Annotated in this window: 56 protein-coding genes, 4 pseudogenes, 1 riboswitch and 1 other annotated feature (2 of these 62 only partly in view); of the genes and pseudogenes, 20 read left to right on the top strand and 40 right to left on the bottom strand. The window is 34.9% G+C overall.

Features of this window, described 5'->3' with window-relative positions; genetic code table 11:
* Window positions 1–226 carry the end of a sigma-70 family RNA polymerase sigma factor gene (locus NST63_RS01565; protein WP_341041107.1) on the top strand. It extends 713 nt beyond the left edge of the window, so the window shows 226 of its 939 coding nt (coding positions 714–939); the start codon falls outside the window, past its left edge; it ends in the stop codon at window positions 224–226.
* A 75-nt stretch (window positions 227–301) separates the two neighbouring features.
* Here NST63_RS01565 and NST63_RS01560 read toward each other — a convergent pair whose 3' ends face one another.
* The 3 genes from NST63_RS01560 to NST63_RS01550 all read right to left on the bottom strand — a co-directional run bounded on the left by NST63_RS01560 (window position 302) and on the right by NST63_RS01550 (window position 2,082).
* Window positions 302–832, bottom strand: coding sequence for a GNAT family N-acetyltransferase (locus NST63_RS01560; protein WP_071977385.1), 531 nt, complete (start codon window positions 830–832; stop codon window positions 302–304).
* Between the two features lie 156 nt (window positions 833–988).
* Window positions 989–1,537, bottom strand: a complete 549-nt coding sequence (locus NST63_RS01555) for a GNAT family N-acetyltransferase (protein ID WP_058004266.1) — start codon at window positions 1,535–1,537, stop codon at window positions 989–991.
* A gap of 350 nt (window positions 1,538–1,887) precedes the next feature.
* On the bottom strand, window positions 1,888–2,082 hold the full coding sequence (locus tag NST63_RS01550) for a hemolysin XhlA family protein (protein ID WP_341041106.1): 195 nt from the start codon (window positions 2,080–2,082) through the stop codon (window positions 1,888–1,890).
* Between the two features lie 628 nt (window positions 2,083–2,710).
* Between NST63_RS01550 and NST63_RS01545 the strand changes: the two genes are divergently transcribed.
* Window positions 2,711–2,905 carry a hypothetical protein gene (locus NST63_RS01545; protein ID WP_058004267.1) on the top strand — a complete coding sequence of 65 codons (195 nt, stop codon included), beginning with the start codon at window positions 2,711–2,713 and terminating at the stop codon, window positions 2,903–2,905.
* Window positions 2,906–3,071: 166 nt separating this feature from the next.
* Here the strand turns inward: NST63_RS01545 and NST63_RS01540 are convergent, their stop codons facing one another.
* The gene (locus NST63_RS01540; RefSeq protein WP_058004268.1) at window positions 3,072–3,944 is read right to left on the bottom strand and encodes a YitT family protein; all 873 of its coding nucleotides are present in this window, start codon (window positions 3,942–3,944) and stop codon (window positions 3,072–3,074) included.
* 235 nt (window positions 3,945–4,179) lie between these two features.
* Window positions 4,180–5,313 carry a DUF3626 domain-containing protein gene (locus NST63_RS01535; RefSeq protein ID WP_436580695.1) on the bottom strand — a complete coding sequence of 378 codons (1,134 nt, stop codon included), beginning with the start codon at window positions 5,311–5,313 and terminating at the stop codon, window positions 4,180–4,182.
* Between the two features lie 280 nt (window positions 5,314–5,593).
* On the opposite strand from NST63_RS01535, the gene NST63_RS01530 reads away from it, so the two are divergent.
* Entirely contained in the window at window positions 5,594–6,652 is a 1,059-nt protein-coding gene (locus NST63_RS01530) for a DUF3231 family protein (protein ID WP_341041104.1), read from the top strand.
* A 127-nt stretch (window positions 6,653–6,779) separates the two neighbouring features.
* Here NST63_RS01530 and NST63_RS01525 read toward each other — a convergent pair whose 3' ends face one another.
* Window positions 6,780–7,448, bottom strand: coding sequence for an O-methyltransferase (locus NST63_RS01525; RefSeq protein WP_341041103.1), 669 nt, complete (start codon window positions 7,446–7,448; stop codon window positions 6,780–6,782).
* 119 nt (window positions 7,449–7,567) lie between these two features.
* Here NST63_RS01525 and NST63_RS01520 point away from each other — a divergent pair, with 119 nt between their 5' ends.
* On the top strand, window positions 7,568–8,470 hold the full coding sequence (locus tag NST63_RS01520; RefSeq protein WP_341041102.1) for a LysR family transcriptional regulator: 903 nt from the start codon (window positions 7,568–7,570) through the stop codon (window positions 8,468–8,470).
* Window positions 8,471–8,576: 106 nt separating this feature from the next.
* Here the strand turns inward: NST63_RS01520 and NST63_RS01515 are convergent, their stop codons facing one another.
* Window positions 8,577–9,023: a hypothetical protein gene (locus NST63_RS01515; protein ID WP_341041101.1), complete on the bottom strand. Its 447-nt coding sequence runs from the start codon at window positions 9,021–9,023 to the stop codon at window positions 8,577–8,579.
* Between the two features lie 224 nt (window positions 9,024–9,247).
* Between NST63_RS01515 and NST63_RS01510 the strand changes: the two genes are divergently transcribed.
* Window positions 9,248–9,910 carry a GntR family transcriptional regulator gene (locus tag NST63_RS01510; protein ID WP_212946446.1) on the top strand — a complete coding sequence of 221 codons (663 nt, stop codon included), beginning with the start codon at window positions 9,248–9,250 and terminating at the stop codon, window positions 9,908–9,910.
* Between the two features lie 66 nt (window positions 9,911–9,976).
* On the opposite strand, the gene NST63_RS01505 is transcribed toward NST63_RS01510, so the two are convergent.
* Both NST63_RS01505 and brnQ read right to left on the bottom strand, forming a co-directional pair.
* The gene (locus NST63_RS01505) at window positions 9,977–10,504 is read right to left on the bottom strand and encodes a GNAT family N-acetyltransferase (RefSeq protein WP_341041100.1); all 528 of its coding nucleotides are present in this window, start codon (window positions 10,502–10,504) and stop codon (window positions 9,977–9,979) included.
* A 313-nt stretch (window positions 10,505–10,817) separates the two neighbouring features.
* Window positions 10,818–12,173: a branched-chain amino acid transport system II carrier protein gene (gene brnQ, locus NST63_RS01500; RefSeq protein WP_212946448.1), complete on the bottom strand. Its 1,356-nt coding sequence runs from the start codon at window positions 12,171–12,173 to the stop codon at window positions 10,818–10,820.
* A 286-nt stretch (window positions 12,174–12,459) separates the two neighbouring features.
* Between brnQ and NST63_RS01495 the strand changes: the two genes are divergently transcribed.
* From NST63_RS01495 to NST63_RS01485, 3 genes are all read left to right on the top strand, one after another.
* On the top strand, window positions 12,460–12,927 hold the full coding sequence (locus NST63_RS01495; RefSeq protein WP_212946449.1) for a hypothetical protein: 468 nt from the start codon (window positions 12,460–12,462) through the stop codon (window positions 12,925–12,927).
* Window positions 12,928–12,975: 48 nt separating this feature from the next.
* On the top strand, window positions 12,976–13,830 hold the full coding sequence (gene ant(6), locus NST63_RS01490) for an aminoglycoside 6-adenylyltransferase (RefSeq protein WP_212946496.1): 855 nt from the start codon (window positions 12,976–12,978) through the stop codon (window positions 13,828–13,830).
* Between the two features lie 72 nt (window positions 13,831–13,902).
* Entirely contained in the window at window positions 13,903–14,592 is a 690-nt protein-coding gene (locus tag NST63_RS01485) for an ArsR/SmtB family transcription factor (protein WP_212946450.1), read from the top strand.
* A 70-nt stretch (window positions 14,593–14,662) separates the two neighbouring features.
* On the opposite strand, the gene NST63_RS01480 is transcribed toward NST63_RS01485, so the two are convergent.
* The gene (locus NST63_RS01480; RefSeq protein WP_341041099.1) at window positions 14,663–15,559 is read right to left on the bottom strand and encodes a DMT family transporter; all 897 of its coding nucleotides are present in this window, start codon (window positions 15,557–15,559) and stop codon (window positions 14,663–14,665) included.
* A gap of 313 nt (window positions 15,560–15,872) precedes the next feature.
* Here NST63_RS01480 and NST63_RS01475 point away from each other — a divergent pair, with 313 nt between their 5' ends.
* Complete coding sequence (locus NST63_RS01475) at window positions 15,873–16,772, top strand: 3-hydroxyacyl-CoA dehydrogenase (protein ID WP_341041098.1); 900 nt, start codon at window positions 15,873–15,875, stop codon at window positions 16,770–16,772.
* Window positions 16,773–16,855: 83 nt separating this feature from the next.
* Here NST63_RS01475 and def read toward each other — a convergent pair whose 3' ends face one another.
* The 5 genes from def to NST63_RS01450 all read right to left on the bottom strand — a co-directional run bounded on the left by def (window position 16,856) and on the right by NST63_RS01450 (window position 19,432).
* Window positions 16,856–17,431: a peptide deformylase gene (gene def / locus NST63_RS01470; protein ID WP_212946452.1), complete on the bottom strand. Its 576-nt coding sequence runs from the start codon at window positions 17,429–17,431 to the stop codon at window positions 16,856–16,858.
* Window positions 17,424–17,615, bottom strand: coding sequence for a helix-turn-helix transcriptional regulator (locus tag NST63_RS01465; protein WP_341041097.1), 192 nt, complete (start codon window positions 17,613–17,615; stop codon window positions 17,424–17,426). The genes def and NST63_RS01465 overlap by 8 nt, the downstream gene beginning before the upstream one ends.
* 89 nt (window positions 17,616–17,704) lie before the next feature.
* Window positions 17,705–18,229, bottom strand: a complete 525-nt coding sequence (locus NST63_RS01460) for a DinB family protein (RefSeq protein WP_212946454.1) — start codon at window positions 18,227–18,229, stop codon at window positions 17,705–17,707.
* 147 nt (window positions 18,230–18,376) lie between these two features.
* On the bottom strand, window positions 18,377–18,919 hold the full coding sequence (locus NST63_RS01455) for a DinB family protein (RefSeq protein WP_341041096.1): 543 nt from the start codon (window positions 18,917–18,919) through the stop codon (window positions 18,377–18,379).
* Between the two features lie 141 nt (window positions 18,920–19,060).
* Window positions 19,061–19,432 carry a cupin domain-containing protein gene (locus tag NST63_RS01450; RefSeq protein WP_212946457.1) on the bottom strand — a complete coding sequence of 124 codons (372 nt, stop codon included), beginning with the start codon at window positions 19,430–19,432 and terminating at the stop codon, window positions 19,061–19,063.
* 186 nt (window positions 19,433–19,618) lie between these two features.
* Between NST63_RS01450 and NST63_RS01445 the strand changes: the two genes are divergently transcribed.
* Window positions 19,619–20,401: a polysaccharide deacetylase family protein gene (locus NST63_RS01445; protein ID WP_341041095.1), complete on the top strand. Its 783-nt coding sequence runs from the start codon at window positions 19,619–19,621 to the stop codon at window positions 20,399–20,401.
* A gap of 89 nt (window positions 20,402–20,490) precedes the next feature.
* Here the strand turns inward: NST63_RS01445 and NST63_RS01440 are convergent, their stop codons facing one another.
* Together NST63_RS01440 and aspS are read right to left on the bottom strand one after the other, a co-directional pair.
* Window positions 20,491–20,880, bottom strand: a complete 390-nt coding sequence (locus NST63_RS01440) for a hypothetical protein (RefSeq protein WP_242598365.1) — start codon at window positions 20,878–20,880, stop codon at window positions 20,491–20,493.
* Between the two features lie 252 nt (window positions 20,881–21,132).
* Entirely contained in the window at window positions 21,133–22,419 is a 1,287-nt protein-coding gene (aspS, locus tag NST63_RS01435; RefSeq protein WP_341041094.1) for an aspartate--tRNA(Asn) ligase, read from the bottom strand.
* 59 nt (window positions 22,420–22,478) lie between these two features.
* Window positions 22,479–22,693: a binding site (T-box leader), on the bottom strand.
* A 109-nt stretch (window positions 22,694–22,802) separates the two neighbouring features.
* Window positions 22,803–22,995: riboswitch (cobalamin riboswitch) on the top strand.
* 230 nt (window positions 22,996–23,225) lie between these two features.
* Here aspS and NST63_RS01430 point away from each other — a divergent pair.
* Both NST63_RS01430 and NST63_RS01425 read left to right on the top strand, forming a co-directional pair.
* On the top strand, window positions 23,226–23,771 hold the full coding sequence (locus tag NST63_RS01430; RefSeq protein ID WP_341041093.1) for a hypothetical protein: 546 nt from the start codon (window positions 23,226–23,228) through the stop codon (window positions 23,769–23,771).
* Window position 23,772: 1 nt separating this feature from the next.
* Window positions 23,773–24,717: an ABC transporter substrate-binding protein gene (locus tag NST63_RS01425; RefSeq protein WP_341041092.1), complete on the top strand. Its 945-nt coding sequence runs from the start codon at window positions 23,773–23,775 to the stop codon at window positions 24,715–24,717.
* A 400-nt stretch (window positions 24,718–25,117) separates the two neighbouring features.
* Here NST63_RS01425 and NST63_RS01420 read toward each other — a convergent pair whose 3' ends face one another.
* The 4 genes and pseudogenes from NST63_RS01420 to NST63_RS01405 all read right to left on the bottom strand — a co-directional run bounded on the left by NST63_RS01420 (window position 25,118) and on the right by NST63_RS01405 (window position 29,516).
* Window positions 25,118–25,630 (bottom strand): GNAT family N-acetyltransferase, encoded by a 513-nt coding sequence (locus NST63_RS01420; protein WP_341044133.1) that lies wholly within the window; start codon window positions 25,628–25,630, stop codon window positions 25,118–25,120.
* Window positions 25,631–26,055: 425 nt separating this feature from the next.
* A pseudogene (locus NST63_RS01415) lies at window positions 26,056–27,841 on the bottom strand (PTS fructose transporter subunit IIABC).
* On the bottom strand, window positions 27,838–28,770 hold the full coding sequence (pfkB, locus tag NST63_RS01410) for a 1-phosphofructokinase (RefSeq protein WP_341041091.1): 933 nt from the start codon (window positions 28,768–28,770) through the stop codon (window positions 27,838–27,840). The pseudogene NST63_RS01415 and the gene pfkB overlap by 4 nt, the downstream one beginning before the upstream one ends.
* Complete coding sequence (locus NST63_RS01405) at window positions 28,767–29,516, bottom strand: DeoR/GlpR family DNA-binding transcription regulator (protein ID WP_341041090.1); 750 nt, start codon at window positions 29,514–29,516, stop codon at window positions 28,767–28,769. The genes pfkB and NST63_RS01405 overlap by 4 nt, the downstream gene beginning before the upstream one ends.
* A gap of 481 nt (window positions 29,517–29,997) precedes the next feature.
* Between NST63_RS01405 and NST63_RS01400 the strand changes: the two genes are divergently transcribed.
* Entirely contained in the window at window positions 29,998–30,822 is an 825-nt protein-coding gene (locus tag NST63_RS01400) for a MerR family transcriptional regulator (RefSeq protein WP_341041089.1), read from the top strand.
* A 35-nt stretch (window positions 30,823–30,857) separates the two neighbouring features.
* On the top strand, window positions 30,858–31,922 hold the full coding sequence (locus NST63_RS01395) for a serine hydrolase domain-containing protein (protein ID WP_341041088.1): 1,065 nt from the start codon (window positions 30,858–30,860) through the stop codon (window positions 31,920–31,922).
* Window positions 31,923–32,008: 86 nt separating this feature from the next.
* Here NST63_RS01395 and abc-f read toward each other — a convergent pair whose 3' ends face one another.
* Together abc-f and NST63_RS01385 are read right to left on the bottom strand one after the other, a co-directional pair.
* Window positions 32,009–33,898: a ribosomal protection-like ABC-F family protein gene (gene abc-f / locus NST63_RS01390; protein WP_341041087.1), complete on the bottom strand. Its 1,890-nt coding sequence runs from the start codon at window positions 33,896–33,898 to the stop codon at window positions 32,009–32,011.
* Between the two features lie 231 nt (window positions 33,899–34,129).
* On the bottom strand, window positions 34,130–34,267 hold the full coding sequence (locus tag NST63_RS01385) for an RAxF-45 family protein (protein WP_212946470.1): 138 nt from the start codon (window positions 34,265–34,267) through the stop codon (window positions 34,130–34,132).
* A 608-nt stretch (window positions 34,268–34,875) separates the two neighbouring features.
* Here NST63_RS01385 and NST63_RS01380 point away from each other — a divergent pair.
* Entirely contained in the window at window positions 34,876–35,685 is an 810-nt protein-coding gene (locus NST63_RS01380; RefSeq protein WP_341041086.1) for an SAM-dependent methyltransferase, read from the top strand.
* Window positions 35,686–35,814: 129 nt separating this feature from the next.
* On the opposite strand, the pseudogene NST63_RS01375 reads toward NST63_RS01380, so the two are convergent.
* A pseudogene (locus tag NST63_RS01375) lies at window positions 35,815–35,976 on the bottom strand (multidrug effflux MFS transporter); the annotation flags it as partial.
* A 182-nt stretch (window positions 35,977–36,158) separates the two neighbouring features.
* Here NST63_RS01375 and NST63_RS01370 point away from each other — a divergent pair.
* Window positions 36,159–37,232 carry a hypothetical protein gene (locus NST63_RS01370; RefSeq protein WP_341041085.1) on the top strand — a complete coding sequence of 358 codons (1,074 nt, stop codon included), beginning with the start codon at window positions 36,159–36,161 and terminating at the stop codon, window positions 37,230–37,232.
* 81 nt (window positions 37,233–37,313) lie between these two features.
* On the opposite strand, the pseudogene NST63_RS01365 reads toward NST63_RS01370, so the two are convergent.
* Window positions 37,314–37,890: pseudogene (locus tag NST63_RS01365) on the bottom strand (YdhK family protein).
* A gap of 335 nt (window positions 37,891–38,225) precedes the next feature.
* Here NST63_RS01365 and NST63_RS01360 point away from each other — a divergent pair.
* A complete protein-coding gene (locus NST63_RS01360) occupies window positions 38,226–38,573 on the top strand; it encodes an ArsR/SmtB family transcription factor (protein WP_212946476.1) in 348 nt (115 codons plus the stop codon).
* A gap of 24 nt (window positions 38,574–38,597) precedes the next feature.
* Complete coding sequence (gene arsB / locus NST63_RS01355; protein ID WP_212946478.1) at window positions 38,598–39,653, top strand: ACR3 family arsenite efflux transporter; 1,056 nt, start codon at window positions 38,598–38,600, stop codon at window positions 39,651–39,653.
* A gap of 306 nt (window positions 39,654–39,959) precedes the next feature.
* Here arsB and NST63_RS01350 read toward each other — a convergent pair whose 3' ends face one another.
* Entirely contained in the window at window positions 39,960–41,024 is a 1,065-nt protein-coding gene (locus NST63_RS01350) for a DUF2268 domain-containing protein (RefSeq protein ID WP_341041084.1), read from the bottom strand.
* Window positions 41,025–41,168: 144 nt separating this feature from the next.
* Here NST63_RS01350 and NST63_RS01345 point away from each other — a divergent pair.
* Window positions 41,169–41,302, top strand: a pseudogene (locus NST63_RS01345) (recombinase family protein); the annotation flags it as partial.
* Window positions 41,303–41,680: 378 nt separating this feature from the next.
* Here the strand turns inward: NST63_RS01345 and NST63_RS01340 are convergent.
* The 4 genes from NST63_RS01340 to NST63_RS01325 form a co-directional block, all read right to left on the bottom strand.
* The gene (locus tag NST63_RS01340; RefSeq protein WP_341041083.1) at window positions 41,681–42,877 is read right to left on the bottom strand and encodes an MFS transporter; all 1,197 of its coding nucleotides are present in this window, start codon (window positions 42,875–42,877) and stop codon (window positions 41,681–41,683) included.
* 127 nt (window positions 42,878–43,004) lie between these two features.
* Window positions 43,005–44,051: an LLM class flavin-dependent oxidoreductase gene (locus NST63_RS01335; protein WP_242598367.1), complete on the bottom strand. Its 1,047-nt coding sequence runs from the start codon at window positions 44,049–44,051 to the stop codon at window positions 43,005–43,007.
* A 61-nt stretch (window positions 44,052–44,112) separates the two neighbouring features.
* On the bottom strand, window positions 44,113–44,394 hold the full coding sequence (locus NST63_RS01330) for an ArsR/SmtB family transcription factor (protein ID WP_180213814.1): 282 nt from the start codon (window positions 44,392–44,394) through the stop codon (window positions 44,113–44,115).
* A gap of 155 nt (window positions 44,395–44,549) precedes the next feature.
* Complete coding sequence (locus tag NST63_RS01325) at window positions 44,550–44,993, bottom strand: NUDIX hydrolase (RefSeq protein WP_212946483.1); 444 nt, start codon at window positions 44,991–44,993, stop codon at window positions 44,550–44,552.
* A 753-nt stretch (window positions 44,994–45,746) separates the two neighbouring features.
* On the opposite strand from NST63_RS01325, the gene NST63_RS01320 reads away from it, so the two are divergent.
* Window positions 45,747–46,700: a serine hydrolase domain-containing protein gene (locus NST63_RS01320; RefSeq protein ID WP_341041081.1), complete on the top strand. Its 954-nt coding sequence runs from the start codon at window positions 45,747–45,749 to the stop codon at window positions 46,698–46,700.
* A gap of 213 nt (window positions 46,701–46,913) precedes the next feature.
* Here the strand turns inward: NST63_RS01320 and NST63_RS01315 are convergent, their stop codons facing one another.
* The 10 genes from NST63_RS01315 to NST63_RS01270 all read right to left on the bottom strand — a co-directional run.
* Window positions 46,914–48,002 (bottom strand): low temperature requirement protein A, encoded by a 1,089-nt coding sequence (locus tag NST63_RS01315; RefSeq protein WP_341041080.1) that lies wholly within the window; start codon window positions 48,000–48,002, stop codon window positions 46,914–46,916.
* 113 nt (window positions 48,003–48,115) lie between these two features.
* Window positions 48,116–48,487: a hypothetical protein gene (locus NST63_RS01310; RefSeq protein WP_259548623.1), complete on the bottom strand. Its 372-nt coding sequence runs from the start codon at window positions 48,485–48,487 to the stop codon at window positions 48,116–48,118.
* A 193-nt stretch (window positions 48,488–48,680) separates the two neighbouring features.
* A complete protein-coding gene (glmS, locus tag NST63_RS01305) occupies window positions 48,681–50,471 on the bottom strand; it encodes a glutamine--fructose-6-phosphate transaminase (isomerizing) (protein ID WP_212946487.1) in 1,791 nt (596 codons plus the stop codon).
* 450 nt (window positions 50,472–50,921) lie between these two features.
* Window positions 50,922–52,274, bottom strand: coding sequence for a phosphoglucosamine mutase (gene glmM / locus NST63_RS01300; protein ID WP_212946489.1), 1,353 nt, complete (start codon window positions 52,272–52,274; stop codon window positions 50,922–50,924).
* A 39-nt stretch (window positions 52,275–52,313) separates the two neighbouring features.
* On the bottom strand, window positions 52,314–53,552 hold the full coding sequence (locus tag NST63_RS01295) for a CdaR family protein (protein WP_212946491.1): 1,239 nt from the start codon (window positions 53,550–53,552) through the stop codon (window positions 52,314–52,316).
* Window positions 53,545–54,369, bottom strand: coding sequence for a diadenylate cyclase CdaA (cdaA, locus tag NST63_RS01290; RefSeq protein WP_058004309.1), 825 nt, complete (start codon window positions 54,367–54,369; stop codon window positions 53,545–53,547). Before cdaA ends, NST63_RS01295 begins: the two co-directional genes overlap by 8 nt.
* Window positions 54,370–54,546: 177 nt before the next feature.
* Window positions 54,547–55,173, bottom strand: coding sequence for an anti-sigma factor family protein (locus NST63_RS01285; RefSeq protein ID WP_071977409.1), 627 nt, complete (start codon window positions 55,171–55,173; stop codon window positions 54,547–54,549).
* 5 nt (window positions 55,174–55,178) lie between these two features.
* Window positions 55,179–55,742, bottom strand: a complete 564-nt coding sequence (sigW, locus tag NST63_RS01280; protein ID WP_058004311.1) for an RNA polymerase sigma factor SigW — start codon at window positions 55,740–55,742, stop codon at window positions 55,179–55,181.
* Between the two features lie 244 nt (window positions 55,743–55,986).
* Window positions 55,987–56,886: an arginase gene (gene rocF, locus NST63_RS01275; protein WP_058004312.1), complete on the bottom strand. Its 900-nt coding sequence runs from the start codon at window positions 56,884–56,886 to the stop codon at window positions 55,987–55,989.
* 180 nt (window positions 56,887–57,066) lie between these two features.
* On the bottom strand, window positions 57,067–57,671 hold the 3' portion of the coding sequence (locus NST63_RS01270; RefSeq protein WP_071977410.1) for a cation diffusion facilitator family transporter. Its footprint extends 370 nt past the window's final position; only the last 605 of its 975 coding nucleotides appear in the window; its start codon lies beyond the right edge, outside the window — the gene reads right to left on this strand; the stop codon is at window positions 57,067–57,069.

Below are 57,671 nucleotides of genomic sequence, written 5' to 3'. Positions count from 1 at the left end.
TAAAGCCCAAGAATTTACTTTGTGGGGGAAGCAAGTCATTATTGTATTGGCAGATTCTGAAGGTGGTCCCCTCATTCACGATATTCAATATCAAGAAATAGAGAATGATCAAATTGTGTACCACCGAAGTTATTTTTTTAGAAAGGAATTGATCTTTGCTGCATCAAAAGAGTTAGGCATCCCACCTCAATTAGACAAACATCCATTCTTGAATTGGCGTCACTAGAAATAAAGGAAAACAAAGACGATCCATTTATAAAAATGGATTCAGTCTTTGTTTTCTACCTTATACTCTATAAAATTAATGATTTTTCACCAATGAATATACATTTGTGTCATATGAAATGCCATTTTGATAAATATAATTTCGTAAGACTCCTTCTTTTTCGAAGCCCAACTTAATCAATAAATCATTAGAAGCTGTATTATCCAAAAATACTACTGCACCAATTCGATTTAAATCCAGATGATTGAATCCATAATCGACGACTGCTTTCACTGCTTCTGATGCATAGCCCTTCCTCCAAAAATCTGGGTGCAGTTCATAGCCGATTTCAGCTCTTTTATATTTAGGAACCCACGCATTGAATCCAATCGACCCAATGATTCCCTTCTGATCTTTTAATTCCATTCCCCATCTAATTCCACGTCTTTCTTTAAAGTTATGATTAAACATCTCAATGATCTGCTCAGCTTGTTCGAAACTTGTAAAGGATTCCTGACCATAGTAACGAGTTACATCGGAATTTGAAAAACAACGAAAGATATCTTCTGCATCTTCTTTTTCAATTCTCCTTAAGTTAAGCCTCTCAGTTTCTAGTAACGGAAACATCCTACACTCTCCCCTTTCATTTACGTTAAGATTAATATGTATAATTTAGTTTATCATTCTACTAATTAGTGTTTTTCCCTTCCGTGAACCATATAAAAATCAAAGAATACTCTTAAACCTTATTAATTTTAGGAAGGTAGCTTTTTGTATATATGTTCATTCTTGAGGGTTAATTATTCCGTAATATACTAGGTCGACATATTGATTTTCTTTCTTCACATGGTCAATGAATATCCCTTCCTTTTTCATGCCTAATTTTTGCATAACCCTTCCTGATGCTTGATTTGAATGAAAGTATCGAGCAAATACTTTATGGTATTTCTTTTCATCAAATGCAAATCGTAATATAGCCTGTGCCGCCTCAGTAGCATATCCATTTCCCCAAAACTCTTCACCTATCCAATACGCTAGCTCCCCATTATTAAATTTTTTGTTGTTAGATAAAGCGATAGCTCCATATACACGACCAGTTTCTTTATCTGTTATAGCAAATTCATATGACTTATCAGCATTAAAATGATCAAGATGATGGTCAATCCATGTTAAAGCATCCTCTAAAGTGTATGGATAAGGTAGGTATAATGTATTTTTATAAATATTATAATTATTGCAGAGTTTAGTGACAGCTTCTGCATCAGATTTTTGAAATAATCTTAGTACTAGCCTTTCAGTAGAAATTCTTTTATTTTGATGGTCATAAGTCATAAGGCATCCCCACTCCTCTTAAGTCATACTAATAAAAAAAACGTATGATGCACTTGTTCCATTCCTTCCTACAACTACCTATCTTTAACTTCGACAAAAAACAGCGAAAACCTTCATAGGTAATCGCCCTGTAGAAATTGAAAATAATAATAGATTATTATTGCATGAATAAAATTACTTTTTTGGTATACATATTTTTACTATATACTCTTTTTATGTTTCTTAATATCGAATAAAAACCTGAATATGATTGTACAATCGACCTGCTCATCTAGAATTTTTTCTTCCAAATAATTTTTTATACTCCCATAGCTCTGAGTAATCTTTTAATCGTTATTAATGTAAAACGATTATATTCCTCCATTAATAATTAAACCGGGAATCGAAGAAATGACTGCACCAATCACAATTCTTAATATCCAAGTTGTATTGCTTTTTATACTAGCAATGTCTTCCTTTAAATCTTTGATAGTTGATTCTGCAACAGCGAGTCTTGTTTTAACCTCGGAAATTTCATTTTCCAATTTCAAAATCCGCTCCTCCATATGGCACCACCTATAAATTTTAGTACACTTAGACTTTAATCATCGTGGTCTTAGTAAGTTTGATAAATGTCTACTTACTTTGTTTTATATAGTATGCAAACCTGTCCTTCTTTGGAAAGGCTCTTAAGCAAAAGAATAGTTTATCCATAAAATAAAAACTCTCCTTAAACGAAAGGAGCTTTTACAGTATAAATCCTAAATATGAACTTATAATAAAGTACATTGGATAAATGAAGTGCTAAACAATTCGGTTTTTCCTTCATTTCCTAGGTTTATACAATTTTATAACAAGAAATTCAAACATTATTTCTTTTTCCAGGCATATTAAAATCCACAATTATTACACCCTTAATATCTCCCATTGAATCAAAAACCTATAATGTAGCCATATTTCAAAATTTCATTAGCCTTAAATTTGAGCCTTTAAGTGGTTTTATGAATTATCAAGACTACCCAAGGCCATCATTTTTGAATATTGAGATCAGAATATGTATTTGTATGAGAATAAAAAATAAATGGTTGATCTAATTATTTATGTGGTAAATAAAGGTAAATAACCCATTTATATAGAAAACGGTTTCCTTTTACTGTAAAATTAAGATAGAAATAAATGGAGGAGATACTAACTATGGATGAAAGAGTAAAAATAATTAGAAGCTTTTGTGCAGGAAAGCTTGCCTTCATAGAACTACCTAGTGATGTAAAACAGCTTATGATAGATTATGGGTATATAACTAGAGAAGGTAATTTTACAGAAATGGGTAACATATATAAGAATGCAGTTATTATTAATCAAGATATGAACCAAAAACATCATATATAATTATTTAGCGGGTTAAAGAAATACAAATGATCCATGCGCTGAATAATCTCTATTTAAAAGTATTATGTAATATCAATATTACATAGAGTATATAACGAAAAATCCCACAAAAACTCACCTAGTTTTTTGTGGGATTTTATCATCACTTACAGGTTTGAATTGAATTCTAGTGAATATTATTCTTTCTAAAATTACCACCTTTAACTTCCGCTACATCATATACGGTAACAAAGGCTGATTCGTCAATATCCTGAATGATTTCCTTAATTTTACTTTCTTCTAGGCGGTTAATGACACAAGTGATTTCTTTAAACTTTTCTTTAGAATAACCACCATACACTTCATTATATGTTGCACTTCTACCTAATCGATCACGTATTGTTTCTACCATTAATTCAGGTTGAGTCGTAATAATTTTAAATGTTTTCGATCCGCTTAAACCAACCTCAACAATATGAATCACTTTAGAAGCAATAAAGTAAGCAATAGCTGAAAGAATTGCCCCTTGAAGTCCAAATACGGTTGAAACAAAAATAAATACAAACATGTTTAAGAAAAGAATGAAGTCACTTGTCCCGAATGGCAATTTTCGTGAAAGTAACACGGCTAACATATCAATACCATCTAATGCGCCACCATTACGCAATGCTAACCCCATCCCCAATCCGAGGATGATACCCCCTACTACAGTAACTAACAAGGTATCCCCTTCAATAATTGCTGGGATATGGTGCATAAGGCTTGTACCAACTGCTAATGAAGCAATTCCGATTATCGAATATACGGCAAAGCTTTTACCGATTTGTTGATATCCTAACCAAATAAATGGGATATTAATAATCGCAATTAAAATTCCTAATGGTAATCCAAATAGCTTGGATGCAACGATACTAAGACCCGTTACTCCTCCATCAGATACACTATTGGGGATTAATACTGTTTCTAGCCCATATGCCGCTATAAATCCCCCAATAATGATGATCAATCCCCGTAAAAATAGTCTTAGTTTTTTTGATTTGTGCTTTTTGTTTGTGTTCATATTATTCCTCATTTCCAACATTCTATCTTATTTAAGTTTACCATAAAATACTTCAAATCATTCTGATCGAAAAAGAAGGCGTCTTTTCTTATTGCAAGAAACGCCTTCTTTGTTTACAAACTATTCATCACAAACTTATATTACTATAGTGGATTATAGTATTTAGTAAAATACTCATGCTTGGTTGAAAACAGAAAGAATATCATTTACTCATTCTAGAAAAATCCAATTTTTCTTAGTAAATTTCTTCCGAGGTTACTCCATTAATCTTACCTTTACTGCGTTCCTTTCTTGGATGTCCATAACGAACCAACACATGCCAAAGCAGTTTTAATTCTTGAAGAACCTCGGCAATCGTACCACGTTCACTCCAAGATTCCGGATTACATTTTAAATCCATTACAGCAGCTCCTATTGTATAGGCATTAATATAACAATCTTTTGCAATCCGTTTTGCTAATGATTGCATCGAAGAACCTCTAAAATCTATCGGAACTTCATCAACCAATAGTTCAAAACCCATGTGCCACTTTAAAACGATGGAATACTTAGAGCATAATGTTTTTAAAATTTCACCTATTGGAGTATCTCGATAGGAAGGATCAACTACGAGCATTTCAACGTCTTCCATTAAGGATATATCTCCATGTATCTGTGCCTCAATATAATGATTAAGATTACGGCTTGCCTCTTTTTGTGATAGATTGATAACACCATTTTCAAAATTAGAAAGCAAATGATTCATTAATCTAGGAGGCGTTAAGTTTCTTTCACCGATAGCAAATTCTCTCGTAAATGTTTCTTCCATCAGTCCTGCCAAAATCATATCAAATTCTTCATATGTTCCCTTTTCCTTAGGGTTCTGATGTGAATCCAAGTATGTATATGTGGATCGTTGGGAGACTCCCGGTGAGAGTAAAAAATAGCATGATCCAAAACGTGGTGCTGGTCCATCCGGATGTAACATCACATTTAGTGCTCCATATTTTGGTCTTTGATTATTGGGGGAGTATTCCAAATGATAGGCTCCTCCGAAGACTTCCTCTTCCCAACAATCTCGTTCACCACCAGGATATGCCGTGACACTACCATTTGATAAACCTGTTTCAAATTGACTTTTGTATTTCCCCTGCTCAAGAAGTGATTCAGCAATTAGTTTCATCGTGGAATCTGGTCGATCAGGATGAAAATGCACCGCAATTTTAGCTTGTGCCTTTAACTGATCAACAGCCTTTTCAAATACTTGATCTGAGATATTTGACATTTTAAGTACGTGGTTAATAATAGCTCTAGCTTCCTCTTTATGATTTTTAGCATAATTGGTAATATGCTGGATAGCCTGAAGTTGAGACTTAATCAAATCTACCAATAGAATCATTCCTTTTTAAATATATTTCTTTGGCTAATTACAATTAATTTTTTTATAGAAATAAAAGAAGAGAGAGATCCCTTAAATATATCTAAACTTTGAATACATATCTCCAAGTATCCTTTAGAAATTCGGCAAAGAAAGAGATACTCCTTTAAATTAAATGAACTAATCGTTCAATATAACCCCATTATCTAATCAGCACTCAAGAAATTATCCCTAATATTTTTGCATTTTTATACACACAATATATGTACTAAAGTTAAGACGGAGGTACAAAATGAAGAAAGACTCTATTTTAAAAGAAGAAGTTGAAGAACATCAGCAATATAAACAGCTAACATCAGCTGAACTAGCTGATCTGTTTAGCAATTTTATGGGAGACTCAATGTTTAGTTGTGTCTTTGAGCATTATCTTCAAGTAGTGCAGGATGACGAGGTTAAAGATTTTGTCGAGTTTGCCTTAGCACTATCAAGAAGACATATGCAGGAGATAGGCAATATTTTTAAAATGGAAAGCATACCTGTACCTGTTGGTTTTGGAGAACAGGATATTCGTAAGGATGCTCCTCGTCTCTTCGGTGATCTCTTCATGGTCTTTTATATTACACAAATGGCAAGTACCTCACTATTACTTTATGGAAGTGCTTTTTCAAATGCTACTCGCCAAGATATTATCAATTATTTTAGAAGCTCATTAAATGATTCTATAGAAACCTATGAGCGAGGGATACATTTATTACTGTCAAAAGGAATGGATATAAGTTCTCCAACGATCCCTTATCCAAACAAAGTAGATTTCGTAGAGAAAAAATCATTTATTTCTCTCCTAACAGGTCAAGACCGTCCGCTTACAGCTAATGAAATTAAGCACTTGCACTACAACATTAATACCAATATATTAGGAAAATCATTAATGTTAGGATTCAGCCAGGTTGCTTCCTCAGAGAAGATCCGAAAATACTTCCGAGATGGAGCAGAGCTTGCAAATAATCAAATTAAGAGTTTTGCCGATCATTTAATAAAGCAAGACCTGCCCTCTCCTAAGCTAATGGATGATCATGTAACAGATTCAACTACTTCACCTTTTTCTGACAAACTAATGATGTATCACGCTTCGTTGGCTGGAAACATAGCACTCACTAACATGGGAACAGCTCTTTCTCAAATGATGCGACATGATTTAGCCGCAGAGATGATGAAGCTCCTTCCTGTCATTGGAAAGTATAATAATGATGGATTGAATATGATGATTGAACATGGTTGGTTTGAAGAACCATTTACTGCAACTGATAGAAAAGAACTTTCTAAATCATCCTCTGGATTTAACAAAAATTGATTAAGTTAAACGACAATATCCAATCATTACATTGAATATTATTCCTATATTAGATGCAAGGGAGGTAACAGTAAAAAATTTATATATGTTCTGCTACCTCCCTATTGCTCCCCAATTCATTTATGAACTATTTGACCAATCCCATTAAAAATCCATCATACCCCTTTGATCCGACCGTTTGAATAGCCGTACATTCAATTCTATTTTCATTAGCAAGCAAATCCATAAATTGTCTGATACCATGGATTCTCTCATCACTACTTATTGCATTAATCACCTCACCATCTCTCACGACATTGTCCGCAATAATTAGTGTTCCAGACTTAGACATACTCATCGCCCATTTTAAGTAATAGGGGTTATTGGTTTTATCAGCATCAATAAAGATAAGATCAAAAGGAGCAACTCCTCTTTCTTTTAATTTAGGTAAGCTATCTAGGGCATCTCCAACAATCACTTCAACCTTATCCTCGTAACCAGCATATTGAATATTTTGATTAGCTATTTTTGCAAATTCTGGATTCACCTCTAATGTATAGACTTTTCCAGACTCAGGTAGTGCCCTTGCGAACCAAATACTACTATATCCACCAAGTGTTCCAATTTCTAAAACGTTTCTTACCCCCTTCATTTTAGCCATTAAATAAAGAAACTTCCCTTGTGACGGAGATACATCAATTTCTGGGATTCCAGACTTTCTATTTGTTCGCAAAACATGATCAAGTATAGGATCAGATAATATTAATTTTCCTATAAAATATTCATCGACTTTGTTCCAGCTTTCATTTGCTCCCATTCTTAAATCCCTCATTTCTTCAACTTGTGTCTTCACTAATAGTGTATGATAGTATAAACGATAAAAATAATATATCTTTTTAACCGTTATATAACTTCAAGTTATGAATGGAGGAAAAAATGAATATACATGGCCTTCGCTTATTTCACCATGTTGCCACAACAGGAAGCTTTACTAAAGCAGCTGAATTGATGCGAATTAGTCAGCCCGCCGTTTCTAGTCAAATAAAGAAATTCGAGCAAGAGATTGGAATAATCTTATTCAAGCCTCATGGGAGGGGAGTGTTATTAACAGAATTCGGTAAAGAGTTAGCAGAAAAGGCACAGAACTTTTTTGCCTTTGAGAAAAAGATTGAAGGCTTCATTGACAATCATCGTCATGGGAGGGCAGGAAGCATCCATATTGCTGCAACTTACTTGCCTGCAAATTTTTTAATTCCAAAATGGGCCGCTACATTTAAGGCTCACAACGAGGAAATCAATTTATTCATCCATACTACTAATTCACAAGGTGCATTTGATCAACTCAAACAATTTAAAGCGGATATCGCAATCTACGGTGGGGGAGTTTCAGAAAGACCAGATGAAATTGAGTGGGAAGAATTATTAGAAGATGAACTTTGGTTTGTAGTCTCGCCTACACATCCACTTGCCAATCAGTGCATCAGCTTACAGGAAATGGTGAAGGAGCCATTCATTATGCGTGAGGAAGGAAGCTCTACTCGAGAAAGGCTTTTTTCCCTTTGTCAAACCTTTCAAGTAGAGCCACCAAAGATTGCACTTCAGTTTAATGGTTTAAATGAAACCATTCATTCGGTTATGGCAGGTTATGGGGCAAACTTTATCTCTTCTCTTGTTGTCCGTGATTATGTGGAGAATCATCAACTTGCTCGAGTATTTGTTCAAGACATCTGTGTAAAAAATAAAATTGCAATTTGTACTAGAAAAAACGAAAAGAAAAGCATACTTGTATCTAATTTCATCGACACTTGTAAGCTTTCTTTGGAAAAGACTAGAGCTTAAAAACAGGAAAGATTAAGGTAACAATCTTGATAAATGGTCGAATTCCCTTCCTTTTTTATAGTAAATCGAGCAACTCATAATAAATTCGATTAGCTCTACTATATTATTATTTCTTGTCCTGCCATAACTGATAAAGATACAGAATAACTGCGATAAACATCATTAATAAAAAATTTAATAAAGAGGAAATTTCCCCATCCTCTCTAATTTCTCGCATATTTAATATTCTTGAAAAAATAAAGCCATAAAAAAAATCTATTATAGCGTTTACAAGCATATAAATCCAAAATTTATTAAAGGTAAAATAAAATATCCACATGGTCCCAATGAGAAAAACACCATATACTGTAAAAAGTGGAGCTATCTTATCCCAATAAAAAAGACTTTCATTAAACTTCCACCAATGATGAAACCAAGCAATTTGAGCTATAATTGTATTTATGATAGTAGCTAAAAAAGCAACAGGCATATATCTCCGAATTGATGAATGGTTCATAAAAATTAAAGATAGCCAAGGTAGAATAAATAATGCCCATATCAATAGATTGTCCATACATAGCAATCCTCTCTATTCCCTATAAATAACCATATCATCTCTCAAAATTAATTGTCCTATACCTGTCAGATGCTTAGCATCTTTCAATTCGTTTCTATTATCAGGTTCATAATCTGAAATACATTCATCTAATTGTAGCAATATATCATATATCAATCCTTTTCATTTTAAGGTATACTAATAGTATAGAAAACAGACAAATTTCTAGGGAGGTAAGTTATATGCCAATACCTACTGATCATTCAAAACCGGTTCGCACATCCGCAAAAGAAAGCGCATTCAATCAAATACAACAATGGATTATCGATGGAACACTAAAGCCAGGGGAAAAGCTCAATGACTCCGAGCTTGCAGAAGCATTAGGAGTCAGCAGAACACCCATCCGTGAATCCCTTCAATTGCTTGAAGCACAAGGATTTGTAGTTATGTATCCGAGTAAAGGGACACAGGTAACGGAAGTAGAAAAAGAATCGATTAAGGAGCTACTTCCTCCATTAGCTGCTTTACAAGCATTATCTGCTGAACTTGCCATTTCCAATCTAACGGACGAAATTACGAATAAATTGGAACAAACAAATAAAAGATTCGCGGATGCCATTCATTTGGATAATGACTTCCAAGCATTGAAAATTGATGAAGAATTCCATCAAATTATTGTAGATGCAGCAAATAATTCATATATTGATAATATGGTCGCTTATCTTCAAGCACATGTAAGAAGATTATTCTTCCATCAATCCATTATTCTAACTGAACAATCAATTAAAGAGCACGACACCATTATACAATTAATGAAAGATGGGAACGAAGTGGCAGTTTCTAATATTATGCGACAAAATTGGTTGCGTGCTATTGAAGAATTCAAATCAGTGAAAAAGAACTAAATATGTAAAAGCCGGTCCTATTGTGTAGAAACCGGCTTTGGTTGTATCCATAAATAGATTGCCTGATCAATAGTCAGTCATTTGAAGATCCTTTATCATTACCCACAAACTCATATCTCCATTTACGCCTTTTAAGATCGTCTCAGTTTTCACGTTAAATCCTTTCTTTTCGTAGAATGCCTTAGCTTGATGATTAGTTTTTAATACTTCTAACCAAAGTAGTCCCTGATTATTATGTATTGACAATTTAATCGCTTCATTTAAGAGTATATCTCCATAACCCTTGCCTGTAGAACTCGGGAGAAAATATATTTTTTGCAACTCGGCTCCTCTAGTTGCGTTATTAGGTAGTTTCCTATCAAAATTCACTTTTGCAAAGCCAATTGCCTCATTTTCAATATAAGCAATCAACCAGACTACATTATGCATCTGTAGGCTTTTTTCTAATGATTCTTTAGAAAAATCTTTTTCTAAAAATTTATTTATTTCCTTTTTATTTTCCCAATTATCCTTGAAGTGTGCATAATAAGTGTCAATCCCTAATTGTCGGATAATCGATAGATCCTCAACTGTTCCCTTTCTAATTTCAAGCATGTTTTACTCCCCTTCACTTATTTATTTTGCTGGTAATTAAGTAATCAAAATAAACAAACGATAGATAGCTTCACCTCTCCATTGGAAAACTATTATTCTGCCAATTGAAACTTATATGCCTTTTATCCAATTCTATCATTATTAATCATATGAATTAAACTCACATTTTAATTACTACTATATAATTGCCAACATTGTTTTTCCATTTTTATTACAAACAAAAAAGCCAGTTCCATTAATACATTCGGAACTGACTTTTTTAATCGCTATTTTTTAAAGAATTAACGATTTACATTCGATGATTGTTATTCTTTTATGCATGAACTTCAGAGTATTGCATGAAGCGAGCAATAACCCCCGTAATTAAGATAACAATCAGTACTGGCAGTAACCATCCTAAGCCTTCATGATAAAAAGGTAAATAGTGTTCATACACTTTAATTATGCCTGATACCCATCCAAAATAGTCCATTTTGAATAAATCAAAAAATGTTTTTAAGCCGTCAATGATACTAATTAAAAATGTAACAACTGTTGCTGCAATATAAACCAATCTTGAATGATTAAACAATGGTGACAAGAAAGTTAAAAGCATTAAAACAATCGCAAGTGGATAGAGAAACATTAATACAGGAATTGAATAGTTAATAATATTAGCTAGTCCAAAATTTGCGATGATAAATGTCGCTGTAGTAAACAAAGTGACAAATAGTTTATAGCTTACTTTCGGAAATAATGTATGGAAATACTCTCCACAGGCTGTCATTAATCCAATACTTGTCGTTAGACAGGCAAGTAAGATAACAACAGATAACATCACGGTTCCAGTCATTCCAAAATAATGCGAAGCTGCACTACCTAAAACAGGACCCCCTGTATCAAAAAGACCAAATCTTTCTGTACTAGTTGCACCTAGATAGGCAATCCCTACATAGATAACTCCAAGAAAAACAATTGCAACCGTTCCGGATTTAACAGTAGCTCCCAGTACTCCTCGTGTCGTTTTTACTCCAAGTGCACGGATGGAATTGATAACGATAATACCAAATACAAGTGAAGCTAATGCATCCATCGTGTTATATCCCTCTGTAAAACCTTTCATAAACGCACCATTTTGATACGCTTCCTGTGGAGCTTCAATAGAACCCATCGGTTTCACAATAGCCATTACTAGTAAAATAAATAATAGAATAATGATTCCAGGAGATAAGATTTTCCCTACTCGATCAACCAATTTAGCTGGATTCAATGAAAACCATAGAGTAATAGCAAAAAACAACAATGTAAAAATAAATAACCCGATATGTCCCTTACCATGTTCAAAAAACGGTGCAATACCAATATCATAAGCAACGGCTCCTGTGCGGGGTGCTGCAAAAAAGGGTCCAATCGTTAAATACAATAGTGAAGTAAATACTGTTCCATAAATAGGGTGAATTCTACTTGATAACTCACGTAGGTCACGGCTACCTGATATCCCCATCACTAGAATTCCAAGAAAAGGTAGACCCACCCCTGTTATTAGAAAGCCTATTACTGAAGGCCATAGATTCGTTCCTGCATTTTGTCCAAGTTGTGCAGGAAAGATTAAATTTCCTGCTCCAAAAAACAAAGCAAATAGCATAACTCCTACTATAAAATAATTTGAAAATGAAAGTTTATTGTCCATATGACCAGTTCCCCCTAAGAAGAAAATATTCAAATTTATCTAAAAATTTATTACCCGCATATGCAATATATCAATGGAATTAATCATACTATCATTATATAAAAAATGCAATATATCGCTCGATATTTTTTTAATAATTTCGACATAGTTCTACTTGTTTCTTCACATCTCTAAAGTACATGGTTTACATATATTTTATTATCTACGTATTTCCTTCCATAAATATGTTTTTGCATAAATCATTTTTTTAAAGTCAAAATAAAAAAAAGGACAAGGGGGAGATAATTTGGTCGTATTACTTATTCGAATAATGCTAATTTGTTTATCATGGTCTACAATCTTCTTTTTACCAATCAAGTCAATTAAAAGGTTCTTACCTGTTACACTTTTTTCATCAATCATTCTTCTAATAGAAACATTGCTAGCGAACTCCCATAAATGGTGGAAAGTAAAGGGTGGAGCTAAAGCCTCAACAAATAATGCTTTAACATTTATTTTTGGACCTTTCTTCGTAGGAAACTTATGGGTTTTCCATCTAACATACGGAAAATTTTGGCTTTATTCTCTTTTGAATGTATTTAATGATCTTATGTTAGCATTTCCATTAAATCGATTTTTTGAAAAATTCAACTTATATAAATTAAAAAGGTTCAAGCCTAAGCACCTGTTCTTAACCGCTTTTTCTTATTCCCTTTTGAACTATCTTTTTCAATTCTTTATAGAAGGAAAATCACCTAGAAAGTATAATCAATAAAAAAGGTAGGCAACTCCCCTATCTAATATCGACTTGTAGGTGATGATATTGCGTAGTAAAAAAGAGATAATGGAATTAGGTATGAACTTTGCAATCAATTGTGAAAAAATTAGAATATTCACCCTTGAAGGCTCTTTAACCAACTCAAACATTCCAGAAGATGAATTTCAAGATTATGATTTTAGTTATTTTGTAACAGATATGGACTTTTTTAAGAAAAGTGATGATTGGTTAGATTATTTTGGACAAAGAATCATTCTCCAAAAGCCAGAAGCAATGGAATTATTCCCACCCGAATTGGGAAACTGGTTCTCGTATTTAATGATTTTTGAAGATGGGTCAAAAATCGACCTAACTCTCATTCCGCTTAATGAATTTGAAGATTATTTTAAAGAGAGTGATGGTTTAGTCGAAGTACTATTGGACAAAGATCAACTCATCAAAAAAACAATTATCCCAAGCGATGCAAAATATCATATTCAAAGGCCAAGTATGCAATCCTTTGACGATTGCTGCAATGAGTTTTGGATGACGTCCACATACGTAGCAAAAGGACTAGCTAGAAAGGAGATCCTCTTTGCTAACGATATAATGAATAGCGCTTTTCGCCCTAATTTACTTACGATGTTACGATGGAAAATCGGAATTGAAACTAATTTTTCTTTAAGTATTGGAAAAAGTGATAAGTTCTTAAAAAAATACGTTTCTAACGAAACATGGAACACACTACTATCGACGTATAATATGTCCACCTATCAAGCAATGTGGGACGCCCTTTATTATAGCTTTGAATTATTCCGAGAATCCTCCCTTTATGTTTCTGAAACACTTGGTTATCCTTATCCTGAGTACGATAAAAAGGTTATCAATTATATAGAGAGGATTCAAAGAAAGTACAGATAATTAAAAAACTTCATTGTATACATTCAATACTTCGATTACAATTGAAGTATGAATTACAAAGGGGTGAAAAAGATGAGTATTAGTCCTAATGTAGCTGAAGTCGCTGCACTTCTTGGTGAAACTTCACGTGCTACTATTTTAACAAGTTTACTGGACGGACGTTTTCATACTGCAAGTGAACTAGCTTATATGGCCGCGATCAAACCACAAACAGCAAGTTTTCACCTTTCCAAATTAGTCGATGGGAATCTCGTTATTGTTGAAAAACATGGTCGCCATCGTTATTACCAGCTGGCTAATGAAGAAATTGCACGCATTTTAGAATCATTCCTTGCTATTTCTCCTCCTCCTGAAGTTCGTTCATTAAAGCAATCAAGGCAAATGAAATTACTCCAAAATGCTAGAACGTGTTATGATCATTTAGCAGGAAAATTAGGAGTTGAGTTAACTGAAGCCATGTTGGCTGCAGGCTATTTAGAAAAAGAAGCACAGGAGTTTACCATTACAACAGCAGGCGAGCAGTTTTTCACTGATTTTGGCATTGATTTAGTTGAATTAAGAGGAAAACGTCGTTCATTTTCTCATGCATGTTTAGATTGGAGCGAACGTCATCATCATCTTGCAGGAGCCCTAGGTAACGGATTATTAAAAAAGTTTTTAACATTGGGCTGGATAACTCAGGATCCATCCATTCGCGCTGTGACTATTACAGATAAAGGAAAAATAGGATTCAAGAAAACATTTCAAATCGATATCAAGTAAAGTTACCCTCCAAAGTACATAAAGAATGGTTTAATCACTTTGGAGGCAGTCTTATATATATTCATTTAATCTATCTATTTTGGATTTCTATACTAGCACTCTCTTGTTTTAAATGCTGAAATTTTCTATTTACAAGATAAATACCAATGATAATAAACAAACCGCCAATAATAAGTGAAGGATATAGATGATCCCCAAGCAGTAACCAACCGGTTATTACACCGAAGAATGGGGCTAAAAATAAATAGGCGCTCGTCTTTCCAGGATCACCTTTTTGCAGAAGATAGTACCAAATCGCAAATTGAACAATTGAGGACATCATACTTAACCAAAATAAAATGAATAAGGACTGGCCATTGAAAGTGAAAAATGGCTTTTCAAAAAGAAAACTAGCAAGTAACAGTAATAATCCGCCAAAAAGCATTTGATAGGCTGATAATACCCAGGTATCAAAAGTTGCCCCCCACTTATTTGCTAATAATGTAGCAATTGCCCAAAAAACTGCTGAAAGAATACCAAATACTATCCCAATTTCAAATTGTAATTGTGTCCCCATTGTAATAACTACCCCTAATAGTCCTAAAAGAACACCGATCCACTGATATAATCTATAACGAATTTTTGTAAAAACGGTCCCAAAGACAATAACGAGTAACGGATTTGTGAATGTAAGGATGGAGGATTCACTGGCAGTAATCGTTCGCAAGCTCAAAAATATACACCCCATCACACCAGCTGTTTGACAAGCACCAATAATAACCATCCTTATCCAACTCTTTTTAGTAATGGGATGTGGCCTTTTTAAAACACTCACAATTATGCTCATAATGATTCCTGCAAGTGTAAAACGCAAAGCTGCTAATAGTATCGGTGATGAATAGGACAAGCCTATTTTAACGATAGCGAACGACGATCCCATTAAAAATGTCGTTAAAAGTACTAATGGTATAAATTTGTAATTATTCATTGTGTCTCTCCCTATTTTTGAAATACTAAGCTATGGCTATTATATCCGCTTTAAATTTCAGCTTTTATCGAAATATGGAATCAATTAGAAGCATATTCAAAGCATTTCAATAAACAGGAATTGGTGCAATTAAAGATTTACGTTCTCATAAATATTTTTTCATTATGTATACATTATTTTTTCATTTAAGATTCATGATAAAAGAAATATTGGAGAAGATTCCCTTACCTATATAGAAGCATATTCTTTTATCTTTTTTGATAGGATGTGCCATAATATGAAGGTATTTAATAGGAAAGAAGGAGAACTGGCTATGAATTATCAAAATATTACCGTTGCCGGTAGCGGTGTGCTAGGGAGTCAGATTGCATACCAAACAGCATTCAAAGGATTCAATGTATCTGTATATGACATTAATGATGAAGCATTGGAGCGTGCGAAAGAAAGAATTAACGGTTTAAAAGAGCACTATAAAAAAGATTTGAATGCTACTGATGAAGAAGTTAACTTAGCATATGAACGCATATCTTTCAATTCTAATTTATCAAAAGCCGTTGCTGATGCAGACCTAGTAATCGAAGCGATTCCTGAGGTTGTTCAAATTAAAACTGACTTTTACAATGAGCTTGGAAAGGTAGCTCCTGAAAAAACAATTTTTGCAACAAACTCTTCTACATTATTACCAAGCCAGTTTGCCGATGCAACAGGTAGACCTGCTAAGTTTTTAGCCCTACACTTCGCAAACGAAATTTGGAAAAATAACACAGCGGAGGTTATGAAACACCCCGGAACAGATATGAAGGTCTTTAATGAAGTGATTGAATTTGCCAAAGCGATTGGTATGGTTGCTTTGCCTTTATATAAAGAACAGCCAGGCTATATTTTAAATTCATTATTAGTTCCTTTATTAGATGCTGCTCAGCTTCTATTATTGAATGAAGTTGCTGATGCAGAAACAATCGACAAAACTTGGATGATTGCAACGGGTGCTCCTCAAGGTCCTTTTGCCATTTTAGATGTTGTTGGAATCAATACTGCTTACAATATTACACTTGCTAAAGCGAAAGCAACGGGTAACCAAGAATACGAAAAATTAGCTAAGTTATTGAAATCAGAGTATATTGATAAAGGCAAACTTGGTAGAGCTACTGGAGAAGGATTCTACACCTATCCAAATCCAAACTTTATGAAACCTGGTTTCTTAGAAAACTAATTCCTTCTTACAATTTGAAGGAACTGACCCAAGAGGGAAAGTTCCTTCTTCTATCTTTATATAGCTTATTCTTCATACAGATATCAATATAAGCTTTTGATATTATCCGGTAATTGAAATGGATTTTCTTTATTCATACGATCGTAAAACATAATACCATCTAAATGATCAATTTCATGCTGTACAACAATTGAGGAATATCCACTCAGCTTTAATAACACTTCTTCTCCTGTAAGATTAAATCCCTTCACTTTAATCCGTTCATATCGAGGTACAAAGCCTTTAATATCTCGATCAACAGAAAGACACCCCTCGCCCTGTGGTAAATAAATCATGGAGACGGAATGACTGATGATTTTCGGATTTATAATTGCATATTCATGCTCTTTCCCCTTCTCATCAGTTAAAAAAGCCGTAAACATTCTCTTATTCAACCCGACTTGATTGGCTGATAGACCTACTCCTGGACGTAAATTATATTTTTTTGCTAGATTAGAATCCTGACTATTTTTCAAAAAATTCATCATGGATATTAATGTTTCTTTATCTTCTTCAGAAGGTGGGAGGGATACCTCTTTTGTTGCCTGATGGAGAATACGGTCACCTTCCCTAACAATATCCTTCATTGTAATTATATAATTTGAATGAAATTTACTCATAAATAAACAATGCATCCACCTTTACTCTTAGTATTTTTGATAACTTGAATGCCAATTCCAGTGTAGGATCATATTTATCATTCTCGATACAATTAATCGTTTGCCTCACGACCCCACACTCCTTAGCAAGCTCCTCTTGAGTGAGTCCTAGCTTTTTCCTTACCTCTTTTATATTATTTTTCATAAGCATCACCTATGTCAAAAGTATTGGACATTATTATTCTAACAATCGTAAGTGAAATGTCAATTACTTTGGACAATCCAACACTGAAATCAATCTTCCAATATACCTAAGTACTCCCTCCAAGGACCAACATCCATATCATATCTCTTTGCCATCGCCCGTACAATTTGGGAAATATGTGTTAAATCATGAACAACCCATGTCGATAATAATTCTCTGACCTTCACTATTCCAAATTCAGGATGCACCCCTGTAAGCTCAAGCTGTAATTCAGGTTGAATAATTGTCTTAAGTTTAGTTATATTTTCCGTTCTCACCTTCTTAAATTCTCGCAACTGTTGTTGAATGGTTCTTTCCGCCATATTATTTAAATGTGCAAAACGATCAAAAGGAGGAAAGGGTCGTCTCTCACCTTCATGAAGCATTGTTTCTAATCTTGGTATCCAATTATGTTTATCGGCTTCAATAAGATGCTCAATCACCTCAGCTACATTCCAAGTACCCTCACCCTCATTACAGTCCAACCAACCTTTCGATAAACCAGATACAAATTCATTCAATGTTTGTGGAGTACGTTGCAACACTTCAATAGCTTCCATTAGTTTAAAATTCATCTGAACTTCTCCCCCCTATGATTCACTTGCAACCATCTTCTTTAAAAATATGGATCTCATGATTCATATATACAGTTGTTCTTGTTTTATTACATTGTACTTCTAACTAAAAAGGGGATATAGCCCTCGCTACATCCCTTTTCTTCTTTAAACCTTCAACCTCTTCGCCATCATTTTTTTAATAATCCTTATTTGCCCTCTATGATTTAATTCATCTTCAAATACATGGAACCATTTAAAGTAATTATTTGCTTGTTGATCAAACCAAAAAGGAGTTTGCTGAAATAACCATTCATCCGGGAGGGTTTGAAATGTTTCGATGGTTTTATTACGAACATCGGTTAATTCCTTCATATAAAAATCAATCGTATTCCCATGGATTTGTTCCCTTGCCCTACTTCCCAATTCCAAGGCTGGATTTAACTCATTAATTTCCTCATCTGTCACTTCACGATTATAAAATGTTTCGATTTGATAAGCTTTTTCAACCGAAACCATATGTGCTAATAACATTCCAATTGAATTAGCTTCCGCATCGTAAAGGAAATCAAGTTCTTCAACGGTTAATTCCTGTACCTCTGCAATGGTCGTCTCTCTCGCATAATTCATCATTGAAACTAATTTACTAAACTCTAAACTCATACCATCCTTTTGATCAATTAAAAATAAAGTTTCTAAATTTATTGCCATGTTTTCACCCGCCTATAAAAATACTCACTCATTATATATTCTGGTAAATACATGGAAATCCCTTTGAATTCCAACTATTTCCCTAAAAAAGAGAATTGTAATCTCTGATCTTTTTGACTAATAAATTCATGAACAATCCTCTTAAATCCATACATCATTTTCCGCTGTTAACTCTACTTGGTGATCACCTGTGTTCACCACACCTTTCGGCTCCACTAGCATGACCTGACATTCTTTTTCCGCAAATGGCTTATGCTCTACCCCTTTAGGTACGACATACATTTCTCCTTTTGAAAGTGTAACCTCTCCATCGCGAAATTCAATTTTCATTTCCCCCTCTATCACAATAAATACTTCATCAGTATCATTGTGGCTATGCCAAACAAAGTCACCTAATAATTTTGCTAACTTAAACTGATAATCATTCATTTCACTAATTACTTTAGGTGACCAATATTCATTAAATTTCGACAATTTATTTTTGATGTTTATTGCCTGATTTTGATAATCCATATAAATCCTCCTTAAAACTTTCCTTAATTAACTGATTAATTCACGTTAATAGTCTATTTTCATGAGAAGGAAATTACGATGATTGATCTTAACCTCCTTCATTCGTATCTCTTTTAGTATATTTTATTAGGAATTGCAAATATATAACATATAAAGAATATAATCTAAAAACTAGAGGTAGTAATAATGAAACATTCTCTGCTTTTTTTATTCATCTTATTTCAATTTTTAATAGTTCCCTTTTCCGATCCTACATACGTTAAAGCAAAGACCACTTTCGTTCATGAGCTATCCGCCGAACCTAAAAAAGATCCATTATCCTTATCAGAATTAAATAATAAATACCAAAATACATTTTTTTTGTATGGATCGAAGACAAAACGAGAAATTGCTTTAACATTTGATGATGCACCTGATAATATTTTCACCCCACAGATCTTAGATATTTTAAAACAAAAAGGGGTTAAGGCAACATTTTTTGTAGTTGGATATCGAATCGAGGAGCATCCTGATATATTTAAAAGGATCATTCGAGAAGGACATGCTCTTGGAAACCATTCGTATAACCATGCGAATTTTTCTAAATTGAGTGATACTGAATTTAGAAATCAAATTATAAAAACCGACAATATTATTAAACAGTATACGGGATATATTCCAAGAATGATTAGACCGCCATATGGAAATATCAATGAAGAGCAACTCCAATGGTTGAAATTACACAACAAAAAAATTGTGAATTGGAATGTCGATTCTCTAGATTGGAAAGGCTTAGATGAAGATCAAGTGGCGAGTAATGTTCTATTGCATGTAAAACCGGGTGCAATTATTCTGCAGCACTCTGGAACCGGGACTGGTGGAGATTTATCTGGGACCGTAAAATCTTTACCAAAAATTATTGATGAGCTGAATAAAGAAAAATATAACTTGGTAACGATCCCTAAATTGCTTAATATTCCTGCTAAATAATCAATTTTGTACTTTTTCGCGTTTATAAATGATGGGAAATTGGAGGATAACTCCAATTTCCGTCCTCAATGAATACTAAAAAAATTTGTTTAGTCATTCTTTTCCTCTTCATAGTTTTGCTTCTCTTGAGAAGCTAGCATAGAAGACGTTTCAATTACTTCTTCTGTTGCTTGAACATCTCCTTCCTTTTCCATTACTTCATCATATTCATATAGTTCAAACATCTGGACAAACTCATTAATGACCATTTCCACTGCCTTTAGTTCACCAACTATAATTGGATTAATTGTTTGAAGTTCCGGTGTTTCTAATTGTTGCTTTAAAGTATCACGCTTAAGACTCATCATTTCTAAAAATGCGACGGCTCTGCCTCTGCGGAACGTTTTTGCTCCTTGATGAACATGTTTCTCTTTTCGCTTATGCCCCTCACCATGGTGATGTCTATCTTTGCCACGACCTCTATATCCTTCATTTCTCATAAAAACTCTCCTTCCTGTATACATCTGTATACATTTTATATTCCTATTGTATACAAATGTATACAGAAAGTCAACAAAACATTTAATAATGTGTAAGCACTCTAACGGTGAGATTAACTCAACAAATTTTCAAGTTTACCCCCATTATTCAAATAAAAAAGGCTGCCATTTCTGGCAACCAACCTTGGGAGAATCCTCGTCCTTATATATTTCCCCCTCCCTTACACTGTTATTAAGACCATTGATTTTGCTCTAAGGTATAAGTCTCTCAAGATCCCTAGGAAATGCTGTCGCCCCCCTAATATTTCCTACTCCTGTCATATTTGCTGTCAATCTCTCTAGTCCAATGGCGAATCCACCATGTGGAGGTACACCATATTTAAACATTTCAATATATGAGGCAAAATCATTTGGATTTAATCCTTTACCTGAGAATGACTGTAACAGCATTTCATAATCATGGATACGAAGCCCACCAGAAGTAATTTCTAAGCCTTTGTACAATAAATCATAGGATTCTGTTAATCCTGAATCATTACTAGGCATCGTGTACATTGGACGTGTTTCACATGGATAATTGGTAATAAAGACAAATTCACTATTATATTTTTCTCTTACGTATTCACCTATTAATCGTTCTCCTTCGGAATCTAGGTCCCCTTCAGGAGATGCTTTTTGATATTGACTACTTAGTATTTCCTGTGCTTCATAAAGAGTTAAGCCTGGAATCTCAGTTATTAACGGAAGTTTAACATCAAGAATTTCTAACTCCCGTTTACAATGGTCATTTACACGTGAGATCATATATTTAAGTACATCTGTTTCCCATTCCATAATTTCTTTTACATCGTCAATAAATCCTATTTCAACATCAAGAGAAACATATTCATTTAAATGTCTTGATGAATGATGTGCTTCTGCTCGAAATACCTGCCCAATTTCAAAAACACGTTCGAAACCACTTGCTACCATCATTTGTTTATAAAATTGAGGTGATTGTGCTAAATGGGCGTTTTTCCCAAAATAATTTAGGCTAAATACATTTGCTCCTCCTTCTGCACCCTGAGAGACAATTTTTGGTGTAAAAATACGTGTAAATCCATGTGATGTAAAAAAATCGCCAAATGACTGTGATAATACACTTTGAATTTTAAAAATGGCTTGATTTTTTTCATGTCTTAAAGATAAGGTACGGTAGTTAAGAAGATGATCCATTCCTGCTTTCAATTCCGATTGATTGATTTCTAACGGGATCGCCTTCTGACATTTATTGATCACTCTAATGTTTCTCACATGTATTTCTACGCCTAATTTTTGTTTCTTTGATTCAACAACGTCCCCGATTATCTCAACAATCGATTCGTTTTCTACTCGGAAATTTAACCATTCTTTCTCCAAAATACATTGAATAATTCCACCTCTATCACGAAGTAACAGGAAGGTAACTTTTGATAAATAACGTTGTTTATGAACCCAACCCGATAATTTTACCGTTTCCCCAACCTTATAAGGCGTTTCTGTCGTTACTATTCGAATCATTTTGACTTCCTCCTTTTCATTAATAAAGAATCAAATAAAAAAATTCGCCCCTATATAAACATAGGGACGAATGTATTCCGTGGTACCACCCAGATTGCCTTTTTATCAGCCTCTCATGCCACATAACGAGTGGTACCGTCTGATTCTACTCTGCCTTTAAGCATTTCTTTCAGCACTTACGGATGTCACCATGATAACCTTGATGCGTTTTTCCACCAACCAAACGCTCTCTATAATCAAGGACTTATCATTTCCTTCCGGTCATTGATTTCCATATTTTGATTGTAGAAGATTATATATTTACGAAAAGAAAATGTCAACCTATTCAGAGTTTAAAAAAATGCTTCATTATTCAATCTCTTCATTGTACACTGGAAGTAAGTGAATACCTGCAGAGAATAGGTTGCTAATTTATTAGCATTAATAGGGAATTCGGTGTGATACCGAAGCTGTTTCCGCAACTGTAAGTGCCGATGAAATAAGAAGTAAACCACTGTTTGAAACATCGAAAACGGGAAGGTTCTTAAAGTAAAATGACGCACAAGCCAGGAGACCTGCCTATTCTTGAACGTAACATGCTCTTCGGAAGATAAGAGATTTTATGGCAGCTCGATTGGTTCTTCATATCGTTTAATAAAGGATCATTTTCCCGCCGGCCAAATTCTATCTGGACGGTTTTTTTGTGTTCAATTTTACAAATATATTGATCTCCTCGTTATGAAACGATATAGATCGAAACCAGACGAATTTTTTCTGAAGTGTTATGAGGTAAACATTTAAAATATTTAAGATTAGGAGAAAAAGACATGGTAAAAAAAGACTTACGTTATTTATGCTATCCCTTTATGCGCGAATCCGCTTCAACCGTTGATTTCGAAATTAGAACAGATTCATTAACAACGCGTATTGGACAAGCTGCTTCCTTAACAAAGGATATTCCTATTGTTTATGAAGATTTAATGTACTTGCTTCCAATGGCCTATCATCTAAATGGATCTGTACGCGGAAAGCTTGCCATTAGCGAGGATGATTTAATTCGTCTAAGCAGCATGTATGATTTCTATGTTGCGGAAACAGATGGTCGCATTGATCGGTTTGTACTTCCACAAGGGACGGCTGCTGCATGTGCTCTACATGTATGTAGAAGTGAGGCAAAAAAGTCCGTTCGTGCTTTACATAAGGTAAGTCTTGAAAGAGAGGTTCCGGATATCTTATTCAATTATACGAATCTACTAGCTAATGTCCTTTTTTACATGGCGGTCTATGTAAACAAGGATAAAGGTGTTGAAGAAATCCAATTTGTCAGTAAATCTTATCCAACAAGACCGATAAAAAAGAAAGTAGGGAAATAACTTGAAGAAATATCATTTGTTTCATTGGCTAACAGCTATAATGTTGATCATTTTCTTAGCAGGCTGCCAATCCAATCAGAGCAGCAATGAACCTAAAAAAGAGGATACACCTGAACAAGTAAAAGCGTATACCGTGAAGGATGATACTGGCAAGGAAATTTCCTTCAAAAAAGCTCCTGAAACGGTTATTTCATTGCAGCCTAGTAATACTGAAATTCTTTTTGCACTTGGAGCTGGAGATAAAGTAATTGGCGCAACGGAATATGATAATTATCCAGAGCAAGCAAGTAAAATTGAACGTGTATCGGACTCTGTTACCATTAATACAGAAAAAATTATTGCACTAAAACCAGATATTGTCATTGCTTATACAATCGGAGATGAAAATGCCTTAAAACCAATTGAAGATGCAGGTATTCCTGTATTTGTCATACAATCTGCTTCTTCCTTTGAGGATGTTTATGGTGATATCCAACAAATTTCAGAAGTAATGGGTGTGAAAGAAAAAGGGGAAGAACTTATTACCAATATTCGCACTCATATAAATGATATCGAAAATAAATTAAAAAATATCGAAAAACCAAAACGCGTATATTTTGAAATAAGCCCATCTCCTGATATTTATTCAACAGGCAGAAACACATTCCAACAAAAAATCCTCCAAACAGCTGGTGTAGAAAATATCTTTGGGAATCAAGAAGGTTGGATCAAGGTTTCAGAAGAGACAGTCATCAAGCAGAATCCTGAAATCATTGCAACAACTGTCGATTATATCGAAGGCCCTGTAGCAGAAATCAAAGCTCGTAAAGGATGGGAAACCATAGAGGCGATTAAAAAGGACAGAGTATACCAATTAGACTCGGATATCATGTCACGCCCAGGTCCAAGAATTGCTGAAGCGGTTGAATTAGTTGCAAAAATGGCGTACCCAGAATATTTTAAATGAGACTAAAGCTGGAGTGTTGATCACTCCAGCTTTTATCTTTAGCTATTATCAGTATAATACTTTCATTATTCATGAAAAAACATTATAAAGATATCCGATCGACATAGAGAATAGTAGTGAGCCAAAACCGAATCTATCTAATATATTTCTCGGCTTTACCTCCTTGTTTAACAAATTTCGATTTTGCAGGAAGAATAATTTTAAAAAAAGATAGACTCTTTTCTAAAACATTGTTGCTATTTAAGTATGGTTTTAACAAATAATTATCAGCTGAAGACCGCTACACCTTCACTTCACTAAGAAAAGAGCTCCAAACTTTATATGAATCGCTGAATCTTTTACACAAGCAACAAACGATACGAAAACAGTCTAAAGGTAAAACGAATCCTAAAAAGCTTTTTTAATTTAGCTCTTTTATAAATAGTTTTAATGGATCAGCATCTTGAGATAATTTCGTTACTGAGTCAAAATGAAATCCTAATTTTAATAAAAGATTTTCTGATGCATGATTATCGGTAGTTGTAATGGCTGCGAGCCTACTTATATTTAATTCGGCTTTTGCATAGATCATGACTGCCCGAGCTGATTCATATCCATACCCTTTACCTGTAAAGTCTTTCAAAAAAGCAAAACCCAAATCAACATCCTCTAATCCATTTCTCTTAACCAAGCCACACATCCCAATAGGTATTCCATATTCTTTTAAAATCACTAAATACAAACCAAATCCCAAATCATTATACATTTTTATAAGGCTATGCTCGATATACTTTTTTGCATCCTCAATGGTTTTAATCCCTTTGTCTCCGATATATTTGATCCAATCAGGCTCATTAAGGAGATTGAAAATAAACTCAGCATCATCTTCTGTAAATCTTCGAAGTAATAATCTTTCTGTTTCGATCATCATTATCACCTTTTCTTCGAAAAAATATAATTTACGAGTATTAGATATTTATGTTTGGTTCTATCGTTGTAAAACATTCTTAAGAACTAAATATTGATAAGACAAAATAAGCATACTATAAGTGCATAGACCATCTACCAATGATAATAATATAATACGATTTTGTATATCTTAACATTGTAAAGCCACATGGCAAACTAGGAAAAAACGTTTATTCTATCATTATATCGATGAGGAAATATAATACCCCAACCCTTTTCAGAAGTAGCTCAGCTTGTTTTCATACCGTTGTCTGTTTATTTAGCTTCTACTGGTAAACTATTTGTATAAAATTAAAGATTTTTAGCGCATAAAAAAGAGAGTATACTCCTTTCTATATTGAAAGAAGTATCTCTCTTCATTTTCTTTACTTAATTTATGATTTTAGCTTTTTATTGGCGTGATTCTGTTAAAGGCTTTTTTAAGACTCCTATTAACACGGCCGAAACAATTGCCCCAATGACAACCGCAAGCAAATATAGAAGCCAGCTACCCTCAACTAGTGGAAATACGAAAACTCCACCGTGTGGTGCGCGAAGTCCAATATGAAACATCATTGACAAGCCTCCCGCAACAGCTGAACCTACCATTAAAGAAGGGATCACTCGAATTGGATCAGCAGCTGCAAATGGTATGGCACCTTCGGTTATAAAAGATAGTCCCATAATATAGTTTACTTTACCTGCATCTCTGTCCTGCTTGCTAAATTTATGCTTAAATAAAGTAGTCGCAATAGCAATACCTAATGGAGGAACCATCCCTGCTGCCATAATTGCTGCCATTGGCTCGTAGACCCCGCTTGCAATTAATCCAGTACCGAATAAGTAAGCAGCTTTGTTTACAGGGCCCCCCATATCAATAGCCATCATTAATCCTAATACTATTCCTAACAATACTGCATTTCCTGTACCCAGACCTGTAAGCCAGTTAGAAATTGCTGTATTTAATGCACTCAATGGATTATTAACGACAAAATGCATGATAAAACCTGTAACAGCAATACCTAATAACGGAAATAACAAAATAGTTTTGATTCCTTCTAAAGAACTAGGAAGTCCAGCCAATACCTTTTTTAATCCAACAACGACATATCCAGCTAAGAATCCGGCAACCATACCGCCTAAGAATCCGGCGCATTAAGGCAAATGCATTTCCACCGCCAATGATATTTAATGCTTCGGCAATCACATTATAAGTAGGATCTTTTGGGTTATGCGCATTTACACCGAATAAGAAACCTAGAGCAATTAAAATACCACCGCCGATTACAAACGGAAGCATATTTGAAACTCCACTCATCAGATGTTTATAGATTGTTGCTCCGACCCCTCTACCTTTTTGTTCACTTTGATTACTAGACTTTCCGCTACCATGATAAATCGGTGCATCTTGCTTTAATGCTCTTTCAATTAATTGCTGTGGTTTACGAATCCCGTCTGCCACTGCGGCTTCAACTACATGTTTTCCATTAAAACGATTCATCTCCACATTCGTATCTGCTGCTACTATAACGGCGATAGCGTTTTCAATTTCATCAGCAGTTAGAACATTCTTTGCTCCACCAGATCCGTTTGTCTCAACCTTAATAGCGACACCCATTTCTTCAGCTTTTGCCTTTAAAGAATCTGCTGACATATACGTGTGGGCAATACCCGTAGGGCAAGCTGTTACTGCAACAATAAATTGTTTCTTATCCGTCATGGATTGATTTTCTTCTTTTTCCTCTTGATCATAGCGATTAATAATATTTAATACATCATCTTCAGAATTTGCCTCTAGCAATAATTGGCGTACTTCTTGTTTTAACAATATAGTAGAGAGCCTAGAAAGTGCTTCTAAATGGGTATTATTTGCCCCTTCTGGTGCTGCAATCATAAAGAAAAGATGTGAAGGTTGACCATCAAGGGAATCATAGTCCACTCCATTACTTGACCTTCCAAATGCAATAGCTGCTTGCTTTACCGCTTTTGTTTTTGCATGGGGAATGGCGATTCCCTCGCCAATCCCTGTTGTGCTTTGTTCTTCTCTCTTTAAGATTGCCTTTTTAAATTCCGCCCTATCGTTTAATTTGTTAGCGGAGTCCAGCACACTTACTAATTCTTCAATAGCATCCATTTTTTCCGTGCTGTTGATTGATAGATTAATTGTATCTTTTGTTAATAACTCGATTATTTTCATATTCCATCCCCCTTGAATGAAATTCTCTCTACATTTATTTCAGGTAGCAAATTTTCTACCTGTTCACGCGTGCATAAACCAAATGAAAACGCGGTAGCACTACCAGCAGCAATACTAAAACGAAATGCTTCTTCAACACTTTTTGTTTTTTCAAACTTTGCAATAAATCCAGCTACCATTGAATCCCCTGCACCAACTGAGCTTTTCACTTCTCCCTTTGGGGCAGTTGCAACTAATGCATATTCCTGATTAATAAGAACTGCTCCATTTTCAGCAAGAGAAACGATAACATTTCGAGCACCTTTTTTTATAAGCTCTCTTCCATAGGGAATAACCTCTTCGGCTGTAGTTACGACTGTATTAAATAATTCTCCAAGCTCATGATGATTAGGTTTTATAAGATATGGTTGGAATGGAAGAACATTCATTAATAAATCTCCCTCAGCATCCACAACAAACTTAGTCCTATTTTCCTTGCATACTTCTACAAGCTCTTCATACGTATTTGCCGGCATGGACGATGGAATACTACCTGCTAATACGAGGATATCTTCACTTGTAAGTCCACGAATCTTTTCTTTCAAAGTTTCATAGTTTTGTCTAGTTATATTCGGGCCCTTTGCATTGATTTCTGTTTCTGTTATAGACTTTAGTTTTACATTTATTCTTGTATCCTCTTTAACTCTTACAAACTCTGTATCAATCTTTAAAGTTCTTAAGAATTCTTCAATATAGTCTCCGGTAAAACCACCTATGAATCCAAGAGCTTTACTATTAACATCTAATTTCTTTAATACTTGCGATACATTAATGCCTTTTCCACCAGGAAATTTCGAATCATTTTTTGTACGATTTAAATCACCTAAGGTTATCTGATCTAGTTCTAAGATATAATCAAGAGATGGATTTAAAGTTAATGTATAGATCACGATATCACTACCTTTATGTTTGTCTTACTAATAAATTGCTCTTTTGTATCTGGGTCTAATTTATTTGTAATTATAGAAGCTTCGTTTAAATCTGCTATTTTCGCAAATGAAATTTCCGAAAATTTCGTTTCATCAGCAAGGACATATGCTTCTCTAGTTAATGAAATAGCTAGTTGTTTGACCATTGCTTCCTCTGGATCAGGTGTTGTATATCCAAATTGGTGGTGAATTCCATTTACGCCCATAAAACATTTATCAAAACGATAATGCCCAAGACTTTCTAAAGCACCTCTACCTATAAAAGCTTTTGTTGTTGGTTTTGCATATCCACCTATTAAATATGTTTTAATATTTTTTTCAAGAAGCTCATTCGCATGCATGAGTCCATTCGTCACAACTACAATATTAGTAGGTAAATACGGAATCATTTCAAAAACGGTCGAACCGGCATCTAAATAAATACAATCACCTTCTTCGACTAATCCTCCAGCATATTTAGAAATTTGACGTTTTTCCTGAAGGTTTTTGGAAGATTTCTCATTCATGCTAGGTTCTTGAAGCTTACCTTGCAGTCTTTGTGCCCCTCCATGAACTCTTTTAAGAAATTTTTCTTGTTCTAGCTGAATTAGATCGCGTCGAATAGTTGATTCTGATGAATTTGTTAATTTTACTAGTTCTTGAAGTGTCACCGAGTTTTTTATCTTTAATGCCTCTAAAATTATTTGATGGCGTTCTGGTTCTAACAAAACAACACCCTCCTAAAACGCTTTCATTACATTTAGTAAGTTTATTTTACAACTTCAATCATTAAAAATCAATCAAAATAATTCAAAATCATTCACAACCAATCAAATGTATTCAACTCTTTATGCTAATAGGAAAATCCTTCATTTTACAATTGGTACTTTTCTATGGTTATTAATTATTAGCAAACAATAATAAACCTCAAATATTCAACTACTAATGAACTTCAAAATAGATAGTAGTTTCCTTGCAATTGAAGTAGCCATACTTTTTCCAATTCCTTTAATCGCTTATTTAGTTATATATTTAAGTTAGAATCAATCGCTCCAAGCTCCCCTTATTTCTCCTATGAACAATCTTAGTTGTTTTACAAAATCAATATTATTTTTGCCATTGACTTTACCCTTAGGGGAATGTGTATAAAGGAATTGAACAAAGATTATTTGAAAGAAGCTTTATACAATCAAAAATGGAGGTGACCTCTTGCTATCAATTGGAGAATTCTCAAAAATCTGTGGAGTATCTACAAAAACACTTCGATATTATGATGAAATTGGCTTAATTAAACCTGACGAGATTAATCCTGAAAACGGTTATAGATTTTATTCCATCAATCAGCTAAAAAAGATGCTCTTTATTAACCGCATGAAATCCTATCAATTTTCTCTAGAAGAAATCAAAACTATCGTCGAGTTGGAAGAGGATCAATTGGAAGAAAAGCTTTGCTCTGCACTGAATTATAAGAGAAAGGAAATACAGGAAAAGATAGGCACTTTGGAGGATACCCTAAAACAAATAAATAAAGATGTCTTGAATATAGAAAATGGCCGATCAATTATGTCAATTGGTGACGATATTGAAGTTCAACTAGTTGAGACACAGCCAATGAATATCCTTTATATACGACAAATGATGACTAGTGATGACTATGCTCAAGGTTATGGAGCACATTTTAGCAGACTATACGAAAGGATTGCTACAGAAAACCTCACATTACTTGGAATGCCTATAACCTTTTACCATAGCCCCGAATATAATCCTGCCGGTAACGATACAGAGTTTGCTATTCCAATAGCAGAGCCTGTAATCGGAACCCGAGAAATGCCTGGTGGTCTTTGTGCGAAATCTGTTTTAAAGGGATCCTATTCGGAATTAACAGCTGTATATGCGAGGTTAAGAGAATGGATAGAAGTTGAAAAGTATGAACTGGTGAAGTCACCTTATGAAGTGTATATGACTGATCCCAATCAGACCGATGTTCCTGAAGGGATGATAACTGAAGTGTATTTTCCAGTGAAGAAAAAATAGTGTCAATTTCTTTAAACAAAAAAGGGGGAGCGATTATGCAAAGAACCTATTGGCCAACTACAGAATGGCAAACAGTAGACCCAGAAGAATTGCAAATAAACGCAGAAAAGCTTTCTGAGCTTACATCAATAATAAAAACCGAGTATGGCAATATAAACGGTATTGTGATAGTAAAAAATGGATTTATTGCTTATGAAAAATATTTTAATGGCTATGATCAACATGATGCACATCATGTGGCATCTGTAACAAAGAGCATCATTTCAGCCCTTATTGGTATTGCCATAGACAATGGGTTTATTAAAAATGTAGATCAAAAAGTGTTAGATTTCTTCCCCGAGTATGATTCAGATCCTTCTGATACGACCAAACGAGAAATTACTATTCGCCATCTTCTTACGATGACTGCTCCTTATTCATTTGATGATTGGCAGGAGCCGCTTGACAAAATGTGTATGCAACCCGACTGGGTAAAGTATACTTTGGATATTCTTGGTCAAAAGGGGAGGATTGGGCCGTTTAAGTATTCCACTGCAGGGGCACACCTGCTTTCATCCATCATTACTCGTAGTACAGGGAAAAATGCCCGCGAATTTGCTAATGAACACTTATTTAGTCCCCTCGGTATGAAGGAAATCCCTGATTATGAAATGCAAGCATTTGGGTTCGAGGACTTATTCGGAAAGAATGTAAAAGGGTGGGTAAAAGACCCAACTAATAACTCCACAGGAGGATGGGGACTTACACTAAATCCACGTGATATGGCACGCTTAGGTTACCTCTATCTGAGCCAAGGTATTTGGGACAACACACAAATTATTTCTGAGAAATGGATCAAAGAATCGACTGCAATGAATCCTCATAAATACGGATATTTATGGTGGCTACACGACGAAAATGGAATGTATGCATACGCAGCACAAGGCGATGGGGGCAATATCATATGCTGTATACCAGAAAAAGACCTAGTCATAGCCATCGCATCCGAATTCATCATCAACGCCCGAGATAGATGGAACCTGATCAAGGAGCATATTATTCCAGCTGTAGGGACAGGGGGTCAGGTCCACTGTCCCACCATCACACAAGATTTCGAATGATTATTCTTTAACTAAGGGCAATGGATTCCTTCCCTTACCCATGTATAAAGCTCCATCCATTCATGGATAGAGCTTTATGCCATTTTTTAATTTTCCCCTTTATTCATCAGTTGTTCATATAGTTCTTCCCATTGCTTTTCAAGTTTTTCCTTTTCTATAAATAAGGTTTGTAAATATTCCAATTCCTGTGTTTCTCCTAACCTTGCTTCCAATTCTAAAATTTTACTTTCCAACTCTTCTAATTCCATTTCCAAGTTTTCATATTTTAAGTTTGTATGTTTTGGTGGTTTCCGAAGAAGAGATGCTTCCTTCTTGTTTTCTGCTATTACTGGTTGTTGTGTCTTACTTTTCCTCAACATCATCTTTTCTCTAGCCCAGTTATAATCCCCTTCAAAGCAATGAACTTCCCTGGATTCAATCCAATAAATCTTCTTAAATAGCTTATTCAGGAAATAACGATCATGAGAAACAGCTAAAATTGTCCCATTATAATCTTCAAGCGCATCTTCTAATACTTCTCTCGATTCAATATCTAAATGGTTTGTTGGCTCATCTAAGATGAGGATATTAATATCTTGATACATAAGCTGTGCTAAACGAAGCCTCATTCTTTCTCCCCCACTAAGCTGAGATACTTTCCGAAACACCATATGTCCATAGAATAAAAACCTCGCTAAGATATGCCTCGCTTCTCCCTCCGTTACTCTTACTTCATTACGAAATGCTTCAATAATGGTTTCATCATCATTGTTGGAAAATAAGTGTTGAGACAGATAACCAATTTTCACATTACTTCCGATCTTAACTTCCCCTTCATCAGCATCAATTTGTCGAAGAATTAGTTTAAGTAAAGTCGATTTCCCTGTACCATTTTCCCCGACAATCGCTACACGTTCCTGAAATTTCACATCCATAGTGACGTTCTTGAAAAGCAATTGATCTGCAAACTGTTTCGAGACCTCCTTAAGGATGATCACATCATTCCCACTACGATCAGAAGACTCCATTTCAAGATTCATTTTCTTGTGATTTAACACTGGTCGACTCAATTTTTCCATTCTTTCGAGAGCCCTTTCCATATTTCTCGCTCGCTTATGGAGTCCTTCATTCGGTGGATTGGCTCTGTTCGCCCAATCTCGTAGTCGTTTAATGGCTTCCTTCATTTTCTTGATTTTCTTTTGCTGTTCTTCATAAGCACGGAACTCCCTTAGCAGTTTTTCTTCCTTTTCCTTTACAAAACCAGAAAAGTTAGTATGATAGCACGCGATTTCACCATCCTCTAAATCTAGAATCTTATTTACGGCTTCATCGAGAAAATAACGATCATGAGATACGATAACAACAGTTCCACTATAATCTCTTAAAAAGCTGCCAAGCCACTCTACTGCCATCAAATCTAAATGATTGGTCGGTTCGTCCAGCAATAATAAATCTGGATTTTTAAGAAGAGTCAAAGCTAGGCAAACCTTCGTTTTTTCACCACCGCTTAGAGTTGAAATTTGTTCATTGATTAAATCATTGATATTCAAACCATTAACGATTTTTTCAATATTGGCATCAATTTCATACCCCCCATTTAACGTAAAATTATCTTGTAAATCCCCATAATCCTTTATTAACTTTTCTAGTCTCTCACCATTTGCTTCACTACTCATTTCCATCTCGAGTTTCTTCATCTTTTCCTCTACTTGCAAAAGATCAACAAATGCTGTCCTCAATACGTCCTTTGTAGTTGATTGGTTTTGAAAGTCTGGAATTTGTGCAAGATAACCAATTTGAACTCCCTTTTTCCAATGAATTTGACCGGAATCAGGCGTCTCCTTACCAGATAATAATTTCAATAGCGTAGTCTTACCACTTCCATTCCGTCCAACTAAACCGACCCTGTCTTTATCCTGAATTTCAAAGGTTATATCTTCAAATATAGAGCTGCCCCCATACATTTTTTTTACTTGATTTACACTGCATGCAATCATGTCTAATTTCCTCCTTCGTTTAATGAACACAAAAAAGCTATGGGAAATACACCGCGATCCCATAGCTTTTTATTCGAAACTCTTTATTTTGCATGAATTGTTGCTTTTCTCATTTAGATTAAAGTAACAAAGCATTAAAAAAGAGTCTTTTATAACGAATGGCATAAAAAAAGAAGAGCATGAAAAGCTCCTCTTCAACCATTCTTATATATTGTGGGTTTTGAGATGTTTTCACCGTTTTAGATTTGCTATTAAGTTGTTAAAAAAGGGCATACGTATCCCGTTAACAGCTTTCACAGCAAATTTTGCACGGTTTAGATATAAAAATTCAGTCCAATAACCGCACACTAAAACAGCTTGATTTAACATCATTACCCACCTCCGTATCCTATATATTCAATTACATTTTATTGGTTTTGCAAACAATTTTCAAGAGTTTTCAGTCAAAATGTTGTTACTTTTAAAAAAATTCTCCTCTTAATGGGAATACCATGATTAATAAAATGAATTAGACCAATAAAAATTCAAACTTTTTGATTTGAGGGGTGTAACACATACATTCAATCTATTTTTAGTCAATTTTCCCTTATTATATTTATTATGCCTATGGTTACAAGTGTTTAACTATTTTCCCCTCGTTTTAAAATAATCTCCTTGTTCGCACTAGTATTTAAAGCCTGTGATAGTACGATATTGATTGCCATTATTTTACTAAACGTAGTCTTTCCTGAAGTATCGATGTTAGTAAAATTTCATGACAATTCAAAATTCATGTGATTTAATAATATTATTCTATAGGTGTCTTTTCGAAATACATTCAAACTGAAATGAACAATGAAGTGCTGGCAAGCTTAAAGCTATTGATCACATGTACATCCATTTTTTTAATTATGTTATAAGTGAATTGATTAAATATCTGCTGTGATTGAATTGCTTAAGCGGAAGCTTAATATTTACCAAAAGAGGAGAATATATAGATGAAAAATAGAGTTGAAACGTTTGTTGAAAAGTATCAATTATATAAAGAGGATAAGATCCAACAAATCCAATTGGAGCATCGTTTTAATTTGGTGGAGACATTCAAGATTAGAAAAGGGATGCATGTTTTAGAAATCGGCTGTGGCCAAGGGGATACGACTGTATTGTTAGCTGATATGGTAGGGGCGGAAGGAAAAGTTGTTGCCATTGACATCGCTTCACCTAACTATGGAATGCCATTTACGCTTGGGCAAGCAATAGAACGCATAAAGCAATCCGAACTAAGTGCCCGAATTGATTTTCATTTGGAAACAGAGTTTCTGAATTTCCCCATCACTCAGCAGTTCGATGTAGTTGTGTTATCACATAGTTCATGGTACTTTGAGAGCGAACAAAAATTAGCGGATTATTTCAAACGACTACGCCATATCACCAAACGAGTTTGCTTTGCAGAATGGGATTTACGTTTCAGTGATCTCTCACAGCGTGGACATTTTTGTGCCGTGACTATTTTAGCACTTTATTCACAATTCGTTAAAAATGATGGCAATATCCAGCATGTGTTTGGTGAGAGTCAGATTGTAAATTTAATGGCTGAAGCTGGGTTTACATTGCAAGACAAAGAAACTATAGATGCTAGCTTTTTACAGGATGGTTTATGGGAGATGGATTATGCCACTTCCATTCAAAACGAGTTTAACCAGGTTCCCTCTATGATCCAAGCACTTGTATCAAACTATTATGATGTGATGAATGAGAATATCGATAAAAAATCCTTAAATAGTTTTGTGCTTATTTTCGAAGCATAATTTTGTCTATGCGCCTTTCTTTTTTCTTATGTTTATATAAAAATGGCGTGAAGTTCTAATTTCACGCCATCTCCACATTCATAAAATGTCCTTTAAATGAAGAAATAAGCGAAGGTAAAATTCTTCGCCTTATTGTTTTAAAATAAACTTTCTACAAAGTGCCCACATCATCACACTTAATATCAAGAAATAAAATGGCATCGTAAACAATGATCCATTATGAAAAAAACTCATCGCCGATGTTACTAAACTAACCAACAAATAATAGCCAAGACTAAAAATAGCTCCAGCAAATAAAAACCCCAAGAAATTAAGTTTTTACATATTGTTTTGGGGATAAATTCTAATTCTCCCCCCTCTAATTGAAGGAATGCTCCGCTAGATGTGGAATAGTTTAAAAGGAGGGATAAAGAGAGCTCCCTGATATTACGTTAATATAAGTAGAACACTATGATGAACTGAGGATTTAACCGATGAAACTGCAACTACTCTATAATGAATACTTAAATATTAAATTCAACAGAAAAATACAGTCCTTTCAACTGGACTGCTTTGAATACTGCCTGCTTGAAAACGAGAGCGCAGAATTATTTTTTGTCGATAGAGGGAACGAATCATTTGTTGAGTGGGCATATGAATTAGAGCCGAAAGATCCAAATTATATAATGAATCCTAACTGGAAGCCTGTTCTCTCAGCATTTTTCAAGCAACTAGATGTATATGATGAATTAATATTATATTATTTACTATTTACTATTAACAGGACGACATCCATTGTTAGCAACAACCCATTCAATGCAATGAATGATTTTATGAAAAACTATTGTTTTTTTCAGTTGGCACAATTGACTGATACTACTAAATTAAATAATGAACAAAAACACCAATTAAGAGACTTTTTCTTCTTTTTCTATCTTTATACTCACCCGGTAAACGAAGAAACTCTCTACTCTTTTTCATTCGAAGGAAAAGATTTGGTTCATACAAAAACCAATATCCATGTGGAAGATTATTTTTCTAAATTTCACGATTACTACAAGGAGAACCTCGATAAGTATAGAGATCAAATAATGATTGATCCACATGAAATAGATGCTTGTAAGAATCTCACAATCGAATTGTTAAGGTCAATTGAGGGGAAATCGCCCAAGCTGTCGCTCCCCCTTGAAGAGGGGTTAGAGGATGTAATACGACTAATCAATAATATTGATTATTTATTACATTTATATTCCGAAAATAAAACAACATTATTCAGTATCATGGAAGGTTTTCTTGCCGACAATTGCTCTACTCCCTATCGTGACCATTGTTTTACCATGTTGCTTCAGAATTATGTGTGTTATATCCTGTATTTTAATTTTGATGAAATTCATGAATTGGTCAATTACTTTAAAGGCACTCCGCTATCGTGTGAATTACTCATCAATAAAATGTTTACGGATGCCATCTTTATTCAAAAGATAATGAGACAGAACGGTATAAATATTACCGAATATAATAATGTCATCGAATTTTTCAATGAAGAAGCACGAAGCATGTATTTGTAACTAAAAAACAAAGAATGCGTTGGAAACCACTTTTATTGGAAAGAAAAAGCTAATGCATATGTACTAGCTTTTTTAACTATCTTATTTAGCAGTTACTTCGTCTTCGGTTAACCCATTTATGATTCTTTACCACAGGACCACCAGTTGTCGGTGTGTAATCTACCATATAGACGGTCGTTTTTTCCGAAGAGACGATTTCAGCACTCGCACCTTTCATTCCTTTCATATGATCTGCTTCTAAGATAACTTTTGTACCAGGTTTCAATGTCTTCTTTCCTGCATCTTTGATTTCCTCTTGGATAACCCATTTATGATTTTCTACTTTCGGTCCACCAGTGGTCGGCGTATATGTAACTACATATGCAGTAGTATCAAATGCTCCTGAAATAGTTGCTTCAGCATCCTTCATTCCATTCATATGATCTGTTTTAAGTATCACTTTATCTCCTATTTTATACGTTGGATGTTCAGCTACCTTTAATCCGTCTGGAACTTCACCAGAACTTGAGTGTTCCATGTGCTCCTTAGTCACACTGCTAGCAGGCTTAGATCCCATGTCCAATTTTTTATTATCTGTTGAGTCATTGCTTTTTCCACATGCTGTTAACACAAAGATTAGCGTTAATGAAACAATTCCTATTATTAATTTTTGGGTCATAATTATTCCTCCTAAAACCTTTGATTGAATGAATCTCGCCTCTTATGTAATGGAAATAACAATATTATTATTAATTTTTCCCTAATCCTATATAGGTAAACAAAGTGCTGCTCAAATATAATAATTTATGCATCAAGGGTTTAGACTCTACTTTATTGAAAACAGGATGATAAAAAGTATGGTGATTTACAACTTTATCAGTGCATACACTATTTGAAATAAAAAAAATGATTGAATGACTCCCCTTGCTTATATAAGTAAATAGTTATATATTTTATTAGTTGAATCATATATATATAAGTGAATAATTATATAACTATATAGGAGGTGCTCAAATGCAAGAAACATTACCCGATATTGAACGTACATCAAAAGTTCTTAAATTACTAGGTGATAAAACAAGATTAACAATGGTTGCTTTATTAATGAAACGCGAATTATGCGTTTGTGAATTTCAGGAAGTTTTCGATATGACCCAGCCATCTATTAGTCAACATTTACGTAAATTAAAGGACTCTAATCTAGTAAAAGAATCACGAAAAGGGCAATGGATCTATTATTCATTGAATAAAAATAGTGAGTTCTATCACCTCATTAATTATGTAACGACGCAGATACCTGATCAAGAAGAAACCATTAAACAAATTGATAAGAGTAATCCAACCATCCGCTGCGGTTGTTAACCAAACATGGAGGTGACAAAAAACATGAGTCATACTGAAAAAAAACGTTTATCATTTCTTGATAGATATTTAACACTATGGATATTTATTGCAATGGCTATAGGAATTGGACTTGGTTACATATTTCCCGGAATGATCAATGGATTAAATAAGTTTCAAATTGGAACTACATCTATTCCATTAGCTATTGGGTTAATACTTATGATGTATCCTCCGCTAGCCAAAGTACGTTATGAGGAAATTGGTCGAGTGTTTAAAGATATTAAGGTTCTAGCTTTATCCCTTATTCAAAACTGGATTATTGGTCCGATCCTGATGTTTTTTCTGGCCATCATTTTCTTACCTGATAAGCCAGAATACATGATAGGGCTTATTATGATTGGAATGGCACGCTGTATTGCTATGGTCATTGTTTGGAATGATCTAGCCAAAGGGGATACAGATTATGCTGCAGGGCTAGTTGCATTTAACTCAATTTTCCAAGTCATCTTTTTTTCCATCTATGCTTATGTCTTTGTAACAGTGATTCCAGAGTGGTTCGGATTACAAGGGGCAATTATCGATATTACCATTGGAGAGGTAGCAAAATCAGTGTTTATTTACCTAGGCATTCCCTTTGTTGCAGGAATGCTTACAAGATTTACATTAGTGAAAGCAAAGGGAAGAAATTGGTATGAGAAGGTATTTATTCCCAAAGTCAGTCCAATTACTTTAATCGCCCTACTATTTACTATTATTGTGATGTTCTCCTTAAAGGGGGATATGATTGTTGCATTGCCATTAGATGTAGTGAGAATTGCTATTCCTTTACTTGTTTACTTCGTTATCATGTTCTTTGTATCTTTCTTTTTAGGGAAAAAATTAGGTACCAATTATCCAGTAACAACCACATTAGCTTTTACGGCCGGAAGTAATAACTTTGAATTGGCCATCGCTGTCGCCGTTGGAGTGTTTGGAATACATTCAGGAGTTGCCTTTGCCGCAGTAATTGGTCCTTTAGTGGAAGTACCAGTAATGATTGCATTAGTAAATGTTGCACTCTGGTTTAAGAAAAAATATTACAGTGAGAATGCAGTATAAAATCAAGTACTAACAGTAAACAATGAAGATCTAGTAGTGGACGCTTTGATCAGCCAAAAATGTCTGTTCACCCAGTAAAGAGAGTTCATTGATGATATCCCAAAAGCAGAAGTAACAGATGAAATAAATTTATAAAAATGGTCCACCTAATTATAAAATAATTACTGGACCATTTTAGTACTAATAAAGAAAGTTTACTCTCTACTTTTATATAGGTTCTTCAGTGTCTACAACTTTAACTTGGTTATAATAGTTATTTTGTCAATTGATTTTGGATCAAATCAAAATCCTTCATTAAAACAATAATTAACTATTAGGGGAAAACCTACTCCTCTTCAGAATTTCATCAGAGTCCATAAAAGTCCATTCTTTAATAGGAATATCTGGATTTTTCTGCAAAAAATCTTGCATAATCTGATAACCAATTTTGTAATCGGACCATTTAGGAATAACACCGTTTCCAGCATTCATCTCTGCTAAGTCGTTATTATTATAAGAATATCTCTTATCTTTTGCCCAATCCCAAATTGTTATTTCCTCATCTGGAGATAATTCATCTGTCCATGGAACGTTTATCTCAGGGTTGATCAAGGTAGCAAAGGAATCAGCCTTACCTTCAGATAAAATATAATCAAATAAATCTCTTTGTTTATCTTTCTTATCCTCGAAGTAAACAATATGGTGATATTCATGTGCCACGGTGTATTTGAGCATCTCCTCCTTATATTTTTGAGGTGCTATTTGTAAAACTATAATTTGGTTAGATGTCGCAAATGCTGTAACTCCACTCATTTGACTTATGATAGTATACTGGTCTGGATTAAACGGGAACAAATATATGGTTGTCTTTCCACCATGAAGCAGGTTAGAGGACTTTTCTATCGTTTCTTTTATTAAATGACTAAAATGTTCATAGTTTTCATCCAATAATTGAATTGATTCATTCAGTCGATCGACATTTATAGGCGCTGCAAAATTATATTTATCTTTTAACCAATGTGCACCATTTTCGCCAAATGCCTCTTTTCGGAAAGGTTCGACAACTGTCGATATGTATAATTCTTTATGGTTTGGATCTAAATTCTCTTTTACTTTTTGTATGTATTCGAGGATAGGGTTAAAAACTGGTACAATTTGAAACTCTTGTTCTCCTACCTTAAAATGTATTGGAGTAGCATTTTTTATCGTATAACTTTGGGTGTTTTCAACATGGTTAGAGGATTTATCCGTTATAGTTGAATCTTTTGGTGCTGAAGTCCGTTCTTCGATACAACCTGTTAATAAACATATAATTATAAAGGTAACTAAAACTAAGTGCCTATAAATATTTAAACCCCCCCTATTACAAAAGTGAAATTTCGCAATTATCAATCACCCGTATTTTAACATAAATTGCAAATGGTTTATAAAAATCATTAACCTTCCGTTCACATGATCCAAGGGGCATCTCTTTAATAAGGAATGCTCTTTTCTTTTTAAAGTAGAGGCGCAGATTGGTTGAATAAGAAAGAATGGTATCATGATTACCATGCCGGAATGAATTATGCGGTGAAGCTTTATAAAGTAGGAAATATGACTGAAAATCATATTTGTGAAATTACAAATATAATAGAGCTTCACTTGATAGAAGGTTAACGGGGAAGAAATGACCTCGAAATTTTAATATAAGCTGTTTGACATATTGTGATAGTCAGATTCAAACAGCTTATTCCCTTTGATAAAACCATTTCATTCAATGCATGCAACCCATTGACTTAAAGTAAAGGGGGATTTTGTTTAAGAAGAAAATCAAATAGTTCTAGTTAGGAAAAAGAAATGTCTCCAAAATTGAGACATTCCTTTAGATTTTCTATAGTATAACTTACTTTCAACAGAGTAACATGTTGCCTTAAATTAAGGTTTGATCATTTATTATCTATGTTACGCCTCAATCTCGCCAGTTTGTTGTGTAAAGAATAAACTATTATTGAACTAAAGTATCGGCTCATTAAACATCGCGCCTCTTTCGTTCGATAAAAAAAGACTCCTCAGAATTCTAATTTGTTATCCTTTGCTAGTTTCTGTTCTCCATTTATTGATCGGCTACCCATAGAAAAAGTTACAAGTGCTGGGATGAGCCCAATTGCAACACCGATTGCACCAATCCAACCGACTGATTGAAGCGATATGTTTTCTACAGCCATTCCCCCAATTACTGCTCCAACAGCCATGCCCAATTGTATGATGGAAGTGTTTAAGCTTAGAATGATTCCCGAAGCTTCGGGTGCCATGCCAATCAAATAAACCTGTTGAACAGGACCTGTTGACCAGGCAAAAAAAGCCCAAAACATAAGTAAAGGCATCACGAACATCACTGAGTGGGAGAATGCAGTTATTAAAAGTAAAATCCCTGAGTGGAGAAGTAAGCCTCCAAACATAGTCCGCGGAATGCCCCACTTATCTGCGCCATAACCACCAACCTGTGATCCAAGAAGACTAGCTATACCGAATGCAAATAACCCGATGCTGACCATCCGATCGCTCATGCCAGTAATGGTTATTAGAAATGGCGAAATATAAGTGTAGATGATTGTATAACCTAGTATCCAGAAAAAACCAATAGACAATGCTACGGAAATTCGCGGTGTTTTAAATATAGAAAGTTGTTCCCGAATAGGGATAGGAGTTTCTCCCTCGAACTTAGGAATGGCTAGCAAAAGAACAAATATTGCGATTAAGCTGAGTACTCCGATACCAGTAAAAATTATCTTCCAATCATAGGAACTGGCAATAACTCTCCCCAAAGGAACACCTAGAATAAGCGCTAGGTTAAAACCTATGAGAACTGTAGCAATCGCACTGCCTTGCTTGCCCGGCTGAGCAATCTTAGCCGCAACCGTAAGTGCCACCACCATAAACACACCTGTGCCGAGCGCCAAAATAATTCTCGCTCCGACCAACATGGCAAAACCAGTAGTTGAAATCGTGACCAGATTTCCTGCAATAAACAGCGCTAGAGCAGCCAGCATTAGTTTCCTACGGTCCATTTTTGCGGTGAACGCAATCAGAATTGGAGTGCCGATCGCATATGATAGCGAGTATACAGTAATGAGCTGTCCTGCAGCAGCTACTGTCACACCTACATCACTTGCGACCACATCTAGTATTCCAGCGATAACAAATTCAGATGTCCCTACCAAAAAGCTAACGATCGCCAGTATGTAAATTTTCCATGAGTTTAGCATTTAAAATCTCTCTCCTTTTGTTTTATACAGTTCTAGAAGTATAGAAATAATAATTATAAAAATCTGCTATACTGAACTTATTTATCCATGTATATCATCCTTATTTACAGAACACCTATCTAGATGTTCATTGCTTAGCAAGTTCCTTACGGACAATAGGGGCAACCTTAGTGCCTAAAAGTTCGATTGTCCTCAGCAATTCGCGGTGTGGCAATGTACTGAAATCGACATACATAAGAAAACGAGTCAAGCTTAAATTCTTTTGCGCAAGCAGAATCTTCTCCGCTACATATTCGGGGTCTCCAACATAAAGGGCACCACGAATGTCACGCGAAGTTTCGAAAGAATCACGTGTGTAGGGTGACCATCCTCGTTCCCTTGCAATTTGGTTCATCTGTGTTGCTATAACGGGGAAGTACCGTTCGGCTGCTACTTCAGACGAATCTGCTATAAATCCATGAGAATGCGTTGCAATCTGCAACTTGCTAGAATCATGTCCTGCCTTCTCTGCGGCTTCCTTATATAACCTCACCAAAGGGGCAAACCGTTCCGGCATCCCACCGATGATCGAAAAAATAACTGGAAGCCCTAACACCCCCGCTCGAATTGCTGACTCAGGACTACCACCTGTACCGATCCATACTGGTAGTGGATTCTGCAGTGCACGAGGATAAATACCCATATTATCAATGGCCGGACGATGACCGCCACGCCAGGTCACCTTCTCTGAAGCACGGATTTTTAATAAAAGTTCAAGCTTCTCTTCGTATAACGCCTCATAATCTTTCAAATCATACCCAAACAAAGGAAACGATTCAATGAAAGAACCACGGCCAGCCATAATCTCTGCCCTCCCTTTCGATAGGCTGTCAAGCGTCGCGAAATCCTGATACACACGAACAGGATCATCCGAAGACAATACAGTAACTGCACTCGATAGCCGAATACGCTTCGTTGTGGGTGCTGCAGCAGCAAGAATGACAGCCGGTGACGAGCTTGCATAATCGGTCCGATGATGTTCTCCAATGGCGTATATATCCAGCCCAACCTGATCAGCCAAATGAATCTCCTCAATCGCTTGAAGTATCCGCTCTTCAGGAGAGACATCACCATGTTTGTCCGTTTGTAAAAAAGTAGTAATTCCCAACTCCATAATTTTTGCCTGTTCATCCATAAAAGTTCACCTCTAATTAGTTTAACACTTCTAGAAATATAGAAATGTATTTTAAAAAAATTTACTCCAATAAATAAGGGGCAAATTTTTTAGCCATTTCGTGATTGACACTATAGTGAATAAATGATCCGTTTTTACGCGAATTAATTAAACCAGAGTCCGTCAATTGCTTTAAGTGATGCGATAGTGTGGAGCCAGCTACCGTTTCAAGTCTTTCTCCAATAGCAGTAAAGCATTGATTACTTTCTTTCGCTAGCATCAAAGCAATTTTTAAACGCGTTGGTTCACCTAAAGCTTTATATACCTTGACCGCCTGCCCCATCTCTTCTCTGTTTTCAGCCACAATGATCCCCTTCCTGACTTTTTCTATATTTCTATAAGTATCGAAATCATATTAACACCTTATTGTTGAAATGTAAAGGGCTACATTATTGCCCTTTAGTCAAATAAGAAAAAAGAGCCGTTGATCTTTACTCTTGCCCACATCAGCTCTATAATTTAAATCAATTTTAACGCTTCATGAACTGCCCAAATTTGATGTTCATGAAACAAATTTTCTACTGCTCGAATTGGTTCAACCCATATAAGTAAGTGATCCTCTTCTGTTGGTTCACTTACCTGTTTTCCCATTTCGCATAGATAAAAATAACCTTCGCTAAGGTAATACTTATATTCATTTGTGGAAAAGAAATATCTTTGAGCACATCCTATAAAATGACCTACTTCTATTTCCATCCCCATTTCTTCTAATGCTTCCCTTTTTATACACTCTTCGTGAGTCTCAGTATTTTCTATTCCTCCGCCAGGAAGAAAATACTTACCATCATCTGTTTCAATGATTGCAATTCTATCTTTCTGCTTATTAAACATTAAACAATAAACAGCTGGCCTTTTTATATATTCTTTAGCATCTTCTTTTTGACCAAATGTAATGAACGACATAATTAATATCTCCTCTGTTCTTAGCGATTTTACTAATTATACCATTGGATGCTTCTGCCCTTTTTATAATTACATTTTTTCACAAAACTTTACTTCAAAAAAATCATTCCTCCTTCTCAAAGAATAGCTCCCATTAGATGATAAGGCTAATTTAGATAAAACCTCATTAAGATTTTTCCATACGTAAGTAGGTTCAAGCGTACACTACCAATTAATATCTCTTCTGTTTTAGTTAATAAAGCAGCTCAAAAAACAACTTTCCTTAAGTTGGAGGAACTAGACTTCAATAGAGTTTTTGTTGAAGTTTTAGAAGATAAATAGACTCGTTACTTTTTTGCATTACAGTGTAAATTGGTGAAAAGCTTTGAGTATTTGATTCATGGATGGCTACCAGGGCTGTTTACTTTAAGAAGGATTACTTACATTATGTATAGAACATATATATGAGAAGTTTTGCTTAAGAAATGAATAATGAAACGATTATATAAGTTTCTTTAGTATTTTTTGATTCTCTTTATTGTAGGTTTAATATTTAATATTAAATGCAATTTTTTAAACATAATTTAAATATCCTTATAGATTTCCCAGCAGCATTAGGAGTTTCATTAGGTATTTTTTTTAGAAAAAAAATCAAAGCAAAGTAATTTCTTATAAACTAACGGATGCAAAAATTTAAATAGTTGAGTTCGCTATGGTGACTTTTTTTGTTCCACTACGGTAGTTTAGTTTAACAATAAAAAAGGGGGATCTTTATTGAATCTATTTACTGATTTGGATGTAGCCAATCCTAAAATTAATTATATGAATGAACTATTATTAAACGAATTTGATAAAAAGATTAAAAAGGATAATGTTGATAGTTGTCTTATTCTCCAAGATGGTGCGTTAGTCTATAAATACTTTAGAAATAACAAAATGAGAGTTAAACAACATAAAATAAATTCTGTAACCAAAAGTGTGTTATCAGCGCTCATTGGAATTGCTTTAAATAAAGGGTTAATTGAAAGTATTCATGTTCCAATTGTACACTACTTCCCAGAACTTAGAAGACCTGGTGTGGATAAAAGAAAATTAGAAATTACGGTCTCACACTTATTAACTATGACGGCAGGATTACGATGGACTAGTAATAAAGAAATGGAAAGCAGTAAGAATTGGGTGCGCTACATACTTGAGCGCCCTATGGAACAACAGCCGGGAATTGCCATGAATTATTGCTGCGGATACTCCCACTTACTAAGTGCCATTTTAAGTAAAACAAGTGGAATGGATGCTAGTACATTTGCACAAAAGTTTTTATTTGGACCTTTAGATATAAAAAATTACAGATGGCCTTCGGATGCACAAGGAATTTCAAACGGCGGATTTGGTTTAGCAATGCAAACTATTGATATGCTGAAAATTGGATATTTGTATTTAAACAATGGGAGTTGGTTTTCTAAGCAGGTCCTATCAGAAAGCTGGGTTAAAGACTCTACAACAGCTAGACTAAATACCTACGGTTGTCATTGGTGGGTATTATCAGGAAAAGTTGATACCCCTAAGGTTTACTATGCACAAGGTTACGGTGGAAACAATATCATTATCGTCCCCGATTATCAATTAATAACAGTATTCACAGGAGCTATTTTCGAGGACTCTTCTCGACCATTTCGTTTATTTAATGAACTCATTCTTCCTGCTGTAATGAACATAAATCAAGCCTGATCTGCATTTGATAAAATCTTTTTAAACTTTAACAAACTCATAAAGAGCCTGCTAATAATATTGAACTAATCTTTCCCTTTAGAACAAAAAGAAAAGCTGGCTAACTCTTGTTATTCAGCTCTTTAGTCTATATAAGCAATTTCTTTATTAATATACTAAACACACTTCTGATTATTGTACCGCTACTAAGACGACATTATCGTAATTTGGTAGTTACGTTGTTACTTTCGCATATATAAGAAAGAATACGGCCAACTGAACAAATATTAAGATGTTTGGAACGATTAGGGCAAGATCTATGATAAGAAATGCTGCTAATATTAATAAAAATAAACCTAAATGGAAAATATTCAAACGATGCTTAATAATTCGATATTTATGGAAAACCAGTGTGGTTGATAAAAAGTAGATAAGAGTGGCCGCAAAGGTCAAGATTAACAAAAACTGATAATGGATGTCCTTTAAAAAGGCTAACTGAATCGCCGATGCAATGATACTTAAAGACATATAAATAAATAAATGCCCATAAATAATCGCTTGCCCGGTAGATTTTATATTTTTGTCAACCTTCTTCTCTATATTATCAAAATATTGCCACCACATAGCAATCACAATGATAAATGATATAATGGTAAAAATAATCGCTTCCCAATCACCTTTTTCTGGATGTAGGACAGCAATTAAACTAACGATTGATTCCCCAAACAAAATAATAGTAAAAAGACCAAACCTTTCTAGCAGATGAGAGGTATCTGTTGGCGCTTTGACGAGATATTTACGACCTAAAATAGGGACAACAATATCAATAAAAATACCTAAGTATAGGATAAGATACCGTGGCCAGGAAACAAAGAAAACGGAAATTAATGAGACAGTAATACCAATTAAAAAGACATACCCTAAATAAACCGCTGCTAGTCTGCGAGGTCCCCTCTCCCACCTACTAATCCATAGATATTGCATAGATGTTAATAGGCGGATTCCTATGTAACCTATGAGGAAAGGAATATAATATGGATCAAAGTTAACAGACAGGCTAGCTGTCATCAATATGATAAATATCATTTGAGTGATCATAAACAAACGTTGGGTAACACAATCTTTACCAAATCGATTGATAAATAAAGACTGACCTACCCAAGCCCACCAAATAGGGACGAAAATTAAACCAAACTTTAACAGATATTCAACCGGGATAACCCCATGTTCCTCATGCATTAACAGGTGCGTAGCTTTTGCTATGGCAGCCACAAAGATTAAATCAAAAAGTGCCTCTAACCACGTTAAGTTCTTATTTTCCATGAATGTTTCTACTCCTCTATGCAAAATGAATCCTACTCCAGCTAGATCATATCAAACTGTAAATCATAAAATATCAGCGTGACGACTTTTTTAAGGCACCCATAGTCTGTAAATTATAAACTTGTAACATTATCAATCGGAGTGGACTTCCCATTAATCAAGATATCAATAACTTCATGTTCGGGGTCTAACGTCAATTTATAAACATGTTGTTCGATTAAACCTTCTTGTCTATTTGTTTCATCTAACTTTACTTTTAATGTGTCACCTTGTACCTCAAGGTCAGTAACAACTGTTCCCTTTGATTGATAAAAAATATAAGCAATATCTTCTCCATCATTAATTAGTTGGAGTGTATGGTGATAATCGATTTTATCTTGTACATCATCTGGAATAACATCAATTTCACTAATACTTAAGGTTGATGAATTACACGCTGCTAGAAGAGATGTTGTAAATAATAACAAGAACAATATTTTTCTCAAAGAATTTTCCTCCTGCCCATTTTTACACTTAACAGAGATATAAATATTCATACCTTTATTGTACTAATAAATAATAAAAGATGGAGTGAAAACCCAATTTCACTCCATCTTTTTAAACAACTTTTTTATTTTTTATAGGTCTTTATTTTTTAAATCAAATTTATTATTCGCAGACAATAAACAATTCTTTTCCTTATTCCACCGTTACACTCTTCGCTAAGTTACGTGGTTTATCCACATCGCAATCACGATGTAATGCCGCATAATATGCAAGTAGCTGTAACGGTACCACAGAGACAAGAGGTGTTAATAATTCATGTACTTCTGGAACGACGAAGCGGTCTTCGTCAGTTTCTAAACCTTTCATGGAGATAATGCAAGGGTTGGCTCCACGAGCGACAACTTCTTTTACATTTCCACGAATGCTCCAGTTGACATTTTCTTGTGTTGCTAAAGCGATGATTGGTGTTCCATCTTCGATTAAGGCAATCGTGCCGTGTTTTAATTCTCCGCCAGCAAATCCTTCAGCCTGAATATAGGAAATTTCCTTCAACTTCAGAGCTCCTTCAAGACATACGTAATAGTCAAGGGCACGCCCGATGAAGAAAGCATTGCGTGTAACTGTGAAGTATTCATAGGCCATCTTTTCAAATTCTTCCTTCGAATCACAAAGAACTTCCATCGCATTTGCGACGATACCAAGTTCGTGAACAAGATCAAGATCACCTTTATTGCCTGTTACGCTTGCTAGAATAGCTAGTACAGCAATTTGAGCAGTGTACGCCTTCGTTGAAGCAACAGCAATTTCAGGACCTGCATGTAATAATAATGTATAATCCGCTTCACGGGATAATGTTGATCCTGGAACATTTGTAATAGTGATTGCTTTATAGCCTAGCTCTTTCACCTTCACGAGTACTGCACGACTATCTGCTGTTTCTCCACTTTGAGAGATGAAGATAAATAATGGCTTATTCGATAATAATGGCATATTATAGCCCATTTCACTAGCAACATGGACCTCTACTGGAACTTCAGCAAGCTTTTCAATCATTTGCTTTCCAACAAGACCAGCATGATAGCTTGTGCCACAAGCAACGATATAGATTCGATCAGCTTCATTCATCGCTTGAATGATATCAGAATCAATTGTTAAATCACCATTAATATCTTGGTAAGCTTGAATGATTTTTCTCATCACAAGTGGTTGTTCATCAATTTCCTTCAACATATAGTGAGGATATGTTCCTTTTTCAATATCACTTGCATCTATTAATGCTTTATAAGGTTCTCTTGAAATCTTTTCCCCTTGGAGATTTTCGATGATGATTTCATCCTTTGTTACAATCACCATTTCTTTATCCATTAGCTCAATGAATTGATCAGTTACTTGAATCATTGCCATTGCATCACTTGCAATGACATTAAATTCTTCACCTACTCCAACAAGTAGTGGGCTTTTATTTTTTGCAACGAAAATCGTATCATCATTTTCAGCATCTAGTAAGGCAAGAGCATATGATCCATGTAGAAGTGTTAATGTTTTACGAAACGCTTCTTTAGTGCTTAATCCCTCTGAAACAAATTTCTCTACAAGCTGAACAATAATTTCAGTATCTGTTTCACTTTTTAAAGTGACACCCTGTAAATATTCTTGTTGTAATAAGGAATAGTTTTCGATAACCCCATTATGAACAAGTGTAAATCGACCAGATGCACTTTGATGTGGATGGGCATTTTCCTTACTTGGCACCCCATGAGTTGCCCAACGAGTATGACCAATTCCCATAGTAGCTAACATTTCGTTATTAACAACTTCTCGAAGATCAGCAATACGTCCTTTTTCTTTATAAACATGAACACCTTGATCATTTTTCACAGCAATACCTGCTGAATCATATCCTCTATATTCAAGCTTTTCTAACCCTTTTAATAAAAGCTCTTTCGCATCTTGATTTCCAATATATCCTACAATACCGCACATTTGTATTCTTCCTCCCTAATAAAGGGGGCAAGATACCAGGAGGCACACTTGCCCCCTTATCTCTGTTTTTTATTTAATGTCATTTTTGTGCGTTTTTACAGACCAAGCCTAGATTCACATTTCTTTTTCCTTTGTCCACCGAGTCACCTCAAGTGATTTGAGAAAAAGATCTCGACTATGTGGGAGTCGGGAGGTATCCGCCGAAACTTCGATAAACCTCCACCTCGTCAACTAAACAATTTTATCCGCTCGTTGTTTAGTTCTGGCGCTTTGTGTTGCTTACTTCATTAAAATTCTACCACAATCCTCCTTTTTTCAAATTGGCAAGTAAAAACAAGATAATCATATACTACTTTATTTATTTGGTCAACCAAAAGATTCTTTAGAATCTCATAACATAAAAATATGCATAAGGGCTCTATTTCGTTCCCCTTATGCATATAATTCCACTTATTCCTCTGGTAAGCCCATTTCCGCTTTGACTACTTCAGCAATTTTATTCACATAACTTTCACATGCTTCCACTGTTGACGCTTCAGCCATTACTCGAACAAGTGGCTCTGTTCCAGATGGACGTACTAGAATCCGTCCGTCTCCAGCCATCTCACCTTCCACTTGTTTAATAATTTCTTTTACTTTTTCGTTTTCAGTTACATGATGTTTATCACTGACACGGATATTTACAAGCTTCTGAGGGTATTTTTTCATTTCGCCTGCTAACTCGGACAATTTTTTATTTGTTGCTTTCATGATATTTACTAACTGTAGACCCGTAAGTAACCCATCACCCGTTGTATTGTAATCTAAGAAAATAATATGACCAGACTGTTCCCCACCAAGGTTATAGCCGCCATTTTTCATCTCTTCAACAACATATCGGTCACCTACAGCTGTTTGAACACTCTTTATTCCTAATTCTTCTAAACCTTTATGGAAACCAAGATTACTCATTACTGTTGAAACAACCGTCCCTTGTTTAAGACGAGCTTCGCTTTTTAAATACTTCGCACAAATAAACATGATTTGATCGCCATCAACGATTTCACCATTTTCATCGATTGCAATAATTCGATCTCCATCTCCATCAAATGCGAGCCCTACATCTGCTTCTTTTTCTTTCACAAACGCAGCCAAGCTTTCTGGATGGGTTGAACCGACACCGTCATTAATATTTAATCCATCCGGTGATGCACCCATTGTCGAAACATCTGCATCTAAATCAGCAAATAAATGAGTCGCTAAAGAGGAAGTTGCCCCATTTGCACAGTCAAGTGCAATGTGGATATCTGTAAATTCTTCATCAACTGTTTGTTTTAGAAATTGAAGATATTTTTGGCCACCTTCAAAATAATCATTCACTACCCCAAGATCGCCACCAACAGGTCTTGGCAAATGATCAACAGATTGATCCAATAATTCTTCAATCTCAGCTTCTTGCTCATCTGAAAGCTTATATCCGTCTGAACCAAAAAATTTAATGCCATTATCAGCAACTGGGTTATGAGAGGCAGAGATCATAACTCCCGCTTGGGCTCCTAAAGCTTTTGTTAAATAAGCTACCCCAGGGGTAGAAATTACACCTAATCGCATCACTTCAGCTCCAGTAGATAATAACCCTGCAACTAAAGCGCCTTCTAGCATATGTCCTGAAATGCGTGTATCTCGACCAATGATCACCTTGGGTCTATCTGTATTTTTCGTTAAGACATATCCACCACAGCGACCTAGTTTAAAGGCTAATTCAGGTGTTAATTCCGTATTAGCTATTCCTCTAACTCCATCTGTACCAAAATATTTACCCATTCGAATACTCGCTCCTTCTACTAATACTATACTTTGCAATTAAATATTTTCGTCTTCCTTCTCTGTTAAGCGAATTTTCACTGTTTTATTTGACAGCTCCCATGACACATCATTTGGTCCTTCAACCTTTAAATTAACATCATGATCGCCTGGGGCTAGACCTGACAAATCCATCAATATATTAAAGTCGTTTGCACTGATAGCCTTTAACGAATTGCTCGTGCCCATTACTGTCAAATCCACCATTCCATTGGCAGGTGATAAAAATTGCATTGTATAGTTTTCATTCATTCCTGTACTACTTACCTGGATATCGCGTATCGTTTTTTCTTCTTCTTTATCACTAATATTTAACTTGACCCTGATTACTTCTGGTTCAATTTTGTTTACACCTTTAGGCATTTTTAAATGAACATCAAATCCAGTGTCCTTATCATATTTACTTATATCTACATCAACACTTATCGCATTAATTTCTTTTAATGCATCATTACGTCCATAAATCTTGATGCTTTTTGGCTCTGTCGTGATGCTGTTGATCACTACACCATCTTTTTCATCACCAATGGGGTTTACTGTAATTGGGACGGTTTTACTCGGATTTTTTACTGGAATCGTCACTTCTACAGTATCTTGATCAACCTCTACATCCAGCTTATTCAAAGACTTGTCTAAAACTTGAACCTTAGCATTTCGTGTGATTGTTTGGTTAATTTCCTTCTTCGCATCAATCGTTGCTTTAACATATGTTATTTGATCAATCACATTTTTGGCACCAGTAATTTTCACTACTTTTGGATCAACAATAGGACTTTCAGACTCAAAACCACTAGCTAAAAGATTCGTATTAAATTCTGCATCTACTTTAAATTCTTTTGTTACTTTCTCCTGGACATCAACGGTTGCATAGGCAGGTGAAATTTTAGCGGTTAACTTATCCGATAAATCCTTATATTTAAGCTTCACTCGTTGCTTTCCAATCTCAGCATTACTCAAATCAATATAAACCGTGAAATCCTTAAGATTTTTTGTTGTTTTTACTAAACTTTTTGGTCCATCTATCGTTACATCAACCGTTTCTGGTGCACCAGTGACAACAAAATTTTGTTGATCATAGATAAGTTCGACCGGCATATTTTCAACAACGTCATTTTCTACCTTTTGTTTCACATCTTTATTCTTATCATTATTTTCAATACTCACCGATACATAAAGAAGCAAGGCGAGGAATAAAGCAACAATTCTAATAAACCATTTATTATCCATAAATTTATCCACGCTTCTTCACCCTCCAATTCCATATTGATGAGGAAGCTTGCTTATTCATAGAAACCATAAATTCTTTTTGAAGAAGTTCCTTGAACTGTTCAATCTTTAAATCACGGTGTAGTTCACTATTTTTTGTTAATGAGATTGCACCTGTTTCTTCAGATACCACAATGGTTAAACTATCTGTTACTTCACTTATTCCTATTGCAGCACGATGCCTTGTACCCAACTCTTTCGAAATAAAGGGACTTTCCGATAGAGGAAGATAACAAGCCGCAGCTGCGACTTGATTCTTTTGTAAAATCACTGCCCCGTCATGTAAAGGTGTATTAGGGATAAAAATATTAATCAGTAATTCAGAAGAAATCGCAGAATTCAATGGAATGCCTGTTTCTATGTAATCACCTAATCCCGTTTCTCTTTCTATGGATATTAAAGCACCTATTCGGCGTTTAGCCATATAACTTGTGGCAGTCACAATTGCATCAATAATTCTTGATTGCTCTTCTTCTTCCTGCATTGTTCCCCTTGAAAATAACTTTCCTCTACCTAATTGCTCTAGTGCACGCCTTATTTCTGGCTGGAAGATAATGATCAGGGCAAGAAATCCCCAATCAAGGGTCTGCGCCATAATCCAATCTAGTGTCGTTAAACCCAAAAAATTACTTAAATTACGTACAATCAGAATAACAATGATCCCTTTTAATACTTGTACTGCCTTTGTACCACGGATCACCATTAAAAGTTTATATATGACATACCATACTAGGAGTATATCGACAATATTTGCAATATAATCGAAAAAATTGAAGTCTGCAAACGGCATGTTCCATCCTCCATTAGTTTTATATCCATCAAGAGCCGTTAAAAAATTTCCTATTTAAACCTCTACATTATACCACATATTTGTATTCAAAAAAAATTACTTGAGGAACATCTTATTCCCTATTAATAGTAAAAAAGGGCCCTTTATCCAAGGTCACCCTCTCTTTTTGGAAAAATTTCAGTTAAATAAACTGATAACTTCCTTGCCACCATTTTTTATTTGATACCATAACCAATCAAACATTTCATTTATTTCTTTAATATCTCCGGTTACATTTCCGGCTGATGCCATATATTGATCCCCATTAATGACCGTTACATCCCCTACAACCTTTCCCTCTATTCTTAAATCTCCATTTTTAACAATGAGATCACCTTTAATCGTTTCCCCCTTTGGGACGATGACTGTGTGGTTTTCAACTTGTAAATTAGGTTGCTTTGTAAAAGAGAATTCCTGATTATTATTCCAAAAGGAGAATATACTACCACCCATTAAAATAATAAATAACGATGCCGCAGCCAAAAATGGATGACGGGAGAACCATCTTTTGACTTCGACTTTCCGCTTTTCTTTTGGCAATCTTGCCATTACCTTGGATGCAAAGTCATTTGGTGCAGTGATTATTGAGGTACTCTTTATTAATGCACTTGTCTTTTTTAATTCATGGAAGTGTTTTGCACAGTCTTGGCATGATTGAAGATGTTTCTTCAGAATTGCTTCATGCTCTGTGGCTATATCTCCATCCATATATTCATGCATATAGAGAATCATTTCTTCAGAACAAGTATTCAATTTCGTTCTCATCCTCTCTATAAATTTCGAAGTTGCTTTCTCAAAGCTTCACGTCCTCTATGAATTCGTGTTTTCACCGTTCCTAGAGGTAGATCTAGCATTTCACTAATTTCAATTAATGAAAGCTCTTCAAGATATTTTAATACAATAACCGTTCGATACTTCTCAGGAAGAGAAAGAATAGCTAGCTGTATCGTTTCTTGCAACTCAAAATCCTCAACTTCTATATCTGGTGTTTTTCCCGCTGCCGCTACTTGGGAATACAAGGTTAAGCCATCTGTACCTGCAACCTCAGCATCAAGATAATAATCAGGCTTTTTCTTTCTTAACCTATCAATACATAGATTTGTTGCAATCCGATATAACCAGGTTGAAAATTTCCTCTCCTCTTTAAAGCTGTGAATATTGATATAGGCGCGAATGAAGGCTTCTTGTGCAATATCCTCTGCTTCATGTAAGTTGCCTAACATCCGGTAGCATATTTGAAATACTTTGTCCTTATATATCTCTACGATTTCCTCGTATGCATTTTGGTCGCCTTTTAACACTTGCTTTATTCTTTTTTTAACTAATAATTCCATTCCAATACCCCCGCCCCAGCGGCTATACATTGTTACGAATGAATAGCTAAAAGGTTTCAAAAAAAAATATTTTTATTTTTATTTTATCAAATATCTATCAACGGATGTTTGTTTTTTAACAAAAATGGATAAATAAAAACAAATCTGTAATTATTCTGGTTATAATAATTGATAACGAAAAATTATCTCCTTTTAATGATTAAAACAAAATACAGTAGTTAAAACAACTACTGTATTTGCATGATTATAATAATTTTTCTCCAAACAATGAACCCATTAAGGCGACTGCAACCATCGCTGTACGATTCCTTTCATCTAGTATCGGATTTACTTCAACAAATTCAGCAGATGTGATCATACCTGATTCTGCTAACATCTCCATTGCTAAATGGCTTTCCCGATAACTAATTCCCCCTAAAACAGGTGTCCCCACACCAGGACAATCACTAGGGTCTAATGCATCTAAGTCAAGAGATAAATGAACACCATCTGTTTTGTCCTTTAGATAACTAATTGTCTCTTCCATCACTTTTGTCATACCTAAACGGTCAATTTCGTGCATAGTATATACTTTGATTCCTTTATCTTTAATCAGTTCCTTTTCCCCTTCATCCAGGTCTCTTGCACCGATAATAACAATATTTTCATGCTTTACTTTCGGACTATATCCCCCTATTTCTGTTAAAGTTGGATGTCCATGCCCAAGACTTGCTGCTAATGGCATTCCATGAATATTCCCCGAAGGTGACGTATCAGCAATATTTAAATCCCCATGAGCATCATACCAAATAACTCCTAGATTACTATAATGTTTTGAAACACCTGCTAACGTCCCAATAGCAATACTATGATCACCACCAAAGACTAATGGGAAATCTCCCTCTTTTACTATTTCATCGACCTTTGATTCAAGGATTGCATTCGCATCCGCAACCGCTTTCAAATTTTTCATATTTGTTTCTGGATCTTGTAGTCTTTCAGCTGCACCGATCTCTATATCACCATGATCAGCTACCTCATAACCTAGCCTTTCTAAACGCTCAATTACATCTGCATAGCGAATCGCACTTGGTCCCATATTGACTCCTCTACGTGCTTGACCTAAATCCATTGGAACACCAAGAATAGATATTTTTTTTGTCATTATTATTTCTCCTCTCTCAAACCCTTCTATTTCTATTTTAATACGTCATAATCTTCTGACTCAACTCAACAATTTTTTGTATATATATGCAATTTGAAAGAGAAGGTATTTTTAGAAAAAGGGGAAATCTAACCTACAAATTAAAATAAGCTGCCTAAATAAATTAGGCAGCTTTTGCTATTACTTGGTTTCTTCTTTATTATCTTCTTCCCACTTAGAAACTCCATCATCCTCATCGAATTCAATAATCACATCGGCTACACCCTTCTCGGCCATGATTCTCTCTTCTAAGCGGTCTTTTATATCATCAGCTTCTGCTACTGTTAAAGTTGGATCAACTTCAATTTCAAGTTCAACGTGGAGGTCCTCTCCCTCTTTAACGACTGTGATATCTTGTATATCTTTAACGCTAGGGTCTTGCATTACGATGTTGCCAATTTTCTCTTCCATTTCTTCGTCTGCTTCCCCTAAAGCCCCTGCAGCATTATCTAAGAATACCTTTCCTACAACAAAAAACATCATAATCCCGATTAATACAGATGCGATTCCTTCTGCTTGGTGGAAGGCAGTAAAATGGGATATTGTAACCGCAATAACTGCTAGTAGCCCACCTAATGTGGCCACTGTATCCTCCATAAAGACTAATTTCGTAGCAGGCTTTGCTTTTCCTAAATGCTTAAAGCTTTTAAAAAAAATGCTTGGACCCTTTGCTTCTTCTCCAGCATCATGAAGGATCTCTCGCATTGCCTTAAATAAGACAAACCCTTCAAGGATAACAGCTGCTC

This window comes from Heyndrickxia sp. FSL W8-0496 (assembly GCF_038007825.1).
In the GTDB taxonomy this organism is placed as follows: domain Bacteria; phylum Bacillota; class Bacilli; order Bacillales; family Bacillaceae_C; genus Heyndrickxia; species Heyndrickxia oleronia.
Note: the sequence above shows the minus strand (reverse complement) of the source record. Positions and strands in the feature narration are given on the sequence as shown.

Coding starts and splice junctions, on each gene's coding strand:
- NST63_RS01560 (WP_071977385.1), bottom strand. CDS start 832: ATGTTTCCGTTACTAGAAACTGAGAGGCTTAACTTAAGGAGAATTGAA.
- NST63_RS01555 (WP_058004266.1), bottom strand. CDS start 1,537: ATGACTTATGACCATCAAAATAAAAGAATTTCTACTGAAAGGCTAGTA.
- NST63_RS01550 (WP_341041106.1), bottom strand. CDS start 2,082: ATGGAGGAGCGGATTTTGAAATTGGAAAATGAAATTTCCGAGGTTAAA.
- NST63_RS01545 (WP_058004267.1), top strand. CDS start 2,711: ATGGATGAAAGAGTAAAAATAATTAGAAGCTTTTGTGCAGGAAAGCTT.
- NST63_RS01540 (WP_058004268.1), bottom strand. CDS start 3,944: ATGAACACAAACAAAAAGCACAAATCAAAAAAACTAAGACTATTTTTA.
- NST63_RS01530 (WP_341041104.1), top strand. CDS start 5,594: ATGAAGAAAGACTCTATTTTAAAAGAAGAAGTTGAAGAACATCAGCAA.
- NST63_RS01525 (WP_341041103.1), bottom strand. CDS start 7,448: ATGGGAGCAAATGAAAGCTGGAACAAAGTCGATGAATATTTTATAGGA.
- NST63_RS01520 (WP_341041102.1), top strand. CDS start 7,568: ATGAATATACATGGCCTTCGCTTATTTCACCATGTTGCCACAACAGGA.
- NST63_RS01515 (WP_341041101.1), bottom strand. CDS start 9,023: ATGGACAATCTATTGATATGGGCATTATTTATTCTACCTTGGCTATCT.
- NST63_RS01510 (WP_212946446.1), top strand. CDS start 9,248: ATGCCAATACCTACTGATCATTCAAAACCGGTTCGCACATCCGCAAAA.
- NST63_RS01505 (WP_341041100.1), bottom strand. CDS start 10,504: ATGCTTGAAATTAGAAAGGGAACAGTTGAGGATCTATCGATTATCCGA.
- brnQ (WP_212946448.1), bottom strand. CDS start 12,173: ATGGACAATAAACTTTCATTTTCAAATTATTTTATAGTAGGAGTTATG.
- NST63_RS01485 (WP_212946450.1), top strand. CDS start 13,903: ATGAGTATTAGTCCTAATGTAGCTGAAGTCGCTGCACTTCTTGGTGAA.
- NST63_RS01480 (WP_341041099.1), bottom strand. CDS start 15,559: ATGAATAATTACAAATTTATACCATTAGTACTTTTAACGACATTTTTA.
- NST63_RS01475 (WP_341041098.1), top strand. CDS start 15,873: ATGAATTATCAAAATATTACCGTTGCCGGTAGCGGTGTGCTAGGGAGT.
- def (WP_212946452.1), bottom strand. CDS start 17,431: ATGAGTAAATTTCATTCAAATTATATAATTACAATGAAGGATATTGTT.
- NST63_RS01465 (WP_341041097.1), bottom strand. CDS start 17,615: ATGAAAAATAATATAAAAGAGGTAAGGAAAAAGCTAGGACTCACTCAA.
- NST63_RS01460 (WP_212946454.1), bottom strand. CDS start 18,229: ATGAATTTTAAACTAATGGAAGCTATTGAAGTGTTGCAACGTACTCCA.
- NST63_RS01455 (WP_341041096.1), bottom strand. CDS start 18,919: ATGGCAATAAATTTAGAAACTTTATTTTTAATTGATCAAAAGGATGGT.
- NST63_RS01450 (WP_212946457.1), bottom strand. CDS start 19,432: ATGGATTATCAAAATCAGGCAATAAACATCAAAAATAAATTGTCGAAA.
- NST63_RS01445 (WP_341041095.1), top strand. CDS start 19,619: ATGAAACATTCTCTGCTTTTTTTATTCATCTTATTTCAATTTTTAATA.
- NST63_RS01440 (WP_242598365.1), bottom strand. CDS start 20,880: ATGAGAAATGAAGGATATAGAGGTCGTGGCAAAGATAGACATCACCAT.
- aspS (WP_341041094.1), bottom strand. CDS start 22,419: ATGATTCGAATAGTAACGACAGAAACGCCTTATAAGGTTGGGGAAACG.
- NST63_RS01430 (WP_341041093.1), top strand. CDS start 23,226: ATGGTAAAAAAAGACTTACGTTATTTATGCTATCCCTTTATGCGCGAA.
- NST63_RS01395 (WP_341041088.1), top strand. CDS start 30,858: ATGCAAAGAACCTATTGGCCAACTACAGAATGGCAAACAGTAGACCCA.
- abc-f (WP_341041087.1), bottom strand. CDS start 33,898: ATGATTGCATGCAGTGTAAATCAAGTAAAAAAAATGTATGGGGGCAGC.
- NST63_RS01385 (WP_212946470.1), bottom strand. CDS start 34,267: ATGTTAAATCAAGCTGTTTTAGTGTGCGGTTATTGGACTGAATTTTTA.
- NST63_RS01380 (WP_341041086.1), top strand. CDS start 34,876: ATGAAAAATAGAGTTGAAACGTTTGTTGAAAAGTATCAATTATATAAA.
- NST63_RS01370 (WP_341041085.1), top strand. CDS start 36,159: ATGAAACTGCAACTACTCTATAATGAATACTTAAATATTAAATTCAAC.
- NST63_RS01360 (WP_212946476.1), top strand. CDS start 38,226: ATGCAAGAAACATTACCCGATATTGAACGTACATCAAAAGTTCTTAAA.
- arsB (WP_212946478.1), top strand. CDS start 38,598: ATGAGTCATACTGAAAAAAAACGTTTATCATTTCTTGATAGATATTTA.
- NST63_RS01340 (WP_341041083.1), bottom strand. CDS start 42,877: ATGCTAAACTCATGGAAAATTTACATACTGGCGATCGTTAGCTTTTTG.
- NST63_RS01335 (WP_242598367.1), bottom strand. CDS start 44,051: ATGGATGAACAGGCAAAAATTATGGAGTTGGGAATTACTACTTTTTTA.
- NST63_RS01325 (WP_212946483.1), bottom strand. CDS start 44,993: ATGTCGTTCATTACATTTGGTCAAAAAGAAGATGCTAAAGAATATATA.
- NST63_RS01315 (WP_341041080.1), bottom strand. CDS start 48,002: ATGGAAAATAAGAACTTAACGTGGTTAGAGGCACTTTTTGATTTAATC.
- glmS (WP_212946487.1), bottom strand. CDS start 50,471: ATGTGCGGTATTGTAGGATATATTGGAAATCAAGATGCGAAAGAGCTT.
- glmM (WP_212946489.1), bottom strand. CDS start 52,274: ATGGGTAAATATTTTGGTACAGATGGAGTTAGAGGAATAGCTAATACG.
- cdaA (WP_058004309.1), bottom strand. CDS start 54,369: ATGCCGTTTGCAGACTTCAATTTTTTCGATTATATTGCAAATATTGTC.
- NST63_RS01285 (WP_071977409.1), bottom strand. CDS start 55,173: ATGAGAACGAAATTGAATACTTGTTCTGAAGAAATGATTCTCTATATG.
- sigW (WP_058004311.1), bottom strand. CDS start 55,742: ATGGAATTATTAGTTAAAAAAAGAATAAAGCAAGTGTTAAAAGGCGAC.
- rocF (WP_058004312.1), bottom strand. CDS start 56,886: ATGACAAAAAAAATATCTATTCTTGGTGTTCCAATGGATTTAGGTCAA.